Origin of the sequence: Peribacillus simplex (assembly GCF_001542915.1) — a bacterium.
Taxonomy (GTDB): Bacteria; Bacillota; Bacilli; order Bacillales; family DSM-1321; genus Peribacillus; species Peribacillus simplex_B.
Window position 1 is genome coordinate 1 of the sequence record NZ_LNNH01000002.1, and the last position, 57671, is coordinate 57671.

Annotated in this window: 54 protein-coding genes and 1 pseudogene (1 of these 55 running past the window's edge); 45 read left to right on the forward strand and 10 right to left on the reverse strand. The window is 41.9% G+C overall.

The features are described 5' to 3' along the window. Positions 1-289 precede the first annotated feature (289 nt). On the forward strand, positions 290-814 hold the full coding sequence (locus AS888_RS00040) for a GNAT family N-acetyltransferase (RefSeq protein WP_260320051.1): 525 nt from the start codon (positions 290-292) through the stop codon (positions 812-814). A 136-nt stretch (positions 815-950) separates the two neighbouring features. On the opposite strand, the gene AS888_RS00045 is transcribed toward AS888_RS00040, so the two are convergent. Then, positions 951-1805, reverse strand: coding sequence for a DUF4915 domain-containing protein (locus AS888_RS00045; RefSeq protein ID WP_061140166.1), 855 nt, complete (start codon positions 1803-1805; stop codon positions 951-953). Between the two features lie 418 nt (positions 1806-2223). Here AS888_RS00045 and AS888_RS00050 point away from each other — a divergent pair, with 418 nt between their 5' ends. The 4 genes from AS888_RS00050 (at position 2224) to AS888_RS00065 (ending at position 5556) form a co-directional block, all read left to right on the forward strand. Continuing rightward, positions 2224-2709, forward strand: coding sequence for a PaaI family thioesterase (locus tag AS888_RS00050; RefSeq protein WP_061140167.1), 486 nt, complete (start codon positions 2224-2226; stop codon positions 2707-2709). A gap of 206 nt (positions 2710-2915) precedes the next feature. Next, the gene (locus AS888_RS00055) at positions 2916-3371 is read left to right on the forward strand and encodes a LytTR family DNA-binding domain-containing protein (protein WP_061140168.1); all 456 of its coding nucleotides are present in this window, start codon (positions 2916-2918) and stop codon (positions 3369-3371) included. Then, positions 3371-3787, forward strand: a complete 417-nt coding sequence (locus AS888_RS00060; RefSeq protein ID WP_061140169.1) for a DUF3021 domain-containing protein — start codon at positions 3371-3373, stop codon at positions 3785-3787. The genes AS888_RS00055 and AS888_RS00060 overlap by 1 nt, the downstream gene beginning before the upstream one ends. A 356-nt stretch (positions 3788-4143) precedes the next feature. Further along, on the forward strand, positions 4144-5556 hold the full coding sequence (locus AS888_RS00065) for an MFS transporter (protein WP_061140170.1): 1413 nt from the start codon (positions 4144-4146) through the stop codon (positions 5554-5556). 44 nt (positions 5557-5600) lie between these two features. Here AS888_RS00065 and AS888_RS00070 read toward each other — a convergent pair whose 3' ends face one another. Further along, complete coding sequence (locus AS888_RS00070; protein ID WP_061140171.1) at positions 5601-6782, reverse strand: ROK family transcriptional regulator; 1182 nt, start codon at positions 6780-6782, stop codon at positions 5601-5603. Positions 6783-7040: 258 nt separating this feature from the next. On the opposite strand from AS888_RS00070, the gene uxaC reads away from it, so the two are divergent. From uxaC to AS888_RS00130, 12 genes are all read left to right on the forward strand, one after another. Continuing rightward, positions 7041-8444 carry a glucuronate isomerase gene (uxaC, locus tag AS888_RS00075; RefSeq protein WP_061140172.1) on the forward strand — a complete coding sequence of 468 codons (1404 nt, stop codon included), beginning with the start codon at positions 7041-7043 and terminating at the stop codon, positions 8442-8444. Between the two features lie 91 nt (positions 8445-8535). After that, the gene (gene uidA / locus AS888_RS00080; RefSeq protein WP_061140173.1) at positions 8536-10320 is read left to right on the forward strand and encodes a beta-glucuronidase; all 1785 of its coding nucleotides are present in this window, start codon (positions 8536-8538) and stop codon (positions 10318-10320) included. A 274-nt stretch (positions 10321-10594) separates the two neighbouring features. Continuing rightward, complete coding sequence (locus AS888_RS00085) at positions 10595-11509, forward strand: AraC family transcriptional regulator (RefSeq protein WP_061140174.1); 915 nt, start codon at positions 10595-10597, stop codon at positions 11507-11509. Positions 11510-11528: 19 nt separating this feature from the next. After that, complete coding sequence (locus AS888_RS00090; protein WP_061140175.1) at positions 11529-12428, forward strand: sugar phosphate isomerase/epimerase family protein; 900 nt, start codon at positions 11529-11531, stop codon at positions 12426-12428. After that, complete coding sequence (locus AS888_RS00095) at positions 12416-13576, forward strand: Gfo/Idh/MocA family protein (protein WP_061140176.1); 1161 nt, start codon at positions 12416-12418, stop codon at positions 13574-13576. The genes AS888_RS00090 and AS888_RS00095 overlap by 13 nt, the downstream gene beginning before the upstream one ends. 60 nt (positions 13577-13636) lie before the next feature. Next, positions 13637-14659, forward strand: coding sequence for a Gfo/Idh/MocA family protein (locus AS888_RS00100; protein ID WP_061140177.1), 1023 nt, complete (start codon positions 13637-13639; stop codon positions 14657-14659). Beyond that, positions 14646-15509 (forward strand): sugar phosphate isomerase/epimerase family protein, encoded by an 864-nt coding sequence (locus AS888_RS00105; RefSeq protein WP_061140178.1) that lies wholly within the window; start codon positions 14646-14648, stop codon positions 15507-15509. Before AS888_RS00100 ends, AS888_RS00105 begins: the two co-directional genes overlap by 14 nt. A gap of 128 nt (positions 15510-15637) precedes the next feature. Next, the gene (locus AS888_RS00110; protein WP_061140179.1) at positions 15638-16408 is read left to right on the forward strand and encodes an SDR family oxidoreductase; all 771 of its coding nucleotides are present in this window, start codon (positions 15638-15640) and stop codon (positions 16406-16408) included. 264 nt (positions 16409-16672) lie between these two features. Beyond that, positions 16673-18265, forward strand: coding sequence for a spore germination protein (locus AS888_RS00115; RefSeq protein WP_081092243.1), 1593 nt, complete (start codon positions 16673-16675; stop codon positions 18263-18265). Beyond that, on the forward strand, positions 18262-19497 hold the full coding sequence (locus AS888_RS00120; RefSeq protein ID WP_061140180.1) for a Ger(x)C family spore germination protein: 1236 nt from the start codon (positions 18262-18264) through the stop codon (positions 19495-19497). Before AS888_RS00115 ends, AS888_RS00120 begins: the two co-directional genes overlap by 4 nt. A 65-nt stretch (positions 19498-19562) precedes the next feature. Further along, entirely contained in the window at positions 19563-19715 is a 153-nt protein-coding gene (locus AS888_RS00125) for a hypothetical protein (RefSeq protein WP_260320055.1), read from the forward strand. A gap of 46 nt (positions 19716-19761) precedes the next feature. After that, positions 19762-20868: a GerAB/ArcD/ProY family transporter gene (locus AS888_RS00130; protein ID WP_061140182.1), complete on the forward strand. Its 1107-nt coding sequence runs from the start codon at positions 19762-19764 to the stop codon at positions 20866-20868. Between the two features lie 297 nt (positions 20869-21165). Here AS888_RS00130 and AS888_RS00135 read toward each other — a convergent pair whose 3' ends face one another. Then, entirely contained in the window at positions 21166-21789 is a 624-nt protein-coding gene (locus tag AS888_RS00135; RefSeq protein ID WP_397250333.1) for a GntR family transcriptional regulator, read from the reverse strand. Between the two features lie 268 nt (positions 21790-22057). Here AS888_RS00135 and garR point away from each other — a divergent pair, with 268 nt between their 5' ends. The 6 genes from garR to AS888_RS00160 all read left to right on the forward strand — a co-directional run bounded on the left by garR (position 22058) and on the right by AS888_RS00160 (position 27338). After that, positions 22058-22948, forward strand: coding sequence for a 2-hydroxy-3-oxopropionate reductase (garR, locus tag AS888_RS00140; protein WP_061140184.1), 891 nt, complete (start codon positions 22058-22060; stop codon positions 22946-22948). A 7-nt stretch (positions 22949-22955) separates the two neighbouring features. Then, positions 22956-24395 carry a four-carbon acid sugar kinase family protein gene (locus AS888_RS00145; RefSeq protein WP_061140229.1) on the forward strand — a complete coding sequence of 480 codons (1440 nt, stop codon included), beginning with the start codon at positions 22956-22958 and terminating at the stop codon, positions 24393-24395. Between the two features lie 119 nt (positions 24396-24514). Further along, positions 24515-25834 carry a gluconate:H+ symporter gene (locus AS888_RS00150; protein ID WP_061140185.1) on the forward strand — a complete coding sequence of 440 codons (1320 nt, stop codon included), beginning with the start codon at positions 24515-24517 and terminating at the stop codon, positions 25832-25834. Positions 25835-26343: 509 nt separating this feature from the next. Next, positions 26344-26523, forward strand: coding sequence for an IDEAL domain-containing protein (locus AS888_RS00155; protein ID WP_061140186.1), 180 nt, complete (start codon positions 26344-26346; stop codon positions 26521-26523). 235 nt (positions 26524-26758) lie between these two features. Beyond that, positions 26759-26887 carry a hypothetical protein gene (locus AS888_RS26580; protein WP_257390695.1) on the forward strand — a complete coding sequence of 43 codons (129 nt, stop codon included), beginning with the start codon at positions 26759-26761 and terminating at the stop codon, positions 26885-26887. A 130-nt stretch (positions 26888-27017) separates the two neighbouring features. Then, positions 27018-27338, forward strand: a complete 321-nt coding sequence (locus AS888_RS00160) for an antibiotic biosynthesis monooxygenase family protein (protein WP_061140187.1) — start codon at positions 27018-27020, stop codon at positions 27336-27338. A 257-nt stretch (positions 27339-27595) separates the two neighbouring features. Here AS888_RS00160 and AS888_RS00165 read toward each other — a convergent pair whose 3' ends face one another. Further along, positions 27596-29005, reverse strand: a complete 1410-nt coding sequence (locus tag AS888_RS00165) for a sigma-54 interaction domain-containing protein (protein ID WP_061140188.1) — start codon at positions 29003-29005, stop codon at positions 27596-27598. 227 nt (positions 29006-29232) lie between these two features. On the opposite strand from AS888_RS00165, the gene speB reads away from it, so the two are divergent. From speB to AS888_RS00190, 6 genes are all read left to right on the forward strand, one after another. After that, positions 29233-30231, forward strand: coding sequence for an agmatinase (speB, locus tag AS888_RS00170; RefSeq protein WP_061140189.1), 999 nt, complete (start codon positions 29233-29235; stop codon positions 30229-30231). 58 nt (positions 30232-30289) lie between these two features. After that, positions 30290-31711, forward strand: coding sequence for a sodium:solute symporter family protein (locus AS888_RS00175; protein WP_061140190.1), 1422 nt, complete (start codon positions 30290-30292; stop codon positions 31709-31711). A gap of 36 nt (positions 31712-31747) precedes the next feature. Continuing rightward, entirely contained in the window at positions 31748-32509 is a 762-nt protein-coding gene (locus tag AS888_RS00180; protein WP_061140191.1) for a class II aldolase/adducin family protein, read from the forward strand. Positions 32510-32800: 291 nt separating this feature from the next. Next, positions 32801-32893, forward strand: a complete 93-nt coding sequence (locus AS888_RS26235; RefSeq protein ID WP_220126990.1) for a putative holin-like toxin — start codon at positions 32801-32803, stop codon at positions 32891-32893. A gap of 204 nt (positions 32894-33097) precedes the next feature. Continuing rightward, entirely contained in the window at positions 33098-33670 is a 573-nt protein-coding gene (locus AS888_RS00185) for a TetR/AcrR family transcriptional regulator (RefSeq protein WP_061140192.1), read from the forward strand. A gap of 58 nt (positions 33671-33728) precedes the next feature. Beyond that, positions 33729-35177 carry an MDR family MFS transporter gene (locus AS888_RS00190; RefSeq protein WP_061140193.1) on the forward strand — a complete coding sequence of 483 codons (1449 nt, stop codon included), beginning with the start codon at positions 33729-33731 and terminating at the stop codon, positions 35175-35177. A 205-nt stretch (positions 35178-35382) separates the two neighbouring features. Here AS888_RS00190 and AS888_RS00195 read toward each other — a convergent pair whose 3' ends face one another. Beyond that, positions 35383-36225: an alpha/beta fold hydrolase gene (locus AS888_RS00195; protein ID WP_061140194.1), complete on the reverse strand. Its 843-nt coding sequence runs from the start codon at positions 36223-36225 to the stop codon at positions 35383-35385. A 249-nt stretch (positions 36226-36474) separates the two neighbouring features. Between AS888_RS00195 and AS888_RS00200 the strand changes: the two are divergent. From AS888_RS00200 to AS888_RS00225, 6 genes and pseudogenes are all read left to right on the forward strand, one after another. Next, a pseudogene (locus AS888_RS00200) lies at positions 36475-37524 on the forward strand (alkene reductase); the annotation flags it as partial. Positions 37525-37661: 137 nt separating this feature from the next. After that, a complete protein-coding gene (locus AS888_RS00205; RefSeq protein WP_061140196.1) occupies positions 37662-38192 on the forward strand; it encodes a P-loop NTPase family protein in 531 nt (176 codons plus the stop codon). A 33-nt stretch (positions 38193-38225) separates the two neighbouring features. After that, positions 38226-38531 carry an NIPSNAP family protein gene (locus tag AS888_RS00210; RefSeq protein WP_061140197.1) on the forward strand — a complete coding sequence of 102 codons (306 nt, stop codon included), beginning with the start codon at positions 38226-38228 and terminating at the stop codon, positions 38529-38531. Positions 38532-38730: 199 nt separating this feature from the next. Then, complete coding sequence (locus AS888_RS00215) at positions 38731-39147, forward strand: BlaI/MecI/CopY family transcriptional regulator (protein ID WP_061140198.1); 417 nt, start codon at positions 38731-38733, stop codon at positions 39145-39147. Further along, on the forward strand, positions 39147-39998 hold the full coding sequence (locus tag AS888_RS00220; protein WP_061140199.1) for a M56 family metallopeptidase: 852 nt from the start codon (positions 39147-39149) through the stop codon (positions 39996-39998). The genes AS888_RS00215 and AS888_RS00220 overlap by 1 nt, the downstream gene beginning before the upstream one ends. A 72-nt stretch (positions 39999-40070) precedes the next feature. Beyond that, complete coding sequence (locus AS888_RS00225; protein WP_061140200.1) at positions 40071-40499, forward strand: DoxX family protein; 429 nt, start codon at positions 40071-40073, stop codon at positions 40497-40499. 122 nt (positions 40500-40621) lie between these two features. Here AS888_RS00225 and AS888_RS00230 read toward each other — a convergent pair whose 3' ends face one another. Next, a complete protein-coding gene (locus AS888_RS00230; protein WP_061140230.1) occupies positions 40622-40831 on the reverse strand; it encodes a hypothetical protein in 210 nt (69 codons plus the stop codon). Positions 40832-41005: 174 nt separating this feature from the next. Here AS888_RS00230 and AS888_RS00235 point away from each other — a divergent pair, with 174 nt between their 5' ends. The 6 genes from AS888_RS00235 to abc-f all read left to right on the forward strand — a co-directional run bounded on the left by AS888_RS00235 (position 41006) and on the right by abc-f (position 48895). After that, positions 41006-41524, forward strand: coding sequence for a histidine phosphatase family protein (locus tag AS888_RS00235; protein ID WP_081092246.1), 519 nt, complete (start codon positions 41006-41008; stop codon positions 41522-41524). 67 nt (positions 41525-41591) lie between these two features. After that, entirely contained in the window at positions 41592-42209 is a 618-nt protein-coding gene (locus tag AS888_RS00240; protein ID WP_061140201.1) for an NUDIX hydrolase, read from the forward strand. A gap of 1078 nt (positions 42210-43287) precedes the next feature. Further along, positions 43288-44793: a malate:quinone oxidoreductase gene (locus AS888_RS00250; RefSeq protein WP_061140203.1), complete on the forward strand. Its 1506-nt coding sequence runs from the start codon at positions 43288-43290 to the stop codon at positions 44791-44793. A gap of 122 nt (positions 44794-44915) precedes the next feature. Next, a complete protein-coding gene (locus tag AS888_RS00255; RefSeq protein ID WP_260320056.1) occupies positions 44916-45644 on the forward strand; it encodes a PadR family transcriptional regulator in 729 nt (242 codons plus the stop codon). 3 nt (positions 45645-45647) lie between these two features. Continuing rightward, entirely contained in the window at positions 45648-46913 is a 1266-nt protein-coding gene (locus AS888_RS00260) for an MFS transporter (RefSeq protein ID WP_061140205.1), read from the forward strand. 350 nt (positions 46914-47263) lie between these two features. Beyond that, positions 47264-48895, forward strand: a complete 1632-nt coding sequence (gene abc-f, locus AS888_RS00265) for a ribosomal protection-like ABC-F family protein (protein ID WP_061140206.1) — start codon at positions 47264-47266, stop codon at positions 48893-48895. 53 nt (positions 48896-48948) lie between these two features. Here abc-f and AS888_RS00270 read toward each other — a convergent pair whose 3' ends face one another. Together AS888_RS00270 and AS888_RS00280 are read right to left on the reverse strand one after the other, a co-directional pair. Next, positions 48949-49863 carry an iron-hydroxamate ABC transporter substrate-binding protein gene (locus tag AS888_RS00270; RefSeq protein ID WP_061140207.1) on the reverse strand — a complete coding sequence of 305 codons (915 nt, stop codon included), beginning with the start codon at positions 49861-49863 and terminating at the stop codon, positions 48949-48951. Between the two features lie 692 nt (positions 49864-50555). Next, on the reverse strand, positions 50556-51428 hold the full coding sequence (locus tag AS888_RS00280) for a LysR family transcriptional regulator (RefSeq protein WP_061140209.1): 873 nt from the start codon (positions 51426-51428) through the stop codon (positions 50556-50558). 152 nt (positions 51429-51580) lie between these two features. On the opposite strand from AS888_RS00280, the gene AS888_RS00285 reads away from it, so the two are divergent. Continuing rightward, complete coding sequence (locus tag AS888_RS00285; protein WP_061140210.1) at positions 51581-52708, forward strand: AbrB family transcriptional regulator; 1128 nt, start codon at positions 51581-51583, stop codon at positions 52706-52708. 111 nt (positions 52709-52819) lie between these two features. Then, entirely contained in the window at positions 52820-53293 is a 474-nt protein-coding gene (gene yyaC, locus AS888_RS00290; RefSeq protein WP_061140232.1) for a spore protease YyaC, read from the forward strand. 86 nt (positions 53294-53379) lie between these two features. On the opposite strand, the gene AS888_RS00295 is transcribed toward yyaC, so the two are convergent. Together AS888_RS00295 and AS888_RS00300 are read right to left on the reverse strand one after the other, a co-directional pair. After that, positions 53380-54690 (reverse strand): CitMHS family transporter, encoded by a 1311-nt coding sequence (locus AS888_RS00295; RefSeq protein ID WP_061140211.1) that lies wholly within the window; start codon positions 54688-54690, stop codon positions 53380-53382. 223 nt (positions 54691-54913) lie between these two features. Continuing rightward, positions 54914-55777: a LysR family transcriptional regulator gene (locus AS888_RS00300; protein ID WP_061140212.1), complete on the reverse strand. Its 864-nt coding sequence runs from the start codon at positions 55775-55777 to the stop codon at positions 54914-54916. A gap of 142 nt (positions 55778-55919) precedes the next feature. Between AS888_RS00300 and AS888_RS00305 the strand changes: the two genes are divergently transcribed. Next, a complete protein-coding gene (locus AS888_RS00305; protein ID WP_061140213.1) occupies positions 55920-57047 on the forward strand; it encodes a 2-methylaconitate cis-trans isomerase PrpF family protein in 1128 nt (375 codons plus the stop codon). Positions 57048-57602: 555 nt separating this feature from the next. Beyond that, positions 57603-57671, forward strand: partial view of a hypothetical protein gene (locus tag AS888_RS00310; protein WP_061140214.1) — the 5' end (the start) only. 120 nt of this gene lie beyond the right edge of the window; 69 of the gene's 189 nt are visible here — the first part of the coding sequence; it begins with the start codon at positions 57603-57605; its stop codon lies off the right edge, out of view.

Consider the following 57671-nt stretch of genomic DNA (forward strand, 5'->3'; position numbering starts at 1 on the left):
AAGAGCCCAAATCTCGTAACCTTTGGTCAAAATTTCAAAGGAATTTCAAAAGGGGTTCGGAATTTTTTAATTCCGAACCCCTTTTGTCTACAAACTGAGAGGAGTGGCTTTAAGCCATTCCTTTTTTTGACTGTAAGTAAACTCCCAGGAGTTTGCCCATTCTCGTAATGTCCGTTGCTTTCCACTCTAAGCAATGGCTTTGGAAGACCTGCGCCTTCAATTCCATTCTTTTGTTTGTGAATAGGTTCTAAGGAAATTGATTGCGGCGTTCCCGTTAATATCTGGTAATATGAAATGGTCAAATATTAAAGGTGGATGTGTTGGTGATTTTATGGGAACGGGGCTAGAGATAAGGCCTTTCAGGGAAAAAGATCTTGCAGCGCTGAACGATTATTGTTTGCCTTTGGAACAAGCAATTTATACATCGCTGCCCTTGAAAGTCATTGAAGACTTCAGGCGGGATACGTATAATCTTCCGAAGATGATCTGGTTGAATGATGATTTGGTAGGGTGTTTTGCCCTATATACCGATAAGGCGGGAAATCAATATACAAGAAATGAGAACGCCATTCTCCTTAAATCATTCTCCTTGGATTCACGCCACCAGAAAAAGGGGCTGGCATTCGTTGCTTTGAAAAAATTGCCGGAGTTAATAAAACGAGAGCATCCGGATAAAAATGAGATCATTCTCACGGTGCACCATACGAATGTTCCAGCAATAAACTTATACGTGAAAGCCGGTTTCGTTGATAAGGGCAACAGATTTACCGGGGAAGCCGGCGAGGAATGGGTTTTCCATTATGTTCTTGAATAAAGCAGCTTTCGTTCCTTTCCGTAATATATAGAGGATTGTCCTGAGTATCTTTCCTGTTCGAATCCTTACAATCCATCAAAAGAACTGTGGACTAACCAGATTTCTAGCGAAGGTTTGTCCACAGTCAGTATTATATTCAAATCACCAAAATCCCATAGATTTCTTCAGACGGTATATGGATAAACGAGGAAAGCTTCGAAGAGATATCATGAACATAAATCCCGCAGTCCAGTAATACGTTCGTATGTTTTGTTAATAAAATCGGTATATGTCTACTTTCACTTTGGCCGATAACCATCATTTGATTATTAACTGCTAAACCGCGAGTATACCCAAGACATTTAAAAATTTCTTCTTCATTCCTCTTTACCAGGAATTCACCTGAAACACAATAATACAGATTATGATCATGATGTAAAACACTGTGAGGTTGAAATAATTTATCATGACATATTTTAACCACTTTTCTTTCCTCTAAAGAGTATTCCAGAATCACACCTCTGGGGATTGTTTTATGAGGGAAATAGCTTGCGAAGGAGGTCAATTTTTTCTTTGGAGGATTCGAGAACATGGATACATATAACGTTTCATTCACTATATACAAATCGTTGACGTGGGAAACATCGTCATTTTCCGGTGAAAATCTAATTTCATCGATTCTTTCCAAGTCATTTTTTAAACTATAAATACCAATTGAGTTAGTTTTAGTTTCAACAATATAAGCTTTGTCGTTGTCTATGGCGATGCCATGTAAATCTAAGTCTGTAGATAAAGGTTTATTTTTTATTACCTTTAAGTTTTCATCCAAAATAAAGATTCCATGCAAATTTGAGATTACGACAAAAGAGCTGCCGTATTTTGTAATACCTGTGCATCCAACGTCTAACACCTTTTTCATTTCATATTGTTGATGTTTTATATCGACTAAATAAAGACCGCCTTTATGATTGCAGCATGAAATCAACAATTTACAATCGTCTATGGGTATCATGTAAGGTTGCCCCTCCTTGATGGGATAATTCCTTTTTCATATAGTATGATTTTTTTTCGTTATGGTTTGGACTAGCTAGTAGGATAATAGTGGATGTTGCTGCTGATTTATAAAATCTGTTCATTTTAAGAGGATTTTCCTTTTATTTCCCTGAATATCGATTCCGTTCCAATCAGCGGCAGGATAATTCTCTGAAGAAATAGAATATATGTAGAGTTGAATGATGCGGATCAAAAAAGCGCTGGTTGTGGATGGGCCCTAAACGGAGACTTTTAGAAGATGCTATATAAAACGGATAAACACAACAGGGAATTGCATATGAATTGAAGCTTTATGGCGTGCGTCCCAGTTAAGTTCATTGCCATTCTACAGGAAGTATGGCTTTACTGGTTCACCTAATATTAAGGGGGAAGAAATGATGGAGGAGACTGTGCAAAAAGCGATTCAAGATGAATATCCCGACGATTTTGCCTGGTGTTATGGATGTGGCCGATTAAATGAAAAAGGCCATCATTTTCGGACAGGCTGGCATGGCGAGCATACAAGGACGATATATCGGCCGCTTCCGGAGCATATGGCCATTCCCGGGTTTGTATACGGTGGCGTGATTGCCTCGCTAATTGACTGTCATGGAACTGGTTCGGCTGCTTTGGCACTGCATCGAAAAAACGGCCATGATATAGGAGACGGGACCGAGCCTCCAAGGTTTGTGACAGCTTCACTGAATGTGGAGTTCGTAAGGCCAACCCCGAACGATGTCCGATTAATGGCCGTTGGCACCATTCATGAGATACACCCGAAGAAGTGGAGAATCGAAACCGAAGTATTTGCACATGATACAATTTGCGCTCGCGGAGAGGTTGTGGCAGTCGTAATGCCAAGCACTTTTACAACTAAAGGGTAGCGCAAGGGGAAGCCTTACGATTCACGCATGAAGGCTTATATATGGAAGGATAGGGGACCGTCCAACTTTTTGGACGGTTATTTAGTGTATGTAAGTGCTCATTTCAAGCCGGTCAAGGTTCAAATGTTACCTGTTACCGGAAAATGGAAACTAACTTTTCGATTTCTCAATATACTTTAACTATAAGCTAAAGGGAGGCACCACATATGAAGATAAAGGTAGAGATAGATGAGGAGGTCAAGGCGATAGAAGTGCTTATCCGCAACAATGCTTGGAATGAGGAATTGGAGCAATTGATGGAGCGCTTAAAAGAAAGGAAAAGGCCGTATTTTGTTGGGAGGAAGGAAGACATGCAGCATGTATTCCGGACGGAGGAAATCATCTGCTTGTTCACGGAACAGGATTCGATTATGGTACGGACAAAACAAGGGACTTTCGAAATGAGAGAGAGATTATACGAGCTTGAAAGGGAACTTCCAAGTAACCAGTTTGTGAGGTTGTCCAAGTCAGTGATTGCCAACTTAGATGAGTTAAGCAGATTCGAGGCGTCCTTCAATGGAACATTATGTGTATATTTTCGGTCAGGGGAGAAGGAATATGTTTCACGGCACTACGTTCAAGGAATCAAGAAAGCATTTCAATGGAAAAGGAAGGGATTATGATGAAAACACTATTGATCCGGAGCTTTGTTGGGATTTGCTTTGGAGCGCTTGTGATGGTGCTGATATGTTTTGGCGTCATCGGCTTTGGAGGGGTCGATGCTTTGGACAGTGACCTCTTTGTGAAAAATGCGATAGGCTGTCTATTATGTGGCTGGTTTTTCAGCACGGCAACCATCATTTTCGAGGTCGAAAAATGGAGCTTATTATTTCAGACCATCCTGCACTTCTTCACTGTCACCGTACTTTATTTCCTGCTCTCCTTTTTTGTCGGATGGATTCCCTTCTCTTTTAAAGGATTAATGACTGGAATAGCGATTTTCCTGCCTTTCTATGGGATCATCTGGATTATTTTTTATCTTTATTTCCGCCATCAAGTGAAAATGCTGAATGATGGATTGGATGAGAGAGGGAAATGAAGGAGAGACCAAAATTTAGATAAACCAAGGTGAGCCACTTTTTCAGCGGCTCACCTTGGTTTGAAATGTTTCACGGTACCTTTTCGTTCCATAGTCGGTGATAAATCGTAATATTCTAAATATTTAATGTCAACGCTTACAAAACGTATTGACGGATGAAAAGTCAGGTGATATTCTAATTATAGAAATATTTGGTTAGTTTACTAAACTAATTAAAAAAAGGTTGCGTTTGATTGTAAGGGCTTTCAAAGAAGGGGATGGCAAGGTGCTTTATTAGGTTACACCATACATGATTATTTCTTCCAAGAAAAAAAACCTGATGAATCAGTAATTTCTATTGGTATGGGGGGATGGAGATGGGTCAATTAGAAAGGTTGGAGTCCGTTGGCAAAGATGCTGCGATCGGGGAAGTCAGAAAATTCGGAATGCGTGATAAGGTCGGCTATTTATTCGGGGATTTTGGAAATGATTTTTTCTTTATCTTGGTAAGCTCCTTTTTAATGGTTTATTATACTGATATTTTTCATATCAGTGCTGCAACGGTAGGAATCCTTTTTTTGATAGCGCGGCTATGGGATGCGGTTGCTGATGTTACCTGGGGCCGTTTCATTGATACAAGAAAGCCAAGCAGGCATGGGAAATTCAAACCTTGGATTTTCCGGATGTCCTTCCCTTTAGTCGTATCCGGAGTATTGATGTTCGTGAAAATCCCAGGCATGTCAGATGGTTTTTATATGGCTTGGGCCTTTGTCACCTACATTGTGTGGGGAACTTTGTATAGCACGGTTAACATTCCATATGGCTCAATGGCTTCGGTCATTACAAGCGACCCTGTCGAGCGAACATCATTATCCACTTTCAGGACTATGGGCGCGATGCTCGCCAGTTTAATCATAAACGTAGCGGGACCATTGATTCTTTTCGTGGATAATAAGGCAGAACCCAACCGTTTTCTGCTTGGAGCCATCATTTTTGGCATTCTTTCCATCACTTGTTATATGGCCTGTTATAAATTATCGACTGAACGGTTCAGTGCCCCCATTAATCAAGTGCAAAAAACTTCTTTAAAGAAGTCCGTAAAAGGAATAGTCAAAAACGGTCCTTTATTGTCCATCCTTTGTGCATCTTTGATTTTCATGATCTGTACGATGCTGATAGGAGCGATTAACGTTTACTTATTTAAAGATTATTTCAGCAATGCTTGGGCCCTGAGCATTATCGGCTTCGTTCAAACCGCTGCCGTATTCCTGGCCATGCCGATAGCAAAACCATGCGTGGCAAAGTTCGGTAAAAAAGAAACGGCGTCCATGGGAATGCTGCTTGCGGGAGTAGTATATGGTCTTTTGTACTTCTTGCCGAACCTATCCGCTATGCAATTCATCATCATATCTGCGATAGGGATGTTTGGCTTTGGATTCTTTAATATCGTGGTGTGGGCATTTGTAACGGATGTAATCGACTATCATGAATATTTGACGGGGCTTCGCGAAGATGGAACGGTCTATTCGATCTATTCTTTCGCTCGTAAAGTAGGGCAGGCAATTGCAGGAGGAATTGGCGGTTTTGCAATAGCAATGGTCGGTTACGATGCAACACGCGAAGCACAAACACAGCAAGCACTTGATGGAATCCATGCATTGGCAACATTGGCTCCCTCGGTGATTTATATCGTCGTTTTCTTGATATTGGCCTTCCTTTATCCATTGAACAAAAAAAGGACCCTTCAATTGGCTGAAGACTTGGCTGAGAGAAGAAGCGGTATGGAATAATGAAAAACTCCCCTTTCTGGCAACATCGAAAGGGGAGTTTTTTTTCAGGACTTATTCTGCTGACTGATTTCGTAAGATAGATTCAGGATCGGAACATCAAGGAATTTTTTAATCGCCAAGGCACATGCACCCATGACACAGGATTTTTTACCCATTGCCGATAAAGTGATTTCACGGTAATGGCTAATGGAGGAGGTAAGATTATTGCTGATTTTGGTTATGGAATCAGGATATATTCGCAGCAGCTCGCTGTCCAATACGAGGACATCGGGATTATACATATTGATGAGGTTGTTAATGCCAATCGATATATAGTAAATGAAACGGTCCATAACCTTATGTACCGCTGCATCGCCTTCATCAATCATCCTTTGAATATGCTCATATGTTAAGTTGGGTATTTTTTTTTCTTCAGATAAATATTCAAATATACTCGATTCCGAAGCATACTTCTCCCAGCAGCCTTTATTGCCGCAATTGCACGGTTTGCCGTCCGGAACAACGATCATATGGCCGATTTCCCCAGCGAATCCATCATGTCCGCGAAAAAAATCATCCTTCATCATCATTCCAAGGCCAATTCCGGAATGAAATGTTGTGCTGAGCAGATTGTTCGCTTCATGATGCACGAATATCCGCTCGGCAAAAGCACTTAAATTAGCATTGTTTTCTAGATGGACATCCATTTGACATTCCGTTTCAATCGCACTTTTCAAATCGATATCATGCCATTTGAAGCGCGGGACATAGTGAATGATTTCATCTTTTCCTACAAGGCCGTGAATGGCAATGACGACCCCGACGATGCCATAGCGACTGTCAGCATAGGTCGCTTTGAGCTGCTTAATCGTTTCAATTACCACTTGGAGAACCTCCGAATAGTCCGTCGTCGATAATTCTTGGATGGAGGAGGTGATACAATTCCCCAGCAGATCGCTTAAAGTGAAGGAAATCCGCCCATAATCAATGTCGATCCCGAGAGCATATCCTGCTTGGCCGTTTAAGGAGAGCATGATGGGTTTTCGGCCGACGCCGGTATATTCCAGTTGTGTTTCCACGATTAAGTCTTCTTCCAATAAGTCTGCAACCTGTGCTGAGATGGTGGCCCTTGTTAAATCCGTAGCCTTGGACAAATCGGCCCTTGATATCATGCCTTCCTTTATTATTTCCTTAATAATCAATGCGCGATTGATCTTTTTGATATATGCTGCATCACCGGTTATCATAAAAATCCTCCCATTTTGGCAACAACTTTTTGGATATATGACCATTATAACAGTTTCGGGATCGTCATTTAGGATTTGATTTTTGCACACAGAAAGAGTTAATTGACGGAAAAGTGAAAAAATGATAAATTATTCATATATTTAATTAGTTTAGTAAACGAATTAAATGAGTTGCGTGAAGTTCCTGAGTTGCTAAATGAAAGGGCTTACAGATTGAATGGTACTTAAACTTTTATGAATGGATCAGGAGGGAAATATATGAAAGCCTTTTTGGATGAACATTTCTTGTTAAATACGGACACTGCCATTGAATTGTACAAAAATGCCGGTGTGGATTTGCCAATTTTTGATTTTCACTGTCACCTGTCCCCACAAGAGGTGTGGGAAAATAAACCGTATGAAAGCATTACGCAATTGTGGCTGGGTGGCGACCATTATAAATGGCGGGCGATGCGCATGCAAGGCATTGGCGAGCGATATATTACTGGTGATTGCAGCGATTGGGAGAAGTTTGCCGCATGGGCGGAAACGATGCCTCACTTAATAGGCAATCCTCTGTATCATTGGGCGCATATGGAGTTGAGAATGTTTTTTGGCATCGAAAAAATCCTGAGTCCAAAAACTGCACGTGAAATTTATGATGAGTGTAATGACAAGCTTTCCAGGCAAGAGTTCAGGCCCAGATCATTTATCGAAAAATCGAACGTTACATTTATCGGGACGACGGATGATCCTGTCTCGGAGCTTGAATTTCATCAGTCGTTGAATGAGGATGATTCCTTTCATATAACCATTGCTCCAACTTTCCGTCCTGATGGAGCGCTATTCGTGGAACGTCCTGATTTTAATAGCTGGATTAAAAAACTGGAAAAAGTAACGAGCATTGAAGTGAATTCAATAGAAAAGCTAATAAATGCGCTTAAGCATCGGGTCAACTATTTTCATGAAAACGGTGGGAGGGGATCGGATCATGATATTCAGAAAATGGTATATGTAGATTCCACTAAAGAAGAAGCGGATATCATCCTGAAGAAGCGGTTGAATGGCCAGCAGCTATCAACGGAAGAGCTGGATGCTTACCGATCCTTCTTAATGAAGGAGCTCGGGAAAATGTATGCCCAAAAGCAGTGGGTCATGCAGCTGCATATGGGGGCGATGAGGAATAACAACACGAAGATGAAAGAACGGGTTGGCACCGACAGCGGGTTCGACTCGATCGGCGAGGCCAATTTGGCGGAAGGATTATCCCGTTTTCTTGATGCACTTGATCAAGAGGAGGCACTGCCAAGAACCGTATTATTCAACTTAAACCCAAAAGATAATCCGATTCTTGCAGGAATGGTCGGGAACTTCTGTGAAGAAGGGATTGCCGGAAAGGTACAATTTGGGTCAGGCTGGTGGTTTAATGACCACATAGATGGAATGGAGAAACAAATGAAGGAACTGGCGAATGTCGGACTCCTGAGCCATTTTATTGGTATGCTGACTGATTCCCGAAGCTTCCTTTCTTATGCCCGCCATGATTATTTCCGTAGGATTCTTTGCAACATCCTAGGAGATTGGACGGAGCAAGGACTGATGCCGGATGATAAAGAGCTGCGTGAACAAATGGTCAGGAATATCGGTTATTACAATGCCGAAAACTATTTTACGAAACGGTAAAAACATAGCGATGTTTTTCCTCTTTGTTGGATTATTTAATTGATCGCGGGAGTTTAAGAATACTGTTTTTTATGATAAAGGAGTGTTGGAAATGTTATACCCAATCGTAACCGAGACGAGAAACCTCATCGACCTTAATGGAGTTTGGAACTTTAAATTGGATCCGGGCTTCCATGAAGATTGGAAAGACGAAAAATTATTGGGTACAATGACGATGGCCGTCCCTGCTTCCTTCAATGATGTAGGAGTTACAAGTGAAATCCGTAATCACGTTGGCTGGGTCTGGTATGAACGTGAATTTACCTTACCGGTCTCCCTTGCGTCGGAGCGTATTATAGTAAGATTCGGTTCGGCAACACATGTTGCAAAGGTATATGTAAATGGAGAGCTGGCAATTGAACATAAAGGCGGATTCCTCCCGTTTGAAGCAGAAATCAATCCCTTTTTAACCCCTGGGAAAAACCGGCTGACGGTCGCCGTAAACAATGTTGTCGACCATACCACATTGCCGGTCGGAACTTATTCGGAAAAAGAAGTTGCTGGCATTGGAAAAGTAATCCGCAATATGCCTAATTTCGACTTTTTCAACTACGCTGGGCTGCAACGTCCGGTAAAGATCTATACAACACCTCGCACGTACATTAAAGATGTAACGATAGTGACAGAATTGAGTGGAGAAATAAGCTATACAGTAAAGACAGCAGGGAAATCGGAGATTAATGTCAGCGTGATGGATGAGTCAGGTGAAGTTGTTGGCACGGCAGCTGGTGCCTCAAATGCAATCATGGTCAAGGATGCGAAGCTTTGGGAGCCGTTGAATGCCTATTTATATACGTTGAATATAGAACTATCCGAAGATGGAGAAATGGTCGATCAATATGAACAGCCCTTTGGGATCAGGACAGTTGAGGTGCAAAATGGGAAATTCCTCATCAACGACAAGCCCTTTTATTTTAAAGGCTTTGGTAAGCATGAAGATACACCGATCCATGGCAGGGGGTTCAATGAAGCAGGAAATGTAATGGATTTCAAGCTAATGAAATGGTTGGGCGCCAATTCATTCCGGACCTCCCATTATCCTTATTCTGAAGAATTGATGCGTCTTGCCGACCGTGAAGGCATCGTTGTCATTGATGAATCGACGGCCGTTGGTGTCCATTTGAACTTTATGGCAGTACTGAACGGACAAACAAATAAGAAGAGCACATGGCAGGCAATCAAAACGTTTGAGCATCATCAAGACGTTATGAGAGAGCTGATAGAACGCGATAAGAATCATCCTTCAGTCGTGATGTGGAGTATCGCGAATGAACCTGCTTCAGAGGAAGAGGGGGCATATGAATATTTTAAACCGTTAGTCGACTTAACGAAGGAGTTGGACCCGCAAAGAAGGCCAGTTACAATCGTTACTCATCTAGGTGCAACGCCAAAAACCGACAAAGTTGCTGACTTGATTGATGTCCTTGCATTGAATCGCTATTACGGCTGGTATATTGACGGCGGGGACCTTGATTCGGCAAAAGCGAAGCTGCGTGAGGAATTTGAAGGCTGGAATGAAAGATGTCCCGAAAAGCCAATTATGATGACGGAGTATGGAGCGGATACAGTGGCCGGTTTCCATGATGTAGATCCGGTCATGTTCACCGAAGAATACCAAGTGGAATATTTAAAAGCCAATCATGAAGTTTTTGATGAATTCAATAATTTTATCGGCGAACAAGTTTGGAACTTCGCGGACTTCGCAACGAGTCAAGGGATCATGCGTGTCCAAGGCAATAAAAAAGGAGTCTTTACCCGAGAGCGAAAACCGAAGCATGCTGCTCATGAGTTACGCAGGCGCTGGACGGAAATTCCTGATTTCCACTATAAGAAATAAGGTGGGTGCACTTCCGGAGTTGTCTGGGAAATAAGGGCGAAACAAGTGTTGAAGCAGGCTTTAAAAGTGAATTCGAAAGCATCAGGATATTCCCTGGTGCTTTTGTGCAAGAATGATAGCATTTGCCTGATAATATTTTGCAAAAAGCAATATCAGTCAAAAATAAAGAATTATTCAGCCTTTTAGGAGAATGCTTTTTTAATAGGGCTCCGATAAAATAAACGTAAGGAAAATAATGAATTGATAGCGCTTACTTTACGAGGTGTTTAGTGTAATGAATGATCATCTACCATCTTTTTATCCAGGCCAGCCTATGGGGGATTGGATCAATTCCTTTTACCGAGTGCATGGGGTGGAGGCACACCCATTCAACTTTCACTCACATCATGAGTATGAGATTTACTTTTTTCATTCAGGGGATTGCCGGTATTTAATCAACAACCGGATCTATGATTTACAGCCGGGGGATATCATTCTTTTGGATGGCATGACCTTGCATAAACCTAATCCGCAGCCAGGAAGTACTTACATAAGAAGCATGATTCACTTTTCACCAATTTGGCTGCAGGAGTTGTTGGTTATCCTGGGAACCCCAAATTTGCTTGATCCCTTTCAGAAGCTTAACAATTGCTTGCTGCGGACAGGTTATGATGAAGCCGGGATTTGTGTGGACGAAGGATTAAAGAGGATCAGCGGCCTTATTGCTAATCAAGAGGCAGAACTGCAGCAAAAAGGGAAAAAAAGTAACACGAGTGAAGCGGAAATAAAACTGGAACTTGTTCAATTACTGGTGAAAATCTATAAAATGAGCCATAAAGAATTAGCTCAGCATTCCAACAAAAGGACCGAAAAGGAGCATCATGCTGAGGGAATTGCCTCTTGGATCAATGATCACTATACCGAAAAAGTAAGTTTGGATCGACTGGCCAATGAAATGAATCTTAGTAAGTATTACGCATCCCACGTTTTCAAGGAAGTAACTGGGTTTACCGTCATGGAATATGTGATGGGCTGCCGGTTTAACCAGGTGAAGTATTTGCTGGAAATGGAACCTGACCAAACGCTTGGGGAGATCTCCCAGGCAACGGGTTTTGAAAGTATTGCTCACTTCAGCAGGTTTTTTAAGGGAAAATCTGGCGTGACGCCATCTCAATATCGTAAAAATAGACTGAACATTGGGATATCTTAAGGGGGAGGGGGAAATCTAAATGAATCCAAATCTATTGATATCAGGATTTTCCGATGAAATTTCATCGGATTTTGATATACAGCTTGAAACGGTTGCAAAGCTTGGAATGAAGTATATTTCTTTACGTGGCATTGACGGGAGAAACATAGGGGATTTTTCAATCGAAGACATAAGAAGCACGGTACTTCCTAGACTCCAAAAAGCAGGCATAGGTGTATCTTCCATCGGATCGCCAATCGGAAAGATCTTTATAAATGATGAAGCCGGTTTTTTGGAACATAGGCGGATGCTGGAGGTTATTTGTCAAATAAGCACCCTGCTAGACTGCAAATATATCCGCGTTTTCAGTTTTTATATTCCAAACGGGGAGGAGCCTGACCGATTTGGAGAAGATGTGGTAAGGAAATTGAAAGAATTCACGGCCATAGCCGAAAAATACGATGTTATTTTATTGCATGAAAATGAGAAGGATATCTACGGAGATATCGGCCGAAGATGCGCGGAAATATTGGAAAAGGTAGATTCGGAAAATTTTAAGGCGATTTTTGATTTTGCCAACTTTGTCCAGTGTGGTGAAAACACCCAGGATTGCTACAACTTGCTGAAGGATGATGTGATGTATATCCATATCAAGGATGCCGTCACAAAAAGGAATCAAAATGTTTTGTGCGGAATGGGAGATGGAAGAATACCGGAAATCCTTTCTCAATTGATAGATGAAGGCTACAAAGGTTTCTTGACCCTTGAGCCGCATCTTGCTCGGTTTGATTCATTAAAGGATCTGGAGCTGGAAGACGCTATGTGGTTTATCGAGAATAAAGGGCTTGATGGAAAAAGCGGCTATAAGCTTCAATACGAGGCACTCTTAAAGATTCTAGGGAAAATTGATAATGAGGAGAGATTGGCATGGAAAAAGTGAGATTGGGGATAGTTGGGCTAGGTGCGCAAGGCGGGCTATATGCAGGATTTCTGGCTGATGGAAAAGTGGAAAACATGGTGATCGGGGCGATTTGTGATATTGACCCTGCTAAGAAGGAATTGGCCGCAGAAAAATATCCAGACGTCCCTTTTTATGAGGATTACAGGGATATGCTCGATAGCGGAGATATGGATGCGGTCGTTACTTGTGTGCCACATTATCTGCATCCGGAAATAGGTGTGGAAGCATTGAAGAGGGAGATTCATGCTTTGGTCGAAAAGCCCGCTGGCGTATATACAAAGCAGGTAAGGGAGCTCAATGATTATGCAGCCCAAAAACCGCATTTAACATTCGGTATCGTGTTCAATCAACGGATGAATCCACTGTATCAAAAGGTGAAGGAAATCATCGATAATGGGGAGATTGGCCAAATACGCCGAACAAATTGGATGATCACGACCTGGTGGAGGCCACAGGGATACTACGATTCAAGTGCATGGAGGGCAACGTGGGGTGAAGAGGGCGGCGGTGTTCTCGTGAATCAGGCACCACATCAGCTTGACTTGCTTCAATGGATATGCGGAATACCCAAAAAGGTATACTCCAATGTGAAATATGGATATCAGCGGAATATTGCAGTCGAGGATGAAGTCACGGCTCTTCTTGATTACGGGAATGGGGCCACGGGTGTGTTCATTACCTGCACCCATGATGTGATTGGCACAGATCGGTTTGAAATAGTAGGAGATAAAGGAAAAATCGTTGTCGATGACAGCAAGAAAGTGACGATCAAAAGACTTTCGAAGCCAGAATCGGAATTGAGTGACAGCATGAGCATGCAGGATGTCATGAAAATATTCATGGGCGGCAATCAATCTGATATTTACAGTGAGGAAGTGCTGGAATTCGAAAGTGTATGGGGGGCACAGCATATAGCCGTATTGGAAAACTTCGCTGCAGCGGTATTGGAAGGGACCCCGATACTTGCTCCTGGCAGTGACGGTATTCATGGAGTTACCTTAGCGAATGCGATTCATCTATCAAGCTGGTTGGATAAAGAAATCGAAATCCCATTCGATGAAGAACTATTCTTGCTGGAATTGAAAAAGCGAATTGAGGAAGAAAAGAATGCGCCTGTCACATCGTAATGTGATTAAATCCAGAAATATTCACTGGTAAAGAAATCTGTTAGAGGGGGAGATTGGAGTATGTTGAAAACGGCAGTTATCGGGCTCGGAGATATTTCTCCCATACACATTCTTGCCATACAAGCAAACCCAATGGTTGAGCTGTGCGCTGTTTGCGATATCGATGAAGCCTTAAGGGATTCTGTACCTGGTGCTAAATTTTATGAATATTACCAAGAGATGATTGAAACGGAGGCAATCGATTGTGTCCACCTTTGTCTGCCTCACCATCTTCATTATCCTGTGGCGAAATATTGTATGGAACAAGGGGTGCATGTATTTCAGGAAAAACCTTTGGGCTTGAACACCGAAGAAGGACTAACACTTGTGAAGCTAGAGGAAAAACATAAGAATGTAAGGTTGTGTGTATGTTTACAGAACCGCTTCAATGAATCTTTTAAAAAGCTTCAAAAATTGCTGGACAGCGGCATCTACGGCAAGGTGCTTGGCGTGAAGGGAATAGTAACCTGGAGCAGGCCGCCATCCTATTATGAGGTGAAGCCATGGCGCGGAAAACTGGACCAAGCCGGAGGAGGGGTCATGATCAATCAAGCCCTTCATACACTGGATTTGATGCAGCTGATTGGTGGGAAAATGGTTTCAATAAAAGGGGAGGTTTCCAGACTGCTGGATTATGAGATTGAAGTGGAAGATACAGCCATAGCAAATATTACGTTCGACAGCGGGGCGCGGGGGCTGTTTTTCGCTACGATCGCGAATGCGGACAATGATAGTGTGGAGTTACAGGTGCTTTTGGAGAAGGGAAAACTCACCATTAAAGACAGTATTCTCTTTAGTGTGGATGAAATGGGAAATAAGGAAAGATTGGCGGAAGACGCGAAGCTTCCCGGATCGAAGTTCTATTATGGTGCCAGCCATGCCAAATTAATTGATGCCTTCTATGAAAGCATTTTATCTGACACGCAAGCTTACGTTCATGCCTGGGAAGCCGTTCCATCGCTCAAAATGATTGAAGCGATTCGAAAATCATCGCAAATGAAAAAAGCGATATTCATGGAGGGACAATATAATGGGAAAAGCTAAAATCGGTGTGCAAATGATGATGCTTAAAGGGAAGGTCGAGGAATTGGGCGTCTATGAAACGATGAGAAAAATCAAGGAGCTCGATTTTCATGCTGTTGAAGTTTCACAAATTCCGATGACTGCTGAAAATGTTGCCGAGTTAAAAAGGGCCAGCCAAGATTTCGATATAGAAATTGCCGCTCTATCAGCCGCGTTAGAGCCGATGCTGCCAGGAATGGCAGGGGAAACACTAACGGATGATTTCGAGAAAATCGTAAGCGATTGCAAAACGTTGGATTGCAGTTTTTTACGAATTGGCATGCTTCCTTTTACGACTATAGGCGATAAAGATAAAATCCTTAGTTTCGTAAAAAAAGCGGACGAAGCAGCGGAAAGATTGGCCGAGCATAAGATAGAGCTGTATTATCATAATCACCATATAGAATTCCAAAAATACGATGGTGAATATTTATTGGATATCATCAAGGATAATACGCGCAGGATAGGCTTTGAATTGGACGTCCACTGGATTCAAAGGGGCGGACTGGATCCGGTTGCGGTAATCAATAAATTCGAGGGAAGAATCGCTTTAATTCATTTAAAGGACTATCGCATCGGTCAATTGGATATGAGCGGTTTTAAAAACGATTTTGACCAAGACAAGTTTTTTCAAGCCTTCAACAACGTAATTCAATTCGCAGAGCTTGGTGAAGGAAGTCTTGATCTCAAAGCGATCATCGAAGCCGGCTTGAACAGCGGTTCACAGTACTTTCTCATTGAGCAAGATGACTTATACGGCCGAGATCCATTCGATTGCCTCAAAACCTCTGCAGATCACTTAAGGAGCCTAGGTTATTCTGACTGGTTTTGATCCGATAAGAAAAGCGATTGGCACTGGCCGTAGATTATCAATGGAATCAAGGATTACGGGTAAATTAATCAAGGTATCGAGAGTTGATTTGCTCCCCAATGATTTCCTTGCAGGATAGGAGAAGCGGAATGACAAATTTATTCGATTTAACTGGAAAAACCGCCGTTGCGATTGGCGGAAATAGCGTATTGGGTTCTGCCATTTCTCAAGGACTTGCTGCACAGGGTGCTAAGGTAGCGATAGTCGGACGAAATCTTGACAAAGCAAAAGAAGTTGTTAAGGAAATTGAAAACGGCGGCGGAAGCGCAAAGGCTTTTCAGGCTGATGTATGCTCCCGTGAATCTTTATTGGAAGCGGCAGATCAAATTCAACGGTGGTCCGGCGGCTGGGATATCCTTCTGAATGCGCCTGGGAAAAATAGTTCAACACCGTTCTTTGAACTGGAAATGGATGAATGGGACGATATTATGGATGTCAACTTGAAGGGTATCGTGTTAACCTGCCAGATCTTTGCGAAGAAAATGATCGATCAGGAAAGACGAGGCAGTATCATCAATATTTCTTCCGTTTCTTCCACGACGCCCTTATCAAAGGTATTTACATATTCCGTTTCAAAGGCAGGGCTTAACAGCGTGACACAGTTTTTGTCGCGGGAATTCGCCCCGAACGGCATCCGTGTCAATGCAATCATCCCCGGTTTCTTTCCTGCAGAACAAAATAGAAAAATCTTGAGCGCTGAAAGGATTGAGTCGATCATGGAGCATACGCCAATGAATCGTTTTGGCACTCCGGAGGAATTGCAAGGTGCTGCCGTGTGGCTCGCCTCTGAAAAAGCATCGAGCTTTGTCACTGGGACACTTATTCGAGTGGACGGTGGATTTGGCAGTATGACAATTTGAGAGATATAACAAGAACGACAAGAGGTAAAGCGACCAGGGCTTTACCTCTTTATTATGCGTACGTACCACTCCAATGATTTTGACCTTTTCTTTCTCTCCATCCGATAATCCTCTTTCATTCGCTTATAGATAATCATTTCCTCAGTGGTGACCTTCAGATGTTTACCATAGTTCTATTTGTGTTTGTGAGTTCCAGGATGTTTTGTATAAAATACCCTTTTGTGAAGAAACATAGAAAAAAGGAGTTTGAGCGACCTGCAAAAAATGGGGGTAACCAGCTTGATTCGTAATGTGGGCAAATTATTGGATAAAAGAAAACAAAAAAAACCGGATATACGACAACCTGATCAAGATTCGAAGCCTGCGGATCGGTTAGATGCGAATTTCAGCCGAAACGTAGAGACATTTCGTTCCATTTATGATAATTGTTCGGATGTCATGTTCCGCCAGTTCCTACTTTTTGGTAAGACACAGGCCATGCTTATCTACATTGAGGGACTTTCGGATATTGGGGGAATTGAAGAAAATGTACTTTCCCCGCTCATGCAGGAAACGAACGTTGCTACACAGCCATTACATGAATTCCTTGAACATAAAATGCCCGTTTCCAAATTGAAAAGAGTGAATACGCTAGCGGATTGCATTGAATCGATTTCGACTGAAAATCCGCTCCTTTTATATGATGGTGAAGGTTACGGATTTTCGATAGGATTGTCCAAATGGGAAAAGAGGGCAATTGAGGAACCCGTCGCGGAAGGTGGAATCAGGGGTTCGCGGGAGGGGTTCAATGAATCGCTCGGCATCAATACGTCACAGCTAAGAAGGATCATAAAAAGCCCTGCACTTAAAATACGGTCCATGAAAATAGGCGATTACACCAAAACGACGGTCGCGATTGCTTATGTCGATGGATTGGTGGATCAATCCTTGATCACTGAAATTACAGCTCGTTTGGAACGAATCAAGATGGATGGCATCTTAGAGAGCGGGTACATCGAGGAAATGATTGAGGACAATCCATTTTCCCCTTTTCCGCAAATCATGTCGACAGAACGTCCGGATGTCGCCAGTTCATCCCTGTTGGAGGGCCGTGCCCTCATTCTTGTCGATGGGACTCCGTTCACGTTGATTGCCCCGGTATCCTTCTTTTCATTGATTCAATCCCAGGAGGATTATTATCAACGATTCATGGTAGGAACTGTCATTAGATGGCTACGCTATGTGTTCATGGTTTTATCTCTTTTACTGCCTTCCTTGTACGTCGCAATACTGACTTTCCATGCAGAAGCGGTGCCGACAGCATTATTGCTAAGCATGGCAGCATCAAGGGAAGCGGTTCCGTTTCCTGCCATAGTGGAAGCGCTCATTATGGAAATAACGTTTGAGGCATTAAGGGAGGCAGGTGTCCGTTTGCCCAAGCAGATAGGGTCAGCTGTAAGTATCGTTGGAGCTCTTGTCATTGGACAAGCTTCCGTTCAAGCGGGGTTGGTATCAGCACCAATGGTCATTGTCGTGGCCATTACGGGAATCTCTTCTTTCATGATGCCGCGCTATATTGCGGGAATCGCCATCAGGATGCTGCGGTTTCCAATGATGCTGCTTGCAGGAACGTTAGGGCTGCTTGGTATCATGATGGGAATCATTGCCATTGCCATTCATCTATGCAATCTCCGTTCTTTCGGGGTTCCTTACTTATCCCCGCTAGCCCCGATGAAAAGCCGGGAGCTGAAAGATGTGCTGTGGAGGGCTCCTTGGTGGATGATGGATTCACGGCCGCGGCTAACGGGTGAAGCCAACTCTTACCGCCAGTCTCCTGAACAGGGACCAAAACCAAACAGGGGAAGTGAAGAAAAGTGAAAAAGGAGAGGGGACGAATTACGGTAAGAGAGAAAGCGAAAAGACGTAAATCCATAAGTATCCATCTTCTCTTCATGATGGCGATCCCTTTGATGACCGGCTGTTGGGATCGAGTTGAAATCAATGATTTGGCGATTGTCACTGCCGCCTCCATCGATAAAAAGGATGATGATTCCATTGAGCTGTCAATCCAGGTTTTCATCCCTAAATCCATAAGTAGCGGAGGAGGAGAAGGAGGACCAAGTCAAGGCGGTGGCCGGGCAACTACCTTGGTGAAATCTGATGTAGGATCCAATCTGTCGGAAGCCTTGTCCAAGCTTCAAGGAAAGATACCCAGAAAGGTATTCTGGGGACATTGTAAAGTTTTTGTATTCGGGGAACGGTTGGCGAAGGAGGGAATTCAGGAGCAACTGGATTTTTTACTGCGCCATCCTCAGCCGCGTGAACGAGCGAATGTGTTTGTCAGCAAGGGGAGAGGGAAGTCCATCTTGGAATCGCTGCCGCCTTTGGAAAATTATTCGGGAGAAGTGATCAAGGAATTATCGGATTTACATTTGGGCTTGCGTGTCACACTGCATAAGCTGGATGAGATGTTAACAAGCAAATCTCAAGCGGTTGCCCTCCCTTTCATAAAAATTTTACCGCCAGCGAAAGGGGAAGCGAAATTACAGGGCATTCCATATATCTTTGGTACAGCGTTGTTTAAAAAAGATAAAATGACTGGGACGATGACCGCTAAGGACACAACGGGATTATTGTGGTTAAAGGATGAAATGAAATCATATACAGTGACTTTAAGCCCTGAAGGCATAAAAGGGCAGATATCCATTAATCCGATATCTGCCCAGGTAAGCGTCATTCCGCAAATAGTAAACGGCAATTGGAAGACGTCCGTGAAGATCGATACAGAAGGGACGGTTATACAAAATGGGACAAAACTAAACCTTTCCGTTCCGGAATCACTGAAGGTCGTTGAACGAGCTTATCAGAAAGATATTGAAAAGCGGATCAGGCTAGCTTTTCTGCACCTCCAGGGTAATGGGGATGACGTCATAGGGTTAGCGAAGGAATTTTATCGGAAATACCCAAAGCAATTTAGTGAAGCTGAACGTAACTGGAAAGAAATTTTTAAAGAAATGAAAGTGGAAGTCGATGTTACTGCCCATATCCGCAGACAGGGTTATATTAACAAACCGGCTGGATTGGCAGAGAGTGAGGTGAAGGATAGGTGAAATGGGCGGCTTTTTTAAGTACAGCTTTCATTATTATACTGATCATTTTATATGAATGGCCCAGAATGAAACAAAAACCTGTTAAAGAAAAGCTGGCATTAATTTCCCTGCTGCTTATCGGCTTGCTCCTATCCATGTTCAACCTTCAGGAGATGGCTGGGCCGACTTCTTGGATTGAAGCTTTGTTCAGGCCGCTTGGAGAGTTCATGGAAAGGTAAGGGCTGGGATGATGGATTTGATTTCCTGAACGGAAAGGAGAGACCCATGGAAAAAGGTAAAATATCTTCTCTTCAAATGGCTTTCATGTTGTATCCAACCATTGTTGCAACGGCCATTCTAGGTATCCCGAGCGTAACAGCGAAATTTGCGAATACCGATTTTTGGATTTCTCCGATATTTGCATCATTCATAGGATATTTGACTGTATATCTTGCCGTAAAGCTCCACATGCTTTATCCTGGACAAACGATTATCCAATACAGCGAGCAAATCATTGGACGGTGGATCGGGAAAATCGTCGGCTTTTTATTTCTGTCATTCTATATACAAGTTACGGGACTTATCGTCAGGGAGTACGCAGAATTTGTCGTGGACTCCTTTCTGATCAATACACCGATCATCGTGGTCATGGCCTCGATGGTCCTGCTTTGTGCCTTTGTCGTGCATGGCGGTTTAGAAGGTTTGGGGAGGGCCGCTCTATTATTTATCCCTGTATTCTTAATACCTCAAATGATCTTGTTCATTTTGGTGTTTCCAGATCTTGAGTTTGAAAATATTTTCCCTGTGCTGGCAAAAGGGGTGATGCCGCCTCTCAAAGGTTCGATTGTCCCAGGCGGCTGGTATACTGAATTTTTCCTTATCTCCTTTCTCCTGCCCTTTTTGGTGGATAAGAAAAAAGGGATGAGATATGGCATGATGACCGTTTTTGCAGTAATGGCCACATTAGTGATCGTAAACCTTATTGTCCTTTTCGTTCTTGGAGCAACCACACCGTCCAAGGTATACCCATTGATGAACGTGGCTAGGTACATTAGCTTCGCTGATTTTTTCGAGCATATGGAGTCGTTCATCATGGCCATTTGGGTTGTCGGTGCATTCGTGAAAATATCCGTGTTTTTTTATGCTACGGCCCTAGGTACCGCTCAGTGGCTGAACCTTTCCGATTATCGACCCATTATCTGGCCATTGGGGATACTCATTGTGATTACGGGCTTCTGGTCCATATCCAACTCAATGGACCTGGAGCGTTATAATGTCAATGCGTTCCCATTTTATGGAGCTTTGATTCAAACGCTCATACCGCTGCTATTATTGCTGATAGCTATCATCGGCAACAAAAATAAAAAAAGTAAGAAAAGCAATTCAAGCTAACTTTCAGGAATGGATCCTTGAAACGATGGAGGTCCTACATGAAAGTGAATATTAACCAGTACCGGCTAATTGGCCAGGGTAAAAAGGTTGTATCTATAAGGTAAAACAAAGCTGAACGGAGCGTATATGAGTCCCCCGCAGGCGTGCCTTTCGTTACAATCGATGGACAAATTGTACAAGCAAAAAAATGTAGACACACTCGATGAAAATCGAGTGTGTCTACATTTTGAAACGCCTGCGTATCCGTACGCAAGCGTTTTTTAGATAGATTGACTATCCGTTGCGCATCAGTGAACTTTATTGCTTCTGCTCCATGCGATTTAAACAAAATTCCAAATCATTCTGCAAATGCTCTTTCATTAACTGCTCTGCTGCGTCTCCGTTATGATGAAGGATGGCCTGGTAGATTTCTTGGTGTTCCTCAATCAAAAACGGGCGTTTGTGGTAGACAACCGTTTTCCGGAACAAATAGATAATGGACCTCATCCTGTCAATTATATCGATCATCATCGGATTGTTAGTAGCTCCTATAATAATCTCATGAAATTGATTGTTCGCTGACATGACTACTTCCGGAGTCCCCGTGCTGCCAATATCCACACACTCTTTCAATTTCACAAGAGCTTCTTCGGTCATGTAACTGGCACAATGGCGCGCTGCGAATCCTTCCAGTAATATACGCACTTGAAATATGTGACGAAGGTCCATATCACTGGGGTTCACGACACGTTTTTGCTTAATGAGCCCTTCCTGTTCCAGCTTACGAATGGATTCACGCACCGGCGTCCGGCTAATCCCAATTTCTTCTGCCAGTCTTTCTTCGACGAGCTTCGTACCGCGTTCCAATTCTCCGTTCAAAATCCGGTCTCTTATATATTCATAAGCTTGTACATAGGCATGACCGTTTTCCTTTTTTACCAATTCAATCGTCTCCCGAATCATGATTTATTCTTATCTTAAAGTATAAGTATAAGCATGATTATTTAAAAGTGTAATTTTTGTATACATTAAATTAAAAATTGTATACAAAATATTAAAAAGTGTGTACAATCTAAAGTGAAGTTGTGAAAACGCTTTATAAATCAAAATTAGGACATGCACTCGAAAAAGGTCCTTTCATAGCAGTACAGGTTAATTTGGGCACGGTAACAATACCAGCTAAACGAAAGCGAATAAGGAGGAAATGAAATTGGGTAAAAAAATTGGATTTATTGGATTAGGCATCATGGGAAAACCAATGTCATCCAACTTATTAAAAGCAGGTTATGAAGTAACGGTTAATGATCTTAATATACAAACAGTAGAAGAACTTGTTGAGGCAGGTGCGAAAGCAGGAACACCAATGGAAATGGGTGAAACATGTGACGTCATCATCACGATGCTGCCTGCGTCACAGCATGTGAAACAAGTCGTGCTTGGCGAGCATGGAATTTTGAAAACGGCTGCAAAAGGGACGGTAATCATAGATATGAGCTCCATCTCACCGGTCATATCGGTCGAAATTGCAAATGAAGCGGCTAAACAGGGTGTTGACATGATGGATGCTCCGGTTAGCGGCGGTGAGCCGAAAGCGATTGATGGGACATTGGCCATTATGGTCGGAGGAAAAGAAAGCGTATTCGAATCAGTTATTGATATTCTCCATTCCGTAGGTACGGATGTTACGTTGGTTGGCAAGAATGGCAGCGGTGTCACGGCGAAGCTGGCAAATCAAGTTATTGTCAACTTAAACATTGCGGCGATGTCCGAAGCACTTGTTCTTGCAGCAAAAGCGGGAATTGATGTGGAAAAAATGTATCAGGCCATTCGCGGCGGTCTCGCTGGAAGCGCTGTACTCGATGCAAAAGTGCCTCTAATCTTGGACAGAAACTTCGTAGCTGGAGGAAGGATCGATATTAATTTAAAGGACATCACGAATGTAATGGAAACAGCACATGAAATCGGGGTTCCCCTTCCGCTGTCTAGCCAGCTGCTGGAAATCTTCCATGCACTTAAAGTGGATGGAAAAGCCGGGGATGATCACGGAGGCATCGTGCAGTATTATGAAAAACTGGCAAACGTCGAAGTTAGGAGGGTGTAAATTGACTATCAATCATTCAAGCAATCTAACCGCAAAAGCTACATTTGCCAGCCTGCCGGCAGTTCCCGATGAACGGGCTGTTAATGAACTGCTCGCTGACGAATTGCTGGATTTCAATAAAAAAATTATCGTCCTGGATGATGATCCAACAGGTGTTCAAACGGTTCACGGTATATCCGTTTATACGGATTGGTCAGCTGAAAGTATTGAATTGGGATTCGCCGAGAGGAATTCGATGTTTTTCGTTTTGACCAATTCAAGGGGGTTTACAGCAGCGGAAACCGAACGGGCACATAAGGAAATAGCGAAGGTCATCCAGGAAACAGCGGAGAAGCAGAACAAAGAATTCATCATCATCAGTCGCGGGGATTCTACACTTCGTGGTCATTATCCTCTTGAAACGGAAGTATTGAAAAATACGGTTGAAGCACATTCAGACATGAAGTTTAATGGAGAAGTCATCATGCCCTTTTTCAAAGAAGGCGGCCGTTTCACGATCAATAACAATCATTACGTGCAGGATGAAGATGCGTTAGTGCCGGCTGGTGAAACCGAATTCGCGAAGGATCGGACATTCGGTTTCAAAGCATCACATCTTGGTGACTGGGCAGAAGAAAAGTCGAACGGGATATTTAAAGCGGATGATGCTGTATACCTGTCTCTAGAAAGTATCCGTGATCTTGATTTTGATGGATTGGTCAGTCAGTTAATGGCAGTTGAAGATTTCAATAAAGTCATTGTTAATGCGGTTGAATATGTGGATGCAAAAGTGGTTGTGATTGCATTGATCCGAGCTATAAAGGCAGGCAAACAGTTCTTGTTCCGGAGTGCAGCGGCGTTAACAAAAATCATCGGGGGGATAGATGATAAACCCCTGCTAACGAAAGAAGAGCTAATGAAAGAAGATTCCGGTCACGGCGGTCTTATCATGATTGGCTCACATGTGAAAAAAACAACGGAACAGTTTGAAGCTCTTCAAACCTGTGATTTCATCGAGTTCATTGAATTCGATGTCCACCTCGTCCTGCATCCAAATAAGTTTGAGGCGGAAATTCAACGGGTCATTGAAGCGAGCGAGCAACTCATACGTAAAGGAAAAACGGTCACCGTATATACGAAGCGGGAGCGCCTCGACCTTGGGGAGAACAAAAAAGAAGAAGAATTGAAACTATCCGTGAAGATATCCGATGCAGTGACAAGCATAGTCAAGCAGCTTGAAGTACGTCCAAGCTTTATTATTGCCAAAGGCGGCATCACGTCAAGTGATATAGGGACGAATGGCCTTGGCGTTAAGCGGGCGACGGTAGCTGGTCAGGTAAAGCCTGGAATTCCAGTATGGTTGACAGGAGGCGAAAGCAAGTTTCCGGGAATGGCTTATGTGATTTTTCCTGGGAATGTTGGATCAAAAGCAACCTTAAAAGAAGTGGCAGAACGGATGCATCAATGATCGGAGCGGCATTTTGCCGCTTCGGGGCTAGGTGTAAGCGAATACAATTGGATGGGGCAGAAAAGTTAGTGGACTGAGATTTCAAGCCAAGCCCACATTAAAAGAAAAGGTGGATGAAAATGCCGATACTTTCTATATGTATAGGGGTTGCCCTATTGCTAATATTAATGATTGCTTTGAAATTAAACGCTTTCATATCCTTGCTTATCGTTTCCTTGGTAGTAGGGATTTTGGAAGGAATGACACCAATTGCTGCAATTGAATCCATCCAAACTGGTTTGGGTGGAACGCTTGGAAATCTCACGATAATCATCGTGTTTGGGGCCATACTTGGTAAGTTGATGACTGATTCAGGCGGGGCCCAAAGAATTGCAATGACACTAATCAAAGCATTTGGCAAAAAGCGAGTACAACTAGCCGCTGTTCTGACGGCTTCCGTCGTAGGGATCGCCCTTTTCTTTGAAACGGGTGTCGTCGTTTTGATTCCATTGGTATTTACGATTGCTATGGCAGCAGGAGTACCAGTATTGTATATCGGCATGCCCGTCATAGCCGCCCTTATCACGATGCATGGATTTGTTCCTCCACATCCAGGGCCAACGGCAGTTGCCAGTGTGTTTGATGCAAATTTGGGCAAGACCTTAATATATGGGGTCATCATCGCGATCCCAGCCATAATCATTGGCGGGCCATTATTCACGAAGTTGTTTAAGAAAGAAGACTTGGAAGCGGACATTCCAAAAGAGTTATTTAATCCTAAGGAGTTTAAAGAGGAAGAAATGCCACGGTTTGCAACAAGTCTTCTTACTTCCCTCATGCCAGTGATATTGATAACGGTCAAAGTAGCTGTAGAAATTTTCATGCCTGAATCACCGATCATGCCGGTTGTTGATTTCATCGGCAATCCGGCTGTGGCGCTTTTGATTTCTGTCATTATTGCCATTTTCACCTTTGGTCTTAATCGAGGGAAGAAAATGAATGAAATCATGAAATCCTTTTCCGAGTCCGTCAGCGGAATTGCAATGATTCTATTAATCATTGCAGGTGGCGGGGCGTTCAAACAAGTATTGATAGACAGTCATATTGATCAATATATTGCTGGCATCATGGCCGAATCAACGCTTTCACCATTGATCCTTACTTGGCTGATAGCGGCTATCCTAAGGGTGGCCATAGGGTCTGCTACAGTGGCCGGCATGACGGCAGCCGGAATTGCGGCACCTCTTGTTGCGGCCACAGGGGTAAGTCCAGAACTTATGGTTTTGGCTGCAGGTGCCGGAAGCATAACATTCTCCCATGTAAATGATGCAGGTTTTTGGATTTACAAGGAATATTTTAATCTATCAATAGGAAAGACCATTAAGACATGGTCCGTGATGGTCACCATCATTTCCCTGGTGGGACTTGTCGGAGTACTCATCATCAATTTGTTCATATAATGAAAAACCCTATCCTGTCTGTAACAATATGGACTGGATAGGGGTTTTTCACTTTTCTTGTGCACGAATCATGCTGGCTTGAAGGAGAACATGGAAAAAAATTTATCATCAATAAATGTAAGCACATTCATGAACAAAATCGTCGGTAAATGAATATAAGTAAAAAAATGAATGATTCAAATGGTTTGGAGGGGCTATCCAAATTCGTTGAAATATTTCTGGTTTTTCAAAAAGACATCATGTTTTACTTAACCTTTTACCCTGCTCCTGAATATCATTGATTAAAAAAGTATGGATAAAATACGAAATCAAAGATCACTGGGACAATTGCGTGTCGCAAAGCAACGGCATTAAAATCTTTTAGTATTCTTAATGTATAGAAGAGTGGCCATGTGGGAATCATGGTGGATAAGGAAATAAAAAAAGAAGAAAGGATAACATTGAAATAAATATTAATAATCTCCAAGTTACTTAGTATAATAGAAAAAAGGTTAAGGAGTTGGTTTCGAATGGAGAAGCAATTACCTGGAACATCACTGGAGCCTGAAGAGATAGCAGAAATGGTATTAAAAAAGGCCTTAAGCGATTATAGGAAAGCACAAATCGAAAAAGCGATCGATGACTCATTGAAGAATCGGGATAAAGATGAGTTCATCCGTTTAACTGAACTACTGAAGAGCATTTCATGAAATTTCGCACACTGTGAAAAAGACAAGTAGTTATACTATGATAGAAAAGCTGCCGTGCATGGAAATCAGTGAAGCTTGTTAATATATGCATAATGAAAGCGAAACTTAATTAGATTAAATCAGTCTAAGGAAATAGCAATCTATAGAATTATCACATTTTACATTGTAAGCGCTTTCTTGTATGCTTGTCATACTAATTCATGAAAACGGTTGAAACCTAAAAGGGGGAGAAGAAATGAAAAAGAATGGAGTGTCGTTGGCTGAATTTGTTCAGGAGGATCGGTTTGAACTCAACTCCTACATTACTTCTTTATTTAACAAACTGAATGACTATGTTCCCAAAAGTCTTAAAGATAAAAAATAAGCCATGAAATGAATCAGAGAGTGCTGTATGGCTTTCTGATTCATTTTTGTTTTGTTTCACGATAATTGACAATGAGAATCGTTATCGACTAAAATGAAACATATACGTATATCGATTGGAGTTGTTCATAGTGTTCGTTCAAATGAGAAAAACAGTGGTTAAAGAAGGTAATTCCGACCAAGTGGTAAAACGATTCGGTGCGGAAGGGGTCATAGAAAAGCAGGAGGGGTTCATTGATTTAAGCGTATTGGTGAAAAAGGTAAGACGAGGCGATGAAGAGGTCATCATCATGATCAATTGGGAATCGGAAGAGCACTGGAAGCAGTGGGAAAAGAGTGAAGTCCATATCGCGGGCCACAAGGCCAATCTTGGAAAGCCTAAACCTGAATATATCGTCAGTTCAGAAGGGGCATTATACGAAGTGAAAGCAGTTAAAAAGGCAGAGAAATGATTTCTTTACCTGCCCTTTTAATGTGAATGCCATCTAATTGGCCAAAGAACGGAATGTAAAAGTGTTTTTAAACTATTGGAAGCGGAATGGCCGCCTTTTACATACAATAGCACTACCTTCACTAAAATTCAGGCTCCCATTTATGGGTGCCCTTTTTTGGTCATTCAGATCAGACTTTAATGGAGATAATGAAACGAAAAATGAAGTTCATTAGCGGTATATGACTTCGCCTTGATGCTGGAAACCATGGTGGGTTCTTAGCATGAAAAATATTTTTTGTATTTCTTTAATTTATAGCTGACTGTTGGCTGACTGATGCCCAAGTGATCTGCCAGTTCATAAGTGGTTTTACATTGCTTCAATGCTTTAGCTAGCAGTTGGATTTCAATCTTTTCCAATGTCTTCTTTAAATCGAATTTCTCTTCCCATTTCTGATTCATTTCCAGCAATGAGGAATCTTCAGGCTGTTCGATTTGACCTGTGATGGATTGAGGCAAGTGTTCCGGAAAGATATTGGTTTCCTCAATGGTCAGGATCAGTCGTTCGATTAGATTTTCCAGTTCACGTATATTTCCGGGCCAATCGTAATGAGTCAGCACTTCATATGTCGATGGGTGTATTTTTTTGGATTTGTGGTATTTAGCATTGGTTTTCCGTAAGTAATGCTGTATTAAAAGAGGGATATCCTCTTTACGTTCATGCAATGCCGGTATCTGGATGGGAATCACATTCAATCGATAAAACAAATCGAGCCTGAACCTGCCTTCACTTACCATCTTCTTTAAATCTTGATTTGTCGCGGCAACAAGACGGAAGTTAATATGATTTTCCTTTTTCCCTCCAAGACGCTTTAACTTTTTTTCCTGTAACACTTTCAGTAATTTAGCTTGCATGGCAAGCGGAAGTTCACCGATTTCATCCAAGAAAAGGGTTCCGCTGTCAGCTTGTTCAATCAGGCCCTGGCTCCCCTGCTTGCTTGCCCCTGTAAAAGCTCCCGGTTCATAGCCGAATATCTCCGATTCAAACAAACTAACAGGTATCGTGCTGCAATTGACTTCAATGAAAGGCTCTTGCTTACGGTCACTTTGCTCATGAATTGCACGGGCGAAAGTACTTTTCCCTACTCCTGAAGGTCCCAATAAGAGAATCGTGGCATCGGTCTTCGCAACATTATGAAGCGTTTTTACTATATGCTTCGTTTCGTTGCTCCTCGCGATCATATCATGGTGATCGAGTTCCTTTTCCCTTAAATCCTCGACTTCCGTCTGATAGCCTTTGACTTTACGTTGCAAGTGCTCAAATTGATCCTGCAATTGAAGGATCTCGGTTTGATCCTGACCATAGCTGATCACCCTTGCGAGGCTGCCTTCCTTATTGAATATAGGATAGCCTGTCGACATGACGACATGACCCGTTTTTGTTTGCTGCATGATCCGTTTCGCCTTCTTTTCCTTTAATACAAGCGCGTTGATGGAAGGTGTGAGCAGGCCCTCTTTTTCTAATTGATGAACGGAAGTTCCGATATAAGAGTCACTTTTCATGCCGTAAATCTCCCACAGCTTTGGGTTGGAATATAAAATGATTCCATCTTGATCGGTGATGAGGATATTATTATTCGAGGTTTCAATGATCTTTTGTAATTCTTCCTCCAGCATTTCGTCATTCATGATATCGACTCCCTTTCGTATCCGAATCTTGATTAATTAAAATATAAATCAAAAAGTCTGAATAATCAAAACTTAAATCAAAAAAAGCGGTTTTGATTAATCTTTTAATCAACAGATCTAAAAGGAAGTGTAAAAACGCCCATGAAAGGCTCCTGAAAAGTTGGCGCGAATCTTGCTTAAGTAAAGGTAAGATGAAAAAAATAGCAGAAAACTTAGGAGGATGTTACATGATGAAATATCAACCGAAAGACTCTTTCCAATCACCCCGTTTTTGTGGAGTGCGTACGTTTATGCGGCTTCCATTCGTTGAGCAGGTGGATGAACATATGGACTTTGTCATTATGGGAATTCCATTTGATTCCGGCCAATCATTTAGGACGGGGGCGAGATTCGGGCCAGGAGCCATTCGTGATTTTTCCATTCTATTACGTCCGTATAATCCAGAACAGGCTATTAATATTTTTGATTATATATCAGGAATCGATTATGGGGACATTCCCGTTGTTCCTGGCTATATATCTGAAACATATAAAAAAATAGAAGATGAGCTTACGCCAGTCATTGAAAAAGGAATCGTTCCGATATCGCTGGGAGGCGACCATTCCATTACGCTAGGGGAGCTGCGTGCAATCGTAAAAAAACATGGACCCGTTGCCTTGCTGCAATTCGATGCTCACTCCGATACGTGGGATAGTTATTTCGAACAAAAGTATAATCACGGAACCGTTTTTCGCCGCGCGATAGAAGAAGGTCTCATCGATGTATCCCGCTCCCTTCAAATTGGCATGAGGGGAGGTTTGTACGGTCCGGAGGATTTGCAGGATGCCCGGGACTTGGGCTTGGCCGTATATACAACAAACGATTATAAACGGAACGGCGTCGAAAAGATGCTGGAGATCATCCATGAGCGTGTAGCGGATGGTCCGGTCTTTTTATCATTCGATATTGATTTTTTAGATCCGGTATATGCACCTGGCACAGGGACGCCAGAGGTTTCAGGGGCAAGCATTGATGATGCATTGGCGTTTGTCAGGGGCTTGACGGATATAGAATTCGTAGGCTTCGATCTTGTCGAGGTTTTACCCTCGTACGATCACGGACAAGTCACCGCAGCCGCAGCGGCCAACATTGTCTATGAATTCATCACGCTTATCGCACTCGCGAAAAAAGGAAAAAGAGATAAAATGGGGATGATCCAAGATTTGGAGAAGCAGCTGAACAACTAATTAAAACGGGAAGAACCAAGCGATCTAAAACAAACCCACCCCAAAAGGAGATGTATACATGGATATTTTGGATATTTCAATCATGCTTCTATATTTTTCTGTTTTAATCATTGTAGGGGTAATCGGATCCAAACGAGCAAAAACCGCGGATGAATTCATTGTAGCAGGGCGTAATCTAGGTCATTTCATGTATTTATCCTGTTTAGCGGCTGTGATATTAGGAGGAGCTTCTACTTTAGGAACGGCAAAATTAGGATATCAGTTTGGGATATCCGGCATTTGGCTGGTCGTGATGATCGGGCTCGGCATTATTGCCATCGGGCTGTTTTTAACGAATAAGATCTTTGATTTAAAAGTGCTGACAATCAGTGAAATGCTTGAGAAGCGTTACAATTCTCAAACACGCTTGCTCAGCGCCTTGGTCTCGGTCATCTATACCTTCATGCTGACCGTCACCCAAGTGATCGGGATGGGGACGATATTACATGTTTTGGCGGGCTGGAATTTGACGGTTTCCATGATTGTCGGAGGCGGGATCGTTCTATTTTATACAATATTAGGCGGAATGTGGTCGGTAACCATGACGGATGTGATCCAATTCGTCATCATGACAATCGGTATCTTCCTTATCATGCTTCCGATGAGCATTTCCAAGGCAGGAGGGTGGGGCTCACTACAAGAGAATCTCCCGGCAGCACATTTTGAATTAGGAAACATCGGCGGCGCGACGATCTTTCAATATTTTTTATTATTTACGTTAGGGGTGGTCGTGGGACAAGATATTTGGCAGCGTCTTTTTACGGCTCGAACGAAGGCCATCTCCCGCAGCGGAACGGTCGGGGCTGGGATATACAGCATTTTTTATGCCATTGCAATAAGTATCATTGGAATGTGCGCTTTTATTATCCTTCCTGATTTAGGAGACCCTCAAACTGCGTTTACAAGCATTGCGATGGAAACATTGCCTGCCGGGCTATTGGGAGTGGTCATTGCGAGTGTGGTTTCCGCCCTGATGTCCACGGCATCGGGAACATTGCTCGCTTCATCGACTTTGGTCGTCAATGACCTCATAAAAAAATATATCGGTCCAGGAATGAGCGAACGTCAATTTTTAAAAACATCTCGAATCACCACGTTAACGATTGGTGTTATGGCCATCATCGTTTCTATTTGGATTCAAGATATTTTAGTGGCATTGGATGTAGCCTACGCAATCTTATCGGGTGCCGTGTTCTTTCCGATCATTCTTGGCTTCTTTTGGAAGAGGGTCACGGCTAATGCTGCATTCTACTCCATTTTGGCCAGCATGATCGTCATCATCGTCGGATTGGTCATAACCGGGCCGTCCTCGACTGGACCGATCTTATATGGACTTGCTGCCAGTTTGGTCGTCATCACTGCCCTTACGTTGCTCAGTCCCAAAAATGAAACCTTACCTAAAGGTGATATAAAGGGGAAAAACATAGATATTGCCAATTGATGGACGGCCTTAAAAAAATGATGGGGAGGAAGGAAAATGACAAAGACGATTACCCTGCAACCGGCTTCATTCAACACACTGGAGGAAGAGCGCCAACACCGGAAGGAACGGCTGGCAGCTTCCTTCCGCCTTTTTTCAAAATTTGGCTTCGATGAAGGGATAGCAGGACATATCACGGTACGCGATCCGAAATATACTGACCATTTTTGGGTCAATCCGTTTGGGATGCACTTTAGCCAAATTTCCGTTTCAGATCTTATCTTGGTGAATCACAAAGGGGATATTGTGGAGGGGGAACATACTGTGAATGGCGCAGCTTTCGCGATTCATTCGGAAATTCATAAAGCGAGGCCGGACGCGATTGCAGCGGCACATGCTCATTCCGTCTATGGAAAGACTTGGTCATCACTAGGGAGATTGCTCGACCCGATCACCCAGGATTCCTGCCAATTTTATAGAGATCATGCGTTATTCGATGATTTTACCGGTGTAGTCTATGCAACTGAAGAAGGAAAACGGATCGCTCAGGCGCTAGGACAATATAAAGCGGTCATCCTTCGCAACCATGGGCTGTTAACGGTTGGTCAATCTGTAGATTCAGCTGCTTGGTGGTTCATAACGATGGAGCGATCATGTCAAGCTCAAATCATGGCCGAAACGGCAGGAAAGCCCATTTTCATTGAAGAGGAGTACGCAAGATTGACAGCAGAACAAACGGGGACGGAATACGAGGGGTGGCTTAGTTTTCAGCCCCTTTGGGATAAAATCAGAAAAGAGCAGCCGGACTTATTGGAATGATCCAGTTGGGATGGATGATTAATAGATAATCAATGTCAAAAAGGATTCTGGGGAGGCTTTTCATGAGAAGAATGGCGCTCCTTCGCTTTTAAAGCTTACTCCATTAATCAACATGGAAGATACAAAACTATATCCATCTCATTTCGGTAAAACGCCTATCCCTTGTAATAACTTGGATAGGTGCAGTGTTTATTAAAAAATTTATTTTGTTTAATCGCCGCCGCTTCATGTTTTTCTTGTATAGGACAATCTCCGATCAGGAAAAGCTTGATGTAAGGAGGCGATGTATGAATGGGTACTTTCGAAGTTATTTCCCTGATGCTTAGCTTTGGCATGTTTGTAATTGCTATTCTTGATTTTAAAAATCATGACAAGAATCCTTGACGTCAATGAAAAACGTTCATGTAGGGCAGAAGGCTGTGCCGATATTTCCTTCATTCACTTACATGTAAAGAGGACACCAATATGAGGTGTTCTTTTTTTGTCGCCATTCCAAGCGTTTCTCAAGCTTTCAGCTTTGACAAAACGGTGATATATCCGTATAGTCCTATAGACCGGTTGATATAATTTTTTAGGAGTGATCCAGCTATGGAAGGCAAAAGAAACTCAAAAGACATTCTTATTGAGGTTGCTTCACGACTTTTTCGAATACGCGGATATTATGGTGTTGGACTTAAAGACATCATAGAGGAAAGTGGGATTCCTAAAGGTTCTCTTTATCATTATTTCCCGAAAGGCAAGGAGCAATTGGCGATTGAAGCGGTCAATCATACAAAAGAAATCGTCATAGATGAAATTGAACGTGGATTTGGGGAGTTTAAAGACCCGATTGAAGCGATCCAGGCTCATATCCTTCATTTATCCGGTCTTTTTGGCGAAACGGAAAATCTATTGGGACTGCCGATCGGGACGATAGCGGCGGAAACATTTACGACAAGCGAGCCGATAAGAACAGCCTGCCAAGAGGCGATGGAGGATTGGCAAGCCATTTATGTGCAGAAATTACTTGAGGCGAACTACAGTGAGAAACGATCAAAGGAATTGAGTATCGTCATTAATGCCTTAATTGAAGGGGGCATCCTTCTTTCTTTAACGGCGAAAAATGGGGAACCGCTAAAAGCGATAGCCGAACAAATCCCATTATTGTTGGTAACTAAATAAGTCATAAGAAAAATAATCAGCTTAGGTAATACTGTCAACAATCGGAGGAATTCATTTTATGTCCACAAATGCAACACAGCAGCAGCGTCCCGCCATAAGGACGACCCCCATTTTAATTTCCTTTTTGATTGCAGGATTCATCGGGTTATTCAGTGAGACCGCCTTGAATATGGCGCTCGGGGACTTAATACAGGAATTCACCATCAGCCCTTCCACCGTGCAATGGCTGACAACGGGTTACTTATTGACCTTGGGGATATTGGTTCCGGTTTCCGGGCTCTTGATTCAATGGTTCAGTACACGGCAGTTATTCATTGCAGCCATGGTGTTTTCCATCATCGGGACGCTCATTGCAGCGTTAGCACCTGGCTTCGGGATCCTGATGCTTGCACGTGTCATTCAAGCGATCGGGACCGGCCTTTTATTGCCGCTCATGTTCAATACCATTTTGGTGATATTCCCAATTCATAAACGGGGAGCAACGATGGGATTGATGGGGCTAGTGATCATGTTTGCACCAGCCATCGGTCCGACGGTTTCAGGCTTGATCATCGAAAATTTGAAATGGAACTATATATTTTGGGTATCTTTACCGTTTTTTGTGATAGCATTGCTCTTTGGTCTCAAGTATATGCAAAACGTTTCCACCATCACCAAGCCGAAAATCGATGTTCCTTCGATAATCTTATCGACAATCGGTTTTGGGGGGATCGTTTATGGTTTTAGTATTGTAGGAGATCAAGGCTGGAGGGATGTTATCGTCCTTTCCTCGCTCATTGCAGGTCTTATAGCCTTAGTTTTGTTTGCCGTAAGACAGTTCAACATGGATAAACCGATGATCGACTTGCGCGTGTTTAAGTATCCCATGTTCACATTAGGGGTATTGACCGTTTTCATTACATTCATGATCATCATGTCTTCGATGATCCTTCTACCGCTATATCTGCAAACCGGGCTGGCGTTAGCCGCATTTGCCGCCGGGCTTGTACTTTTACCGGGCGGTGTGCTTAATGGTATCATGTCACCGATAACAGGCCGGATTTTTGATAAATTCGGCCCAAGAGGCTTAGTGATTCCAGGCTTCATTATCATGATCGCCATGTTATGGGCCTTGACGAACGTAACGACTGAAACGTCCATCATCTGGGTAGTCGCCATGCATACCTTCCTCATGATTGGTGTTTCGATGGTCATGATGCCTGCCCAGACTAACGGGCTGAATCAACTGCCGAAAAATCTATATCCCGACGGCACGGCGCTCATGAATACGTTGCAGCAAGTATCGGGCGCCATTGGTACGACGGTTGCCATTACCATCATGTCAGCCTCCCAAAAAAACTATATCGCCAATGTGAAAGATCCATTGGATCCTTCAGCCATTAGCGGTTCTTTGACGGCAGGAGTTCAGGATGCCTTCATTTTCGGTCTTGCCCTTGCCATCGCCGGTTTGATACTTTCGTTCTTTATCAAAACGGCACGCGAAGAAGAAGAACAAGCACGAATCTAAGGATGTTTCATAGGAAAGCTAGGCAACTTGAAGGAGATGCTGTCTGTATGTTGCAGGCGGCATCTTTTTTTGTTATATGGCCTTAGCCATGGTAAATGAGCTGCCCTTTCTGCAATGCGGGTCTTCCGCGGAAACAAGGTCCAGGGGGAGATCCCTGATAAGTGAGCTCCCGCTTTATGGACTCAAAATAATCTGGGACTTTGAATCATTTCATTCTCCTAAAGTCCGATATCATGGCGATAAACCTATCATTTTCTTCGAGATAAGGAAAGTGGTTGCTTTCTTCAAAAATATAAAGTTTCGAATTCTTCAATCGGGCATCGATGTCTTCCGAGAAAATGGGAGGGCATTGTGCATCATGCCGGCCACAATAAACGATAGCAGGAATACCAACCCCAGTTAGTTCGTCTTGTATATCAAAATGAGGCAAGTCATTAAAGGAAAAGTAATCTAACCTCCTTTGAACTATCTTTCCGCTGGAAGGTTTTTGGAAATATCGTTCTCGGTTCCCTTTATTGTATAGTGACATATCCGTCCATTCTCTTCTGGCGGTTCTTTTTTTATCGATCGTTTGTGCGGAAGATGCCAAAATAGAGAATATCTCTTTCCACCTCTCATTAAGCGGACTGCTTGGGCTGTACATACTTCCTTCATGCTCCATATATTTGTTTGTAGCGGTCGCTCCTCCGACCATTACCTTGGAGAGGGAATCAGGAAATCTGGTTGCATAGACCAAACCGAGCATGCCCCCAGTTGAATGCCCAGCAAAACCCCATTGCTCCAAATCCAATGCTTCCCTAATTGCTTCTAAATCCCTTACAGATTCTTTCATGCTCATTTCTGTTTCCATCGCCGGTTTGGTAGAGCTTCCTGCCCCCTTCAAATTCACAAGATACACTTCGGAATCATCTACAAATGCATCAGCAAAATAGTAACCAAGATCATTGAATTCGCTATATAAATGAGTGATGCAAACTGGTTCACCTTCGCCTTGAACAAATACCTCGAACTTACCGCGTGCCGTTTCAATCATTCGACGCTTCCACATTTAATACCCTCCTTATGAAATTTCAAATTTCATGATTTGGACAATATCAACGATGACAAACATCTCTTGCTTATGCCGGAATAAATGTATTTCATTGATCCTTACTCCCATATTTTATCAAATGTGCGGAAATCAGAGTGAATTATTTGAATATTAAGCCCTTTTCGGATAATCTTACACAATGAAAGGTACTTGCATCAGCTATTATTAAAAACAAAGCGCTTAACAGGAGGAATTCAAATGAATCAATTACTGACCAAAATTTTTGAGCCTGTAACGATTGGTGCTTGGAATTTAAGAACAAGAACAGCGATGGCTCCCATGACACGGTCGTTTGCCGAAAACGAAACGGGTGTTGTGAATGACCTAATCGTAGAATATTACAGAAAGCGCGCCCAAGATGGCATTGGGCTCATCATTACAGAAGGTGTAGTGATATCACCAAGGGCAAAGGGAAATCCTGGTGTTCCTGGGCTGTATACGCAAGAGCAAATCGATGGATGGAAAAAGGTGACGGAAGCTGTGCACGCTGAAGGCGGAACGATCATTGCGCAAATTTGGCATGTCGGCCGTGCAAGCCACCATGAAATTGCTGGAGGGCTTCCTCCGCAGGCCCCATCGCCCATCGCTGCCGAAGGAAAAGTTTCACGATTCGGAAAGCCATTCGATGTACCTGAGGAAATGACTGAAAATGATATTGCACAAGTAGTGAACCAATACAAACAAGCGGCAAGAAATGCAATCGAAGCTGGCTTTGACGGCGTTGAGATCCATGGTGCGCATGGCTATTTAATCGACCAGTTTAATTCCGACACGTCCAATAAAAGAACCGACCGGTATGGCGGTGATTTAAAAGAGCGCCTGACTTTCATGAAGGAAGTGCTGAATGCAATCATCGATGAAGTAGGAGCGGACCGGACCCTTATCCGTTTTTCCGCTTTTAAAATAGATCAGCCAACATATATGTGGGAAGATCCAGAGGAAGCAATAAAAATATTTATTGAAGCATTTAAAGAAACGGGAGTCAAAATGATTCATCCGTCCACGATGGAATTCACCAAACCGATTGCCAAAGGAGCGACTTTGCATGAATTGGTGCGCAGACACTGGGATGGAGTGATAGTGGGTGTCGGTGGATTTGATCCTAAAACAGCGGAAGCCGCTTTGGAAAGAGGAATCATCGATGTTGCGGCAATAGGCCGTCCGCTCATCGCCAACCCTGATTACCTGAAAAAAATCAAGCAGGATGAAGAACTTGTTGAGTACGAAGCAAAGCAACATTTAGCTCAATTGGTCTAAACGGAGCAGGCGTTTCATAAGTGCCCCTTTCCATTTGCGATTCTCCATTTCAGGGGAATCGCCTTTTCTGATGTGACTGAAGGGTAAGCAATATTGCTTATCCCGCTAATGATTTCAACATGCAAGGGAGGCAGGCAATGGAACGGATCATGATAATGGGTGTATCCGCGGGTGTCGGTAAATCCACTTTTGCAAGAAGGCTTGGGGACATGTTGGATATGGATGTCCATCATTTGGATACATTTTACTGGAGACCTGATTGGGTCGAGGCTCCGCTAGAGGCTTTCTTAGCTGCCCAGCAGGAAGTATTGACTCAAGATCAGTGGATCATGGAAGGCAACTATAGTCATTCCATCGATTTACGCTTGAAGCATGCCGACACGATTTTTTATTTAGAACTCCCCCTACACGTGTGCCTGTATCGTGTTTTAAAGCGCCGCTTGATCAATAGTGGAAAAACAAGACCTGATATGTGTGAAGGGTGTGAAGAAAAACTGGACTGGCCGTTCCTTAAATTCATCATTACCACCTACCATTCTCGCAAGAAAAGCATGAAAAACAGATTTGCTGAGATTCGAAGGAATAAGCCTGACAAGGTCATCGTCATCTTGGACAGCAAGCAAAAAATTGAAGGATATTTTTCAAATGGAAGGAATGAGCAAACATGATAGGGAAATAGGTATAGAAAGGAGGAATGGACATTGGTTACATGCTATCTGAAATACGTGATCGACCCATACAAAGCAACTGAGTTCGAAGAGTACGGGAAGATGTGGATCCGCTTGGTGAATAAACTAGGCGGTTCACATCAAGGTTATTTCCTTCCGCATGAGGGTGCCAATAATATTGCCTATGCATTATTCACTTTCCCGAGTCTAGCGGCCTATGAAGAGTACCGGGTAAAAATGGGCTTGGATGAAGAATGTCAAGCGGCATATAAATACGCAGAGGAAACGAAGTGCATCATTAGCTATGAGAGAAGCTTCATGCGCCCTGTATTCGAATGAGCCATGAATAAGTTTTCACTTCAATAACGGGGGCTGCCGCCGCAGCCTTTTTTTGCTGATTTATCGTTCGATCTTTATATATTCGTTCAAGTTGGATAGCTCATTCGGAATATGGTTTGGAAGCCGTTCCAAAAAATTTTACAAGTGAAACTTGATTCCATCAAATTTTTCCACTACAATTTGTAGTGGAGGTTGAAAGATGGATATAAAAAATTTTAAATATGATGAAGTTGGCCTGAATCGTTTTTTCGGACCATTGGAAGCGAGTATAATGGAATGTTTATGGCAGAAGAATGAGCTTAGTATTAAAGCGGTCCAGCAGTGCTTGGAGAAAGACAAGCCCCTCAATTTCAATACTGTGATGACAGTCATGAACCGGCTGGTTGAAAAAGGCGTTCTTGAAAAGAGGTCTGAAGGAAGGCTTTCATTATTTCATCCTGTGCAGTCGAAGGAAGAGTTTTTAGAAGAGCAGTCAAAGAAGCTGACCGAAAATTTACTTGATGAATTTGGAGGGGCGGTCATAAGCCATATGCTTGATGCCATGGAAGACGCCGATCCAAGTCTAATTGAAAAATTGGAACGGAAGATTCAATCTTTAAAAAAGGGTAAATTATGATGTGGAAGAAAAAGTCTTACTTCGTCGTAAGCCTGAGCCTTTTAATCGCCTGTGCAGTTTGGAGCCAAATGGGCGCGTTTTTGGTGCATATCCTTTTTGGGGTGAATATTAAAGCAAACTTCTTTAAATTTTGCTTTAGTCTATTCAAGGAAGGGACAGTATACTATTTTGCTGTCATCACCTTGCTCAATATTGTAATTGTCCACAGTGTTTTGAACACGATATTCAAAATTGCAGAGCAGTTTCTCCTATCGAGGAAGCTTATACAAAAGCTATCCGTCGCCAAAAACGATGAAAAGACAACGTTGATGAATGAGAAATTCAAACACGTCAACAACAAAATCCTAGTGGTGAACACTGATGAACCTCTTGCCTTTACGGTTGGATTCAGGCACCCGTTCATTGTTTTCAGTACCGGTTTATTGGAATTATTGGACGTTGACGAGCTAGAAGCGGTGGTGGAACACGAATCCTTTCACCAAAAATATTATCACCCATTAGTAATCTTTATCCTGCAGTTGATTTCTCAAGCATTATGGTTCGTCCCACTGACAAAATGGTGTTATAAGAATTACAAAATAATGAGTGAATTATTAGCTGATGAACATGCGATAAATAAAATGGGGACAGAATTAAGCATAAGTGCAGCATTGTTGAAGTTAATCAAATATTGCTGCGCTGATAATACCGCTCCTGTCCGTGTTCACTTTTCCAATGAAGCAGTCAATTATCGGCTCATGCAACTAGTCGATCCGCATGAAACCATTCCATTGAGGGCTGATTTCACCACGATTATTGTATCTATATATGCATTGCTTATACTGTTGGGTATGACGATAGTGATTGTCTGATGACTTTCACTTGATTTTTTTGGATTATTACACTACAAAGCGTAGTGTAAAATGAGATAAAGGAGCTGTCACATGAATAAACAAGAAATTGGTACTTTTTTATTAAGAATAATGCTGGGTGCTACTTTTTTTATGCATGGTCTGTCAAAATTCCAAGGTGGATTGGATAACATCTCAGGATGGTTCCAAAGTATCGGCATTCCGGGATTTATGGCTTATGTAGTTGCTACAATTGAATTGGCTGGGGGGTTAGCTTTAATTGCAGGGCTTGGCACAAGAGTAATCTCTGTTCTCCTTGTTTTCATCATGGCGGGTGCAATTATTTATGTGAAACTTCCGGCAGGTTTCATGGGGAATGAGGAAGGGACAGGATTCGAAATGGACCTTGTCCTCATGGTGATTGCCCTTCACTTGGTCTTGAATGGAAGCCGATTGATGTCATTGGATTCTAAATTACCTACCAATAAAAAAGGACAAGATTCTAAATCCATTGCTAGTTAAAGATATGCCATAGGAAGAGAACATGGAGTGTATTTAGAGAAGCAGGAGTTGTGCATTCGAATCATAATTCAGAGAGGATGATGATCATATGCACACCTCTTTTTTTATGGGAGCAAAAAATATCAATTCCATTGCTTTTTTTTAAGATATTTCGGCGCCTTCTTGATTCCTTCCGTTCCGATGAAACTGCCAATGCTCGCGATCAATACGCTGGATGAAATGAACTTGACTGTAAAATAAATTCCGGTCCCAACAATCAGGTCCAGTAGGAAAAACCTTTTTATTGTTGAGCCAGTTATTACATAAAAGACGATTTGACTATCCTTCCCCATATCCAGCAATGTCACATCCTACTCTTTTTCTAAAAGGTATGACAAAGAGAGTTTGTCCTATTCACCTGCCTTCCTGATGTTTTAGTGAATTGCAATTTTATTTTTATGCAGGTTTTATCGATGGTAAATCGAATGATTAAAAGGGATGGATTAAACAAAAAATGAGGTGTAAGCTTGCAGCTATTATTAATTAGACATGGTGAGTCAGAAGACGATTTCCTTGAAGAAGATCATCAAGGAACGACAGATTTACCCTTAACCTCCAATGGAATTGAACAAGTGAAAAAAATGTGCAGACGCGTATCTGTTGAGTTTCCACCCGATTTCGTATGGTCAAGTACCTTGCTTCGTGCTAGTGAGACTGCAGAAATGTTATCCGATACCATTAAATGTCCGGTGTCATTCCTGGACGATTTAAGAGAAAGGCAAGAGGCGGAGAGTGAAGTTGATTTCAAAATGCGGGCTCAACGTGTCTTATCCGTTATTAAAGAGAACCGTGCAAACTATAAAAGGATTGCTGTCATTTCCCACGGAGGAATGATAACAAACTTGATTGCAAGGTTTCTGCAAGTACCACACGAAATGAATGATATATGGTTCGTTTCCAATAATACAGGCATACATCTTCTTGAATATACGGAACATCCATATAAGCTTATAAGGTTTATAAACAGTACCAGTCATCTGGATTAATGGAACCGCCAGTTGAGATGCATGGGGGTACCTTTAGTGATTGATTAATAATTGGCGGTGATGACGGATGGAACCGAAATGGCTTGAATGGGCGAAACAGCTTCAATCGATTGCCCAGGCGGGATTAGCGTATTCAAAAGATGTTTATGATTTGGAGAGATTCGAAGCATTAAGAAATATAAGCATTGAAATATTGTCGCAGCAAACGGAATTGGATATGGCCGTAATAAAGGGTCTGTTCGCAAACGAAACGGGTTATGCAACTCCAAAAGTGGACATCAGGGCTGCGGTCTTCAAGGATAATGAAATATTAATGGTAAGGGAAAAAACCGATGATCGTTGGGCATTACCAGGTGGTTGGGCTGATATCGGGTATACTCCGGGTGAAGTCGCAGTTAAGGAAGTGAAAGAAGAATCAGGATTTGATGTAAAAGCCGTTAGGCTGCTGGGGGTCCTTGATAAGAAGTGCCATCCGCATCCGCCCTCTCCTTATCACGTTTATAAAATATTCATTCAATGTGAAGTGATTGGCGGTCAGCCACGGGAGGGTGTGGAAACAAGCGCAGTCGGTTTTTTTGCTGAAAATGCACTGCCGGTGTTATCCATAGAGCGGAATACACAAGCACAAATCGAGATGGCTTTTAAGAGTGTAAGGAAACCAGAGCGTCCCAGCTTCTTTGATTAAACCGCATTGTATTTGTTTTTAAGAAAGGAATCATTTTGGCGTAATCGGGTAGTGAAGGGTTAATGGGGAAACACGTCGGGAGTGGCAGCAACGAAACCAAATATAGCGGCGGAGAAGGAAGAAATACTTTTTACTATGCAGAAAAGGGGTTTAGAGGATCGATATGTCGCGGGCCTTTCAAAACAGCATTGTTTGAACGTTCGAACTTGAACTGGAAAAATTTTGTTAATCATACTTTCTGACGTAAATCCCCTGAAAATGATAGTAGAATCATGATTGACAAGGTGAGGCCGCAGAAAAGTGGCTACTATACATGAGCGCAGTTGATGATGAAGAAGCGGCAGAGCTTATAAAAAAGGCTCCAATATGTTCCGTTTACAAGAGGTGAAATTTAGCCCTTTGGTGGAATATGGAACGACGGTGTATCCCTGGATATATCACACGGACAACCTCAATTTCATAGCACATTGGATAGGATGTCACAAAAGGATTGGAAATTGGTTTGCTGTGTTAGTATTAATAAAGGGCCGCCAGATGGTGGCCTTTTGAATGTGCGATTGTATCCGTTTTCTTAAATAAAAATGTTATAATAGTAATCAGATTCATGGATTTATGAATCGAACACGTATGTTGATACAAAGAAAGCTCGCGTAACGGGTACAAATCAAGCGAAGGAAACTCGAGGAGCAACTGAAATGTATCAGGATTTGGCTAGATCGGTTCCATCGAGAAAGTTTAAAATTGGTGCATAATGGTAATATATATTAAGGTAAGGAAACCGATTGAAAGAAAATGCATTTCAATAAGATCTTTCACGGACTGGCGGCGCTTGAGTTTTAGGGAGTGCGGCAATGTGTAAGGCAGTTTTTTCTTGCTTAAATTCATTACCTCATCAAACTAAATTTTAGCAATATAGTAATAGTAGTTATTTTATTCTATTAACAATTGTATTACACTATTATAGGGGTATAATTGAGACAGAAAAGGTGTGTGACTAAGTCACGCCTTGACTTGGTGTGACGCCTATGCAGGAGCGCCTACATCCTTTCTGCAAAAATAGGGAGTGAGGAAGGTTAAAATGAGCAACAGAGAAACTAAAACAGACGTCATCTTAATTGGCGCCGGAATCATGAGTGCCACTTTGGGGACACTTCTGAAAGAATTAGTACCGGCATGGGATATCAAAGTGTTTGAGAAGCTTGAAAGCGCGGGAGAGGAAAGCTCTAACGAGTGGAACAATGCGGGAACGGGGCACGCAGCCCTGTGTGAGCTAAACTACACAACTGAAAGACCGGACGGATCTATAGATATTAGCAAAGCCATTAAAATCAATGAACAATTTCAGCTTTCAACCCAGTTTTGGTCGTATCTTGTTAACCGGAAGCTGATAAAAAATCCAGAGGACTTTATCATGCCATTGCCACATATGAGTATGGTACAAGGAGATAAAGATATAACGTTCTTAAAGAAACGTTTTGAAGCATTATCAAACAATCCATTGTTCAAAGGAATGGAATTTTCCGATGACCCAGCAAAGCTGATGGAATGGATTCCGCTTATCATGCAAGATCGTCAATCGAAAGAAGCGATAGCGGCAACGAAGATCGACACTGGAACGGATGTCAACTTTGGCGCTTTGACGAATATGCTGTTCGATCACTTAAAGACGAAAAACGTCGATATCAAATATAAACATAGTGTGGATAATATGAAACGGACTGACGATGGCTCATGGGAATTAAAAGTGCGTAATGTCGATAACGGCAACGTCGAACACCATACGGCCAAGTTCGTCTTTATCGGCGGCGGGGGCGGAAGCCTGCATTTACTGCAAAAATCCGGCATTCCTGAAGGAAAACACATCGGCGGATTCCCGGTAAGCGGCATTTTCATGGTTTGCAATAATCCAGAAGTTGTTGCACAGCATAATGCAAAAGTTTACGGAAAAGCCAAGGTCGGTGCTCCGCCAATGTCTGTTCCGCATCTGGATACACGCTTTATCGACAATAAAAAATCGTTGCTATTTGGACCATTTGCCGGCTTCTCTCCGAAGTTCCTAAAAACAGGTTCCATGCTCGATTTAGTCACATCGGTTAAACCAAATAATCTTTTAACCATGCTGGCAGCAGGCGCAAAAGAAATGTCATTGACGAAATACCTGATCCAGCAAGTCATGTTATCGAAAGAACAGCGCATGGAAGAGTTAAAAGAATTCATTCCGAATGCCAAAAGCGAGGATTGGGATTTAGTGGTCGCTGGACAACGTGTGCAGGTCATCAAAGACACCGCTGAAGGCGGCAAAGGGACGCTTCAATTCGGTACGGAGGTCGTTAGTGCCGCTGATGGATCGATTGCAGCATTATTGGGAGCTTCTCCAGGTGCTTCCACTGCCGTGCACGTCATGCTTGAGGTATTCAAAAAATGCTTCCCGCAACATATCGAAGAGTGGGAGCCAAAACTAAAAGAAATGATTCCTTCTTATGGAATGTCACTTATGGATAATCCAGAGCTTTTGAATGAGGTTCATTCTTCAACAGCCGAGGCGCTTGGACTAAGCAAAAAAAAAGAATTAGCTTATAGTTAATTTTTGGAAATAAATACCGGAACCTTCAATCGTAAGTGGATTGAAGGTTCTTTTTTTGCATTAACGTCATTTCCAGAAATAGTTGATTATTAGTAAAAGCCTTACATGGATGATGAATTGACTTGAGTAAACAAGGCAGGAATATACAAGCGAATTGGTTGAAATATTTTATTATACGGTTGATTATCTCTCTAAATAGACATATCATATTGATATATCATGGTTATATGTGGAAAGGGTGGGTTGAGTTGTCAATTGAGCAATCGATTCTTGCTGTATTAAGCTTTTGGCCCAGCACAGGATACAATATTAAAGCAGAATTTGAGCATAAAGCTGCCGGCCTATACTGGGGAATGAGTTATGGGAGTATTTATCCGAAATTAAAGAAGTTAGAAGAAGAAGGGCTTGTTCATCCCATTGAACAAGAAGAAGGGGGACGAAAAAAGAAACTTTATGAACTTACCGCAAAAGGGTGGCAGGAGTTTGAAAACTGGCTGCAGCTCCCGCCTGCCTATCCCATTATAAGAGATGAATTGTTAATGAAGATGTCCACTTGGCATGAAGATATGGAAAGTTCAATATTAATCAGTCATCTCCTAAAAAGAAAAGAGAAGACCGAAGATTTGCTTGGATTTGTAAAAGCTTGGCCCACTAATGGTATTTCTTACATCAGTGATGTTGGCATGTTGTCCATTCGCTATGCTGAATTACGGCTTGAGGCTGAGTTAAAGTGGATAGAAGAATCCATACATGCATTGGAAAATAATCACCTTCCAAAAGGTCAGGATCCAAATGGAAACACTGAAAAACTGCTAGCAAGACGAAGAGGCCAAAGCGTAAAGGGGAAGTAACATATGAAAGCTGGGGTATTTGAGCCTTTGAAATTTCGTCCATTTCGATCATTATTCGGAGCTCAGCTATTTTCGGATCTGGGTAACTGGCTTGATTTTATTGCTTTACAAGTCATTGTTGCTTATCATTGGGGGCTGGATGAAACAGCCATCGCCGCAGTGATCATTACATTGGGGCTTCCTTGGGTCATAATAGGTCCCTTTGCAAGTGTATTTGTCGATCGCCTACCCAAAAAGCAAATGATGATCATTTGTTTGTTTTTAAGAATCACGTTTGTCGGAGGGATGTTTCTTGCCCCTAACCTTTCTATGCTTTTAATATTTGTATTCTTGAAAGGAACGGTCTCGGCCATTTACGATCCTGCGAGACAAAGTGTGATTAGGTTTACGGTACCTGACGACTTTCTTCCTGAGGCGGTAACACTTAGCCAGCTTTCCGTTAATTCGATGAAAATCATTGGTCCTGCATTAGGGGGAGGCCTCATATTTTTGTTTGGAACAAAAAGTCCATTTTTATTTGAAGCTGCAGGTTTTTTCATCGCCATTTTGTTTTTATTAACTCTTCCCAACATGGATGAAAAAGAACATCTTGCTGAAAATAAAAAAAGGGATGACGGACATTATTGGAAAGAACTATTGGAGGGCATTAAGCACATTTCACATACCCCAATATTAAAAAGCTCAGTTATCCTCTCCTCTGTAGCATTTTTTATCATTTTCCTGTACGACGGACTGTTTGTATTTATTGCGCAAAATCTAGGTTTCACGAAAGGGAATTTTGGATTGCTGATCAGTGCTGTAGGTTTAGGAAGTGTGGCAGGCTCTTTATTAATGGGCAGCTGGACTCATTGGAAAAGAAAACCGATTCATTTGATGTCAATTGCATTTCTTTTTAGCGGATCATTAATCATCATAATGGGCCTTGGCGGTATGGAAATTGTACAGCTTCCCGTTTTAGCCTGGGTGATTGGCGCATTCTTCCTTGGTTTCATGGGTTCAGGTGAGTCTGTCCCCTATGGATTTATTTTACAATCGGAGACACCTAAGCAAATGATGGGAAGAGTCTCAGCTGCGTCCACCTCAGTACAAACCTTCTCCATGCTTATTGCCCCTGCTTTGGGATCACTTCTCGCCAAGTGGCTCGGAGTTTCTTTTGTCTTGATGGGAGCAGGAGGGGCAACCTGCTTATTGGGAGCTTTTGTCCTCATCTTTATCGTGAGAAGAATCAGCGATCAAAAAGAAATTCGCGAAGAACGATTCCAGGCTTAAAACGTTTTTTTATGGTGCAATCAGTTTGGGAGTCCCGCCGATTCATAAAAAAGGCGAATTCCCTGTCATTGGTTCATTGCGATATTTGTTCATAAGTGTTAAAATTTAATTAACTATAAATGGAAAGGGATGATGGGTGGACGATGGATAACTAATCTTATTTTTAGATTTTGAAATGTTATATTTCGAATGATAATAATATAGGATTAGTCTGCCCATTTTTCCATCATCTCTTGAGCTATTTAGAGCTGTAAAGCGAGATAGCTTATTTCAGTGCGGTAAATGAGACTAATCCTTCCAAAATAATTGGGAGGATTTTTTTATTCTCCCTACAAAAAGGGTGGATTCGAATGAAAGAATTAATGCAATTACAAAATATATGTTTTGAAATAAGGGATCATACGATTTTTGAAAAGGTGAATGTGACGGTGCAGCAAGGTGATATCATTGGCATCATCGGAAAAAATGGTGCTGGAAAAACCACCTTGCTGCGGTTGCTGAACAATGACGATTCACCGACTGAAGGCCAAATTAAACAAATCGTGAACGATCTTAAAGTCACCATGGTTGAACAAGAAACCGAGTCGCATTCCTTTGACGCCGTCATTCCTAAGGAAGGGGAATTATTGGAAAAGTGGCATGTTCCACATGTTGACTTCAAAACGTTAAGCGGCGGAGAAAAATTGAAAGCGCGACTTGCAAGAGGATTCGCACAAGATGCAGACCTATTATTATTGGATGAACCGACAAATCATCTTGATGAACAGAGCTTAGATCTCCTCACAAAACAGTTAAAAGCTTTAAAAGGTACGGTTATTCTTGTATCACATGATCGTTATTTTTTGGATGCTGTTGCAACAAAAATCTGGTCCATCGAAAATAAAACGCTCATCAGTCACAAAGGGAATTATTCCAGTTATATGAAATTCCGTGAACAGAAAAGGCAAACACAGCAACGAGAATATGACAAACAGCAAAAAATGGTTGAGCGCATTGAAGGTCAAATGAATGAGCTCACAAATTGGTCTAAAAAAGCGCACGCACAATCGACAAAAAAGGAATTCCCCAAAGAATTCTATCGTGTAAAGGCCAAGCGGATGGATGCACAAGTAAAGTCGAAACAAAAAAGGCTTGAAAAAGAACTTGAAAAGATTAAAATCGAACCCCTTGAATCAGAATATACCGTTCGCTTCTCAATGACTGCAAATAAAAAAGTGGGAAAACGCTTTTTGGAAGTGAAAAATTTAACGAAATCATTTGACGGGCGAACTCTTTTTAAAGCCTTTAACTTTACGATCCAGCATGGAGATAAGGTTTCGATTTCTGGTGCGAATGGCAGCGGCAAAACGACTTTTTTGAAATTGATCGTTGGGCAGGAAAAGGCAGCGGGGGACATATGGATTTCACCATCAGCAAACATTGGTTATTTAACACAAGAGGTTTTCGACTTGCCGCTTGCTCAAACACCTGAACAATTATTTCATAAAGAAACATTTGAAGAGAGGGGACACGTTCAAAATTTAATGAAGCATTTAGGATTCATGGCTTCTCAATGGACAGAGCCCATTATGAATATGAGCATGGGGGAACGTGTGAAGTGTAAGCTAATGAAATATATTCTGGAAGAGAAGGATGTCCTTATCTTGGATGAACCAACGAATCATCTTGACTTAGCTTCACGTGAACAGCTTGAAGAAACGTTAGCACAATACAATGGTACGCTATTGGTCGTATCGCATGATCGCTATTTCCTGGAAAAAACCACAACTTCAAAAATCATCATTGAAAATAATGAAATGCACAAACAATTGAATGAAGTGGCGCCGCAACAAGATAATAAGGAAGAAATGCGCCTGCAGCTTGAAACGGAAAGGCAGGAAGTTTTAGGGAAGCTAAGTTTCATGACACCAAACAATAAAGACTATGCCGAACTTGACCTCCGGTTCAAAGAGCTTACGAAACAAATAAAAGAGCTATCGTAACGAAAACAAAAATAAAGAAGGAATTCTTTTAATAAGAATTCCTTCTTTGCATATTAGCTGTTAAGAAAAGATTTTTCGAAAAACTCTAGCAGGTGATCTAAAGTGATTGGATCACTGTAGGTCGAAGCTTTACTATTGATTTCAAAGATATGACCGTTTTTGACTGCAGGTATGTTTTTCCATGTTTCGGTGCCCACAAATGAATTTTCAACATCAGGGTTTTTACTGAAAATGATATAATCTCCGGTATACTCAGGAAGCACCTCGGATGACAGGGTATAAACGCCTGGTTTAAGTGCTTTTTCTTTTACTTTTTCAGGCATTTTCAAATTCATTGCTTGATACAATATTTCCGTTCCGCGTGCAAAATTATTTCCAAACACATAGAATTCCTTAGCATCGTTTTCAATGACAGATACGGTTGCATCTTCACCGATTTTTGCGCGGATCTTTTCTCCGGCAGAATTTGCACGCTCTTTGAAATCATTAACCCAATCTTTGGCTTCCTTTTCTTTGTTTAAGAGTTTTCCGATTTCGACTTGCTGTGATAAATAATCCAATTTTCCCCACGTGAATACGACAGTAGGGGCAATTTCATTAAGTTTTTTGATGTTTTTCATTTCCGATCCAGCTATGATAAGGTCTGGTTCAAGTTCAATGATCTTCTCCAGGTTATCCTCTGATACGACTTCGACTCCCTTTAGCTTATCTTTAAAAAGGGGGTTCATATTCGTCCATTGATCAATCCCGACGATATTTCCATCTAAAGCCAGAACATTAGGGCCATTGGAAAGAGCGATTATTCTTTTTGGATTAGCAGGAATCTTGACAGGGCCTGTCTCTGATTGATATGTAACCGTTTCCGATTTAGACTTGTCTTCTTTATTTTCGTTCGCTTTCTCGTTGTTCCCACAAGCGCTGAGAATAAGTACGAACAACAGTAAGAATGGGATGAAAAGCTTTTTCATATTGATTTTCTCCTTGCTGGTTTTAGTATAGGTAAAAACTTACAAATAATTGTGAAAAATAATGATAGTCATTTTCAAAGACTACTTCAAATATTAATAGGAATGATAATCATTGTCAATAACAATTATTAGATTGCTAAACTATTTGAAGTAAGGGCTCTTAAGCAGGTTCATCCGTAGCTTCATGAAGGGCAGGTTATTGCTTGGATTAGCTATTAACCTAGAAAGGAGTGTACCTTCAGAAAGTCCATCTTACGAAAAAATGAAAGTTACTAACAGGTGCTGCTTTCTTCAATGATGGACTTGCTGGGGCAGTTTTTAATTTATGAAGAGTGTGTCTTCATTAAAAAGGCATAGTGTAATAAAGTATTCCTTGTTACTCGTTTGATCATTTGTTCATTCTCTATTTTTTTAAAAAATCCTTTATAGTTACTTGGCATTTTTTTATTTTGTTTTCTTTTAAGGAATTCATGATGCCGATCTTTTGTACGGTCAAGTAAAGCTGCATTCAATTTCTTCAAAATGAGAAATTGGATATAGCAGCTAAGCCAATGAACCAAGTGATGTCTGCTCCATCAAAGATCTTGGCTATCGGCCCTACATAGAACGATTAAGGGATGTAAGGAAAGCGATGAGGCAGTGCAGTTTGTCTTGCCATCTTTCCCGTTTATATCGATATTTTGCAGCATGGATTATGAAATGGTTTGCAAGTCAATCCCGTCTATGAATTCAACGAACGCTTTTACAATATTCAACTCCAAAGATTGTTCATGGTAATACATCCAGGTCTTTCGGATGATCTTTTCCCCAGTTTTTGTTTTGATGTCAATTTTGTGGATATCATCCAGATCATTCAATATCATGGTAGGCATGATTGCGTATCCTAGCCCATTCGCAACCATTTTTTTGCATGTATCAGCTTTGTCGACGTTGATGCTGACTAGCGGAGGTTGGGAATAGTTTTCTGCCCACCAATTATCCACATCATTCTTAAGCAATGGATCAGTCTGGTAATCGATTCTTGGCAAGGTGGGAAGGAGGCGGATATCAATTGCTTCTTTAGAAGCGATGCAAATACTTTCTTCAAAGAGCAATTTCTTTTGGTCATTCCATCTGTGATCTCCTTTTACAAAGGCGATATGAACCTCTTGATTATGCATCAAGTGGGTAATTCGGCTGCTCAATCCCGTTGTTACCTTGAATTCGATATCAGGATACTGAGCTTTAAAAAGCTTTAATAGCCCTGGAAGTTTATAATCCGTAAAGAAAGTCGAAACGCCTAATCTCAATACTCCCGAAACCTGATCCTCCATATTCAAAACCGTTTCTTTTATCCTTTGGATATGCCATAACATCTCCTGAGCGCTTTTTACCAAATACTCTCCCTGCGGCGTAAATTGAATGCCGCGGCGGCCTCTGTTGACGATCCGAACTCCAAAATGCTTTTCCATCGCTTTCAATCGATTCGTTAAAGCAGGCTGTGAAAGATATAATACTCTAGCTGCGTTTGTTATATTTTTCTCATTATAAAGAGTTTGGAGAACGATCCAGTCCCTTTCATCCATAAAATTCTCCCCCAATGAATTAGAAATAACTTTTGGTTATGGTTAAATATAATAATTCAATATTATATTTATTTCTACGATTATACTATATTTGTAATGTGAATTGGATTTAGCGGTGTAATCTTTATTAGGGATGAAAGAAGGCTGTTTATATGAAATGGAATACTTTTGTTTTAAATGCTTGGTTTATAGCCTTAAGTAGCATGGGGGGATTTTTGCTCTCGTTGACAGGCCTCTCCATTGGCTGGATGATTGGTACGTTTCTGGCGGCAGCCTTATTATCATTTTTAAGGCCATCATTATTGAATCATGCTGAAAAGAAAAGGGGAGTTCCTAAATACTGGCTGTTAATAGGGCAGTGCATTTTAGGAATTGAACTTGGCCAGAAAATAAATTTGTCGTTTTTACATATTTTCAGGGAGCATTGGATGACCATTATCCTCATGCTTCTTATATCTATCATTTTTTCTTTACTTTCTGGTTTTATCCTATGGAAATATAGCAAAACGGATATGCTGACTAGTTTTTTTGGAACGGCTCCAGGCGGATTGTCCGCCATGCCAGGCATTGCGGAAGAAGTAGGGGCAAATACTGCCGTCGTCAGCATCATTCAAACCATGCGTGTTTTCTTGGTTATCCTCATTATTCCGCTCATTGTCTCTTCATGGCCCGGCAGTCATGCCGATCAGGTCGTCTATCCCACCCAGACTGCCGCACCTTTTGAAATGGGAAAGCTGCTTTGGACAATGCTATTAATAGTGGTTGCATGCAGTGGGCATCAATTGGCCAAGTATCTTAAATTTCCTGCCCCCTGGTTAATCGGGAGCATGGTCGGAGTAGCCATCTTTCAATCATCGGCGTCATTTTATATGGGGCATGATATCGTTTCATGGTGGCCGCATGCAGTGATGATCGTACCACAAGTGTTCATTGCATCCAGTATTGGCGGACGATTCCAAAGAGACATGTTCATAGGGTTGAAGCGGACGATAATCGTGGCTTTATTAAGTACGATAGGTCTTATTTTTTCGATGATCATGTGTGCTTTTATCGTTTCAAAAGTAACGGGAATCGCTCTTATTACCACTGTTCTTGCATTCGCTCCTGGCGGCATTGCTGAAATGACAACCACATCGATCCTGATGGGTGCAGATTCTACATTCATCATCGCGGTGCAAGTACTCCGAATTATAATCGTCTGCATTATATTGCCGCCATTCTTCCGGCTATTGAATCATTGGGGTCAGGCAAAAAATATATACTCCCAAACATCTGCTTAATTCTGCATACATTTGCTTTCATTTATCCGTATAATTGTAGAGAATCACGATAAAAAGGAGCAGAGGTCTGTGGAACTTCACAATGGAAAATTAGATAGATTGGCATTAAATATGAAAGAGATAATTCGGAATTCCGGTTATCCATACGAGAATATCATCTTTCTCTGCATAGGTTCCGACCGTTCCATAGGAGATTCTTTAGGCCCATTAGTAGGAACGATGCTTAAAGAACATCAAGTGCCGTATCGTGTTTATGGCACTTTGGAAAAACCTGTACATGCATTTAATTTGGAGGAAACATTAAAAGAAATCAATAAAAAATTCAAAAAGCCACTTATTTTTAGTGTGGATGCCTGTTTAGGCGAGCAAAACCAAGTGGGGGATGTTTTCCTGAAAGAGGGACCGCTTGTACCTGGAAAAGCCTTGAAAAAGATTTTGCCGGAAGTGGGCGATTTTCATATCGTGGGGATGGTCAATTATATCGATCCGTTGCCAACGATGCAATTTTTAAATGATACCCGTCTATACACGGTCATGAATTTGGCGAAAAGAATCGTGAACATAATCATTGAAGCATCTAATTAGGATCCTATAATGTAGACGGGGCTGTCGCATGAACCTTTTCAAATGGGTTTTATGCGGCAGTCCCGTTTTCCTAGAAAATTGGATGATTATGTGATAGCTCCCGTCAAAATAGCAACAATGATGAGAATTAATGAACAAATAAGGGCCCATTTAAATGCAAACCGCTGCAGTTCACCGATATCCGTTTTTACCATACCTACTATTAGAAGCGTCGAAGCAACGAGCGGACTTAAAAAATGTATCGGCTGGCCCAGTACGGAAGCCCGGGCAACTTCCAATGGATTCACTCCATATGCAGCACCTGCTTCAGCAAGGATGGGGAGAACCCCAAAGTAATAAGCATCATTGGATAAGACGAATGTAAAGGGCATGCTGGTCAAGGCAACGACCAAAGGGAAAAATGAGCCTAAAGAATCTGGAATGATGGCGACTAGTGAATTTGCGATCGCATTAACCATTTTAGTGCCTGAAAATATCCCCGTGAAAATCCCAGCCGCAAAGACCAATGTTACTACCGTTATGGCGTTGCCAGCATGGGCCATGACCCGTTCCCTTTGCTGCTCCAAATTAGGATAATTGATGATTGAAGCAAGAACAAAACCAATCAGGAATAAAACAGGTACCGGTATTAATCCCATTACCAGGACGACCATGACCGCAAGCGTTAAGATAAGGTTGATCCAAATTAATTTTGGCCGCTTTACATCATCAGGCATGACGGAAGTGACCGCTGCCTCATCAAGAGCTACTTTCATTCCTGGAGCGTAATGGATTTGAACGATGCCAAGCTTCTTACGCTCCTGTTTTCCAAGTACATAGGCAGTAAAAAGAATGGCAGCCATACCGGCCAGCATGGTTGGGATGATCGGAATGAAGAACTCATTTGCATGTAAACCTAAAGAGGCGATCGCTCTTGTGGCAGGGCCTCCCCAAGGCGTCATTCCACTCATGATACTTACGGAAAGCATGGATATCGTAGCAAGAATGAGGGGATTCATGCCAAGCCTCAAGTAAAGCGGCAGCATGGCAGAAACCGTAATCATATGCGTCGTGGTTCCATCACCGTCCAAAGCCACGGTCATGGCTATCACGGCAGTTCCTATTGCTATCTTCACTGGATCTCCCTTCACGATTTTCAACATCGATTTGATAAGCGGATCGAATAGGCCTGCATCAATAAGGATTCCGAAAAACAAGATGGCGAACAATAGTAAGGCAGCTGAAGGAGCAACAACTTTTAACCCTTCAAGCATCATATCCCCAAGTTTGGAACCAAAACCGCCAATGAGGGCAAAAATGATAGGGACAATCGTCAAGGCTGTAACCGGAGACAAACGTTTGGACATAATTAAGTAAGTGAAGATGACGACCATTGAAACACCAAGAAAAGTAAGTATGATATTCCCCTCCTATAAAGAAATCGCTTACAAAATGAATCAGCTACAAAAGGTAAACCAGTCTTATAGTTTCCAACTCTCATTCTTTTTTTAGAATATTACAAAATTTTAAATAAGTAAAATACATGATTTTTATTGTTTTTATAAAAAAAAACTTATAATCCAAAATCAAAAAATAAAAAGCACAATGAAAATGGGGAACCATTTTCATTGTGCCATATGTTCAGAGAGTGGCGCTTTTATTTAAAAAATCAATGAAGTTTTTAACGGAAGATAGCTTTAATGCTTCTTGGTTATACATTAACCATGTATTTCTTAATACAGGTTCTCCATTTTTATAGGATAATCCGTACGTATGCAAGCTATCGGCTGGCTGCATACATATTTCCGGCAATATGGAAACGCCAAGATCGTTTTTAACCATCTCTTTGCACGTTTCCTGCCGATCCGTCTCCATGGTAACGAGCGGAGGTTCCGAGAATCTGTCGTGCCACCAGCCGTTAATTAAGTTTTTTAGCGAACTATCAGTTTTGTAATTGATGAACGGAAGTTCCGGAAGATTATCCAAATCGACCTGTTTTTTAGAAATTAAGCAAAGTCTTTCTTTATGCAGCAACGTTTTAATCCCATACCATTCATAATTCCCCCGTAAAATGCCCAATTGGACACTCGAAGAATCAAGAAGGTGCATAATTTCCGTACTCCATCCTGTATTGACATTAAATTGGACATGAGGAAATTGGGTAGAAAAACTTTTCAATAATTTTGGAAGCTTATATTGGGCGAAATTACTGGAAACCCCCAGCCGTAACGTGCCTCTTACCTCATTTTGCATATTCAACATATAATCTTTGGTTTGCTGCAGTTTTTTGACCATTTCCTCTGCATAACCAGCTAAATGTATCCCTTCGGAAGTGAATTCGATACCACCCTTGATTTTAAAGAAAATACTTGTTCCAAACTCTTTCTCCAAGTTTTTAAGTCGGTAGGTTAATGCAGGCTGAGAAATATATAAACGCTCTGCGGCACGAGTGATGCTTTTTTCTTCATAAAGCACCCTTATCGCTGTCCAATCTTTTTCGTCCATACTAAACACCTCTTTACTGATTATAAGATTTTTTTTTGTTTTTTTAAAAAAAATATGTATTTTACTTATAATTCAATTTATCATACTATACTTTCAAAGGAACTGGTAGTGCTGGAATACTATTTTAAAGGTGGTTAATGTAATGAAAATACCAGTAGTATTGATGCGTGGCGGTACAAGTAAAGGGGTCTTTTTCAATTATGAACATATGCCTTCCGATCCGTTACAGTGGGAAGCGTTTTTACTGGATGTAATGGGTAGTCCCGATCATAGACAGATTGATGGTCTTGGTGGAGCTAATTCATTGACTAGTAAAGCAGCGATCATCAAGAAGTCTGATTCATTGGATTATGATGTGGAGTACACATTCGCCCAGATAAGCATAGATAATCAGATGGTGGATTTTAAAGGGAATTGTGGGAATATATCATCCGGGGTAGGACCATACGCCATTGAGCAAGGATTAGTTCCGGCCATCGAACCTGTTACAACGGTAAGGATTTTTAATAAAAATACACAAAAATTGATTACAGCAGAAGTGGAAGTTGAAAATGGACAAGTGAAAACAGAGGGAGCCTGCTCCATTCCAGGCGTTCCTGGGACTGGGTCACCTGTATACCTGTCTTTTAATCGTGCAGAAGGGGCTGTAACCGGGAAGATTTTCCCTACAGGAAACCCAATTGACATGATCAAAACTAAAGACCGGTTGATCCCAGTTTCGATTATTGACGTCGCAAATCCCCTTGTTTTTGTAAGAGCTCATGATATCGGCTTGGTCGGAAGTGAATTGCCTGCGGACTTTTCACAGGAAAAACTAAATGAACTGGAAGAAATCCGCGCCATTGCAGCGGAAATGTGTCAATTTTCCGATAGAAAAACTGCAACGATTAAATCTCCTGCTGTGCCCAAAATGACCATCATTGCCCCTCCTATGAATTATATAGATGTAACAGGAACGGAAAGGAAAGCGGACGACATGGATTTGGTGATCAGGATGATGTCCATGCAAAAGCCTCATCAAGCGCTTGCCATTACAGGGGCTATCTGCACAACTGCCGGAGCGTACTTACAGGAAACGATCTTATCTGAAATGGTGAAAATTAGAAACGAGATTCTCCGATTGGCCCACCCCGCAGGTATAATGGAAACAAAGGTTGACTTCCTTGCAGGACATATCCGCGCCATTAAAGTTGTCCGCACAGCGAGGATCATCTTAGAAGGATACGTGTACACGAAAAGAAATTACGAACTTATTCACCAATTGGCATGAATCGTTAACTCAATAAACCGAAAACACACTTGCTAAGACGACGCATCGAGTGTCCATCGATCTGTTATGCTCGCAGGTTCTAACCAATCCGTACCCGCTAGTGTCATCACTAGCTTCTCCAATTTCGCTACGCCAAATTTTATGACCGTTAACCAAACATGGATTTATGCATGATAATCAGCTGATCATTCCCGTTATCTATCGATTCATACACCCTCTGAAAAACGTTTCGGTACAGCTTCAGGTATAGGATGGGTACTGTGTGGATCGGTTTTAAGTGGGCTGTATTTTTTCGGCACCGCCGAAGATAAGGAACGATCAGCTTGGTTGGTGACTTAAATGGCAGAAGGTACTGACCATAGGGAAGCATTTTTTTCAAGGAATTTATAAAATTTGAAGGAAATGTACAATCGATCGACTACGTCAAATGGGCTGTACACATACTGGAGAATGATTGTGCATCACAGTCATGAATGATTGTAGCTTCTTTTTGTGAACAAGATAGTATTTTTGAAGTTGAAGATTATTTTTCAAAGATCTATAAGAGAATTAGGTTTGCAGGAACCTTTACCCGAAGAATGTACAAATGATTATATGGAGATATTATTAACGAAAATTTCAAAT

What these genes read in the sequence shown, in the direction of transcription:
- AS888_RS00040 (WP_260320051.1), top strand. Translation starts at nt 290, where the DNA reads ATGAAATGGTCAAATATTAAAGGTGGATGTGTTGGTGATTTTATGGGA.
- AS888_RS00045 (WP_061140166.1), bottom strand. Translation starts at nt 1,805, where the DNA reads ATGATACCCATAGACGATTGTAAATTGTTGATTTCATGCTGCAATCAT.
- AS888_RS00050 (WP_061140167.1), top strand. Translation starts at nt 2,224, where the DNA reads ATGGAGGAGACTGTGCAAAAAGCGATTCAAGATGAATATCCCGACGAT.
- AS888_RS00055 (WP_061140168.1), top strand. Translation starts at nt 2,916, where the DNA reads ATGAAGATAAAGGTAGAGATAGATGAGGAGGTCAAGGCGATAGAAGTG.
- AS888_RS00060 (WP_061140169.1), top strand. Translation starts at nt 3,371, where the DNA reads ATGAAAACACTATTGATCCGGAGCTTTGTTGGGATTTGCTTTGGAGCG.
- AS888_RS00065 (WP_061140170.1), top strand. Translation starts at nt 4,144, where the DNA reads ATGGGTCAATTAGAAAGGTTGGAGTCCGTTGGCAAAGATGCTGCGATC.
- AS888_RS00070 (WP_061140171.1), bottom strand. Translation starts at nt 6,782, where the DNA reads ATGATAACCGGTGATGCAGCATATATCAAAAAGATCAATCGCGCATTG.
- uxaC (WP_061140172.1), top strand. Translation starts at nt 7,041, where the DNA reads ATGAAAGCCTTTTTGGATGAACATTTCTTGTTAAATACGGACACTGCC.
- uidA (WP_061140173.1), top strand. Translation starts at nt 8,536, where the DNA reads ATGTTATACCCAATCGTAACCGAGACGAGAAACCTCATCGACCTTAAT.
- AS888_RS00085 (WP_061140174.1), top strand. Translation starts at nt 10,595, where the DNA reads ATGAATGATCATCTACCATCTTTTTATCCAGGCCAGCCTATGGGGGAT.
- AS888_RS00090 (WP_061140175.1), top strand. Translation starts at nt 11,529, where the DNA reads ATGAATCCAAATCTATTGATATCAGGATTTTCCGATGAAATTTCATCG.
- AS888_RS00095 (WP_061140176.1), top strand. Translation starts at nt 12,416, where the DNA reads ATGGAAAAAGTGAGATTGGGGATAGTTGGGCTAGGTGCGCAAGGCGGG.
- AS888_RS00100 (WP_061140177.1), top strand. Translation starts at nt 13,637, where the DNA reads ATGTTGAAAACGGCAGTTATCGGGCTCGGAGATATTTCTCCCATACAC.
- AS888_RS00105 (WP_061140178.1), top strand. Translation starts at nt 14,646, where the DNA reads ATGGGAAAAGCTAAAATCGGTGTGCAAATGATGATGCTTAAAGGGAAG.
- AS888_RS00110 (WP_061140179.1), top strand. Translation starts at nt 15,638, where the DNA reads ATGACAAATTTATTCGATTTAACTGGAAAAACCGCCGTTGCGATTGGC.
- AS888_RS00115 (WP_081092243.1), top strand. Translation starts at nt 16,673, where the DNA reads ATGGGGGTAACCAGCTTGATTCGTAATGTGGGCAAATTATTGGATAAA.
- AS888_RS00125 (WP_260320055.1), top strand. Translation starts at nt 19,563, where the DNA reads ATGAAACAAAAACCTGTTAAAGAAAAGCTGGCATTAATTTCCCTGCTG.
- AS888_RS00130 (WP_061140182.1), top strand. Translation starts at nt 19,762, where the DNA reads ATGGAAAAAGGTAAAATATCTTCTCTTCAAATGGCTTTCATGTTGTAT.
- AS888_RS00150 (WP_061140185.1), top strand. Translation starts at nt 24,515, where the DNA reads ATGCCGATACTTTCTATATGTATAGGGGTTGCCCTATTGCTAATATTA.
- AS888_RS00155 (WP_061140186.1), top strand. Translation starts at nt 26,344, where the DNA reads ATGGAGAAGCAATTACCTGGAACATCACTGGAGCCTGAAGAGATAGCA.
- AS888_RS26580 (WP_257390695.1), top strand. Translation starts at nt 26,759, where the DNA reads ATGAAAAAGAATGGAGTGTCGTTGGCTGAATTTGTTCAGGAGGATCGG.
- AS888_RS00165 (WP_061140188.1), bottom strand. Translation starts at nt 29,005, where the DNA reads ATGAATGACGAAATGCTGGAGGAAGAATTACAAAAGATCATTGAAACC.
- speB (WP_061140189.1), top strand. Translation starts at nt 29,233, where the DNA reads ATGATGAAATATCAACCGAAAGACTCTTTCCAATCACCCCGTTTTTGT.
- AS888_RS00175 (WP_061140190.1), top strand. Translation starts at nt 30,290, where the DNA reads ATGGATATTTTGGATATTTCAATCATGCTTCTATATTTTTCTGTTTTA.
- AS888_RS00180 (WP_061140191.1), top strand. Translation starts at nt 31,748, where the DNA reads ATGACAAAGACGATTACCCTGCAACCGGCTTCATTCAACACACTGGAG.
- AS888_RS26235 (WP_220126990.1), top strand. Translation starts at nt 32,801, where the DNA reads ATGGGTACTTTCGAAGTTATTTCCCTGATGCTTAGCTTTGGCATGTTT.
- AS888_RS00185 (WP_061140192.1), top strand. Translation starts at nt 33,098, where the DNA reads ATGGAAGGCAAAAGAAACTCAAAAGACATTCTTATTGAGGTTGCTTCA.
- AS888_RS00190 (WP_061140193.1), top strand. Translation starts at nt 33,729, where the DNA reads ATGTCCACAAATGCAACACAGCAGCAGCGTCCCGCCATAAGGACGACC.
- AS888_RS00195 (WP_061140194.1), bottom strand. Translation starts at nt 36,225, where the DNA reads ATGTGGAAGCGTCGAATGATTGAAACGGCACGCGGTAAGTTCGAGGTA.
- AS888_RS00205 (WP_061140196.1), top strand. Translation starts at nt 37,662, where the DNA reads ATGGAACGGATCATGATAATGGGTGTATCCGCGGGTGTCGGTAAATCC.
- AS888_RS00215 (WP_061140198.1), top strand. Translation starts at nt 38,731, where the DNA reads ATGGATATAAAAAATTTTAAATATGATGAAGTTGGCCTGAATCGTTTT.
- AS888_RS00220 (WP_061140199.1), top strand. Translation starts at nt 39,147, where the DNA reads ATGTGGAAGAAAAAGTCTTACTTCGTCGTAAGCCTGAGCCTTTTAATC.
- AS888_RS00225 (WP_061140200.1), top strand. Translation starts at nt 40,071, where the DNA reads ATGAATAAACAAGAAATTGGTACTTTTTTATTAAGAATAATGCTGGGT.
- AS888_RS00230 (WP_061140230.1), bottom strand. Translation starts at nt 40,831, where the DNA reads ATGGGGAAGGATAGTCAAATCGTCTTTTATGTAATAACTGGCTCAACA.
- AS888_RS00240 (WP_061140201.1), top strand. Translation starts at nt 41,592, where the DNA reads ATGGAACCGAAATGGCTTGAATGGGCGAAACAGCTTCAATCGATTGCC.
- AS888_RS00250 (WP_061140203.1), top strand. Translation starts at nt 43,288, where the DNA reads ATGAGCAACAGAGAAACTAAAACAGACGTCATCTTAATTGGCGCCGGA.
- AS888_RS00260 (WP_061140205.1), top strand. Translation starts at nt 45,648, where the DNA reads ATGAAAGCTGGGGTATTTGAGCCTTTGAAATTTCGTCCATTTCGATCA.
- abc-f (WP_061140206.1), top strand. Translation starts at nt 47,264, where the DNA reads ATGAAAGAATTAATGCAATTACAAAATATATGTTTTGAAATAAGGGAT.
- AS888_RS00270 (WP_061140207.1), bottom strand. Translation starts at nt 49,863, where the DNA reads ATGAAAAAGCTTTTCATCCCATTCTTACTGTTGTTCGTACTTATTCTC.
- AS888_RS00280 (WP_061140209.1), bottom strand. Translation starts at nt 51,428, where the DNA reads ATGGATGAAAGGGACTGGATCGTTCTCCAAACTCTTTATAATGAGAAA.
- AS888_RS00285 (WP_061140210.1), top strand. Translation starts at nt 51,581, where the DNA reads ATGAAATGGAATACTTTTGTTTTAAATGCTTGGTTTATAGCCTTAAGT.
- yyaC (WP_061140232.1), top strand. Translation starts at nt 52,820, where the DNA reads ATGAAAGAGATAATTCGGAATTCCGGTTATCCATACGAGAATATCATC.
- AS888_RS00300 (WP_061140212.1), bottom strand. Translation starts at nt 55,777, where the DNA reads ATGGACGAAAAAGATTGGACAGCGATAAGGGTGCTTTATGAAGAAAAA.
- AS888_RS00305 (WP_061140213.1), top strand. Translation starts at nt 55,920, where the DNA reads ATGAAAATACCAGTAGTATTGATGCGTGGCGGTACAAGTAAAGGGGTC.